Source organism: Aquisalimonas lutea (assembly GCF_030409225.1).
GTDB lineage: Bacteria > Pseudomonadota > Gammaproteobacteria > Nitrococcales > Aquisalimonadaceae > Aquisalimonas > Aquisalimonas lutea.
This window is the reverse complement of sequence record NZ_JAUFPK010000001.1, coordinates 1,789,350-1,846,171: the sequence shown is the minus strand read 5'-3', so window position 1 is coordinate 1,846,171 and position 56,822 is coordinate 1,789,350. Positions and strand designations below refer to the sequence as shown.

General features: G+C 69.2%; 50 protein-coding genes (2 of these 50 cut by a window edge). 25 read left to right on the top strand and 25 right to left on the bottom strand.

Annotation, left to right across the window (positions count from 1 at the left end):
• The 4 genes from QWY84_RS08610 to QWY84_RS08595 all read left to right on the top strand — a co-directional run.
• On the top strand, positions 1-311 hold the final stretch of the coding sequence (locus QWY84_RS08610) for an HAD-IA family hydrolase (protein WP_290202172.1). Its footprint begins 505 nt before the window's first position; only the last 311 of its 816 coding nucleotides appear in the window; its start codon lies beyond the left edge, outside the window; its stop codon occupies positions 309-311.
• Between the two features lie 121 nt (positions 312-432).
• Entirely contained in the window at positions 433-1,293 is an 861-nt protein-coding gene (locus tag QWY84_RS08605) for a squalene/phytoene synthase family protein (RefSeq protein WP_290202171.1), read from the top strand.
• Entirely contained in the window at positions 1,290-2,090 is an 801-nt protein-coding gene (locus tag QWY84_RS08600) for an SDR family NAD(P)-dependent oxidoreductase (RefSeq protein ID WP_290202170.1), read from the top strand. Before QWY84_RS08605 ends, QWY84_RS08600 begins: the two co-directional genes overlap by 4 nt.
• A complete protein-coding gene (locus tag QWY84_RS08595; protein WP_290202169.1) occupies positions 2,087-2,338 on the top strand; it encodes a hypothetical protein in 252 nt (83 codons plus the stop codon). Before QWY84_RS08600 ends, QWY84_RS08595 begins: the two co-directional genes overlap by 4 nt.
• Positions 2,339-2,383: 45 nt before the next feature.
• Here QWY84_RS08595 and QWY84_RS08590 read toward each other — a convergent pair whose 3' ends face one another.
• The 7 genes from QWY84_RS08590 to QWY84_RS08560 form a co-directional block, all read right to left on the bottom strand.
• Positions 2,384-2,824: a hypothetical protein gene (locus tag QWY84_RS08590; protein WP_290202168.1), complete on the bottom strand. Its 441-nt coding sequence runs from the start codon at positions 2,822-2,824 to the stop codon at positions 2,384-2,386.
• A gap of 168 nt (positions 2,825-2,992) precedes the next feature.
• A complete protein-coding gene (locus tag QWY84_RS08585) occupies positions 2,993-3,667 on the bottom strand; it encodes an endonuclease III domain-containing protein (RefSeq protein ID WP_435372975.1) in 675 nt (224 codons plus the stop codon).
• Positions 3,664-4,485: a 23S rRNA pseudouridine(2605) synthase RluB gene (gene rluB, locus QWY84_RS08580; protein ID WP_290202166.1), complete on the bottom strand. Its 822-nt coding sequence runs from the start codon at positions 4,483-4,485 to the stop codon at positions 3,664-3,666. The genes QWY84_RS08585 and rluB overlap by 4 nt, the downstream gene beginning before the upstream one ends.
• Positions 4,478-5,104: an SMC-Scp complex subunit ScpB gene (gene scpB, locus QWY84_RS08575; protein ID WP_290202165.1), complete on the bottom strand. Its 627-nt coding sequence runs from the start codon at positions 5,102-5,104 to the stop codon at positions 4,478-4,480. The genes rluB and scpB overlap by 8 nt, the downstream gene beginning before the upstream one ends.
• 35 nt (positions 5,105-5,139) lie before the next feature.
• Positions 5,140-5,958: a segregation and condensation protein A gene (locus tag QWY84_RS08570; RefSeq protein WP_435372974.1), complete on the bottom strand. Its 819-nt coding sequence runs from the start codon at positions 5,956-5,958 to the stop codon at positions 5,140-5,142.
• A gap of 15 nt (positions 5,959-5,973) precedes the next feature.
• A complete protein-coding gene (locus QWY84_RS08565) occupies positions 5,974-7,191 on the bottom strand; it encodes a tryptophan--tRNA ligase (RefSeq protein WP_290202164.1) in 1,218 nt (405 codons plus the stop codon).
• 450 nt (positions 7,192-7,641) lie between these two features.
• Positions 7,642-8,268 carry an L-threonylcarbamoyladenylate synthase gene (locus tag QWY84_RS08560; RefSeq protein ID WP_290202163.1) on the bottom strand — a complete coding sequence of 209 codons (627 nt, stop codon included), beginning with the start codon at positions 8,266-8,268 and terminating at the stop codon, positions 7,642-7,644.
• Positions 8,269-8,460: 192 nt separating this feature from the next.
• On the opposite strand from QWY84_RS08560, the gene QWY84_RS08555 reads away from it, so the two are divergent.
• The 3 genes from QWY84_RS08555 to QWY84_RS08545 are packed head-to-tail and all read left to right on the top strand — an operon-like array spanning position 8,461 to position 9,898.
• Positions 8,461-8,760, top strand: coding sequence for a YciI family protein (locus QWY84_RS08555; RefSeq protein WP_290202162.1), 300 nt, complete (start codon positions 8,461-8,463; stop codon positions 8,758-8,760).
• Positions 8,757-9,047, top strand: a complete 291-nt coding sequence (locus QWY84_RS08550; protein WP_290202161.1) for a BolA family protein — start codon at positions 8,757-8,759, stop codon at positions 9,045-9,047. Before QWY84_RS08555 ends, QWY84_RS08550 begins: the two co-directional genes overlap by 4 nt.
• A complete protein-coding gene (locus tag QWY84_RS08545; RefSeq protein ID WP_290202160.1) occupies positions 9,044-9,898 on the top strand; it encodes a peptidylprolyl isomerase in 855 nt (284 codons plus the stop codon). Before QWY84_RS08550 ends, QWY84_RS08545 begins: the two co-directional genes overlap by 4 nt.
• Before the next feature lie 13 nt (positions 9,899-9,911).
• Here the strand turns inward: QWY84_RS08545 and ligA are convergent, their stop codons facing one another.
• Positions 9,912-12,218, bottom strand: coding sequence for an NAD-dependent DNA ligase LigA (ligA, locus tag QWY84_RS08540; RefSeq protein ID WP_290202159.1), 2,307 nt, complete (start codon positions 12,216-12,218; stop codon positions 9,912-9,914).
• 264 nt (positions 12,219-12,482) lie between these two features.
• Here ligA and QWY84_RS08535 point away from each other — a divergent pair, with 264 nt between their 5' ends.
• From QWY84_RS08535 to QWY84_RS08525, 3 genes are all read left to right on the top strand, one after another.
• On the top strand, positions 12,483-14,438 hold the full coding sequence (locus QWY84_RS08535) for a PrkA family serine protein kinase (protein WP_290202158.1): 1,956 nt from the start codon (positions 12,483-12,485) through the stop codon (positions 14,436-14,438).
• 45 nt (positions 14,439-14,483) lie between these two features.
• Entirely contained in the window at positions 14,484-15,674 is a 1,191-nt protein-coding gene (locus QWY84_RS08530; protein ID WP_290202157.1) for a DUF444 family protein, read from the top strand.
• Positions 15,675-15,740: 66 nt separating this feature from the next.
• A complete protein-coding gene (locus QWY84_RS08525; protein WP_290202156.1) occupies positions 15,741-17,162 on the top strand; it encodes a SpoVR family protein in 1,422 nt (473 codons plus the stop codon).
• Between the two features lie 252 nt (positions 17,163-17,414).
• Here QWY84_RS08525 and epmA read toward each other — a convergent pair whose 3' ends face one another.
• Together epmA and efp are read right to left on the bottom strand one after the other, a co-directional pair.
• Positions 17,415-18,377, bottom strand: coding sequence for an EF-P lysine aminoacylase EpmA (gene epmA / locus QWY84_RS08520; protein ID WP_290202155.1), 963 nt, complete (start codon positions 18,375-18,377; stop codon positions 17,415-17,417).
• Between the two features lie 247 nt (positions 18,378-18,624).
• Entirely contained in the window at positions 18,625-19,194 is a 570-nt protein-coding gene (gene efp / locus QWY84_RS08515) for an elongation factor P (protein WP_290202154.1), read from the bottom strand.
• A 395-nt stretch (positions 19,195-19,589) separates the two neighbouring features.
• Between efp and epmB the strand changes: the two genes are divergently transcribed.
• The 3 genes from epmB to QWY84_RS08500 all read left to right on the top strand — a co-directional run bounded on the left by epmB (position 19,590) and on the right by QWY84_RS08500 (position 24,437).
• Positions 19,590-20,612 carry an EF-P beta-lysylation protein EpmB gene (epmB, locus tag QWY84_RS08510; protein WP_435372983.1) on the top strand — a complete coding sequence of 341 codons (1,023 nt, stop codon included), beginning with the start codon at positions 19,590-19,592 and terminating at the stop codon, positions 20,610-20,612.
• 98 nt (positions 20,613-20,710) lie between these two features.
• Positions 20,711-22,303 carry a cyclic-di-GMP receptor FimW-related protein gene (locus QWY84_RS08505; RefSeq protein WP_290202152.1) on the top strand — a complete coding sequence of 531 codons (1,593 nt, stop codon included), beginning with the start codon at positions 20,711-20,713 and terminating at the stop codon, positions 22,301-22,303.
• 52 nt (positions 22,304-22,355) lie between these two features.
• Entirely contained in the window at positions 22,356-24,437 is a 2,082-nt protein-coding gene (locus tag QWY84_RS08500; protein ID WP_290202151.1) for an EAL domain-containing protein, read from the top strand.
• Between the two features lie 95 nt (positions 24,438-24,532).
• Here QWY84_RS08500 and htpX read toward each other — a convergent pair whose 3' ends face one another.
• From htpX to parE, 3 genes are all read right to left on the bottom strand, one after another.
• Positions 24,533-25,420, bottom strand: coding sequence for a protease HtpX (gene htpX / locus QWY84_RS08495; RefSeq protein ID WP_290202150.1), 888 nt, complete (start codon positions 25,418-25,420; stop codon positions 24,533-24,535).
• An 81-nt stretch (positions 25,421-25,501) separates the two neighbouring features.
• Entirely contained in the window at positions 25,502-27,775 is a 2,274-nt protein-coding gene (parC, locus tag QWY84_RS08490) for a DNA topoisomerase IV subunit A (protein ID WP_290202149.1), read from the bottom strand.
• Positions 27,776-27,924: 149 nt separating this feature from the next.
• Positions 27,925-29,817 (bottom strand): DNA topoisomerase IV subunit B, encoded by a 1,893-nt coding sequence (gene parE / locus QWY84_RS08485; protein WP_290202148.1) that lies wholly within the window; start codon positions 29,815-29,817, stop codon positions 27,925-27,927.
• A gap of 167 nt (positions 29,818-29,984) precedes the next feature.
• Here parE and QWY84_RS08480 point away from each other — a divergent pair, with 167 nt between their 5' ends.
• Together QWY84_RS08480 and ispA are read left to right on the top strand one after the other, a co-directional pair.
• The gene (locus QWY84_RS08480; RefSeq protein WP_290202147.1) at positions 29,985-30,248 is read left to right on the top strand and encodes an exodeoxyribonuclease VII small subunit; all 264 of its coding nucleotides are present in this window, start codon (positions 29,985-29,987) and stop codon (positions 30,246-30,248) included.
• Positions 30,217-31,134, top strand: a complete 918-nt coding sequence (gene ispA / locus QWY84_RS08475) for a (2E,6E)-farnesyl diphosphate synthase (RefSeq protein ID WP_290202146.1) — start codon at positions 30,217-30,219, stop codon at positions 31,132-31,134. Before QWY84_RS08480 ends, ispA begins: the two co-directional genes overlap by 32 nt.
• A 25-nt stretch (positions 31,135-31,159) precedes the next feature.
• On the opposite strand, the gene QWY84_RS08470 is transcribed toward ispA, so the two are convergent.
• Positions 31,160-31,981 carry an IclR family transcriptional regulator gene (locus QWY84_RS08470; protein ID WP_290202145.1) on the bottom strand — a complete coding sequence of 274 codons (822 nt, stop codon included), beginning with the start codon at positions 31,979-31,981 and terminating at the stop codon, positions 31,160-31,162.
• 344 nt (positions 31,982-32,325) lie between these two features.
• Here QWY84_RS08470 and QWY84_RS08465 point away from each other — a divergent pair, with 344 nt between their 5' ends.
• The 5 genes from QWY84_RS08465 (at position 32,326) to QWY84_RS08445 (ending at position 39,829) form a co-directional block, all read left to right on the top strand.
• Positions 32,326-33,120, top strand: a complete 795-nt coding sequence (locus QWY84_RS08465) for an SDR family NAD(P)-dependent oxidoreductase (RefSeq protein ID WP_290202144.1) — start codon at positions 32,326-32,328, stop codon at positions 33,118-33,120.
• A gap of 33 nt (positions 33,121-33,153) precedes the next feature.
• Positions 33,154-34,827 (top strand): long-chain fatty acid--CoA ligase, encoded by a 1,674-nt coding sequence (locus QWY84_RS08460; protein ID WP_290202143.1) that lies wholly within the window; start codon positions 33,154-33,156, stop codon positions 34,825-34,827.
• Between the two features lie 109 nt (positions 34,828-34,936).
• A complete protein-coding gene (locus QWY84_RS08455) occupies positions 34,937-36,118 on the top strand; it encodes a TAXI family TRAP transporter solute-binding subunit (RefSeq protein ID WP_290202142.1) in 1,182 nt (393 codons plus the stop codon).
• A gap of 433 nt (positions 36,119-36,551) precedes the next feature.
• Entirely contained in the window at positions 36,552-38,570 is a 2,019-nt protein-coding gene (locus QWY84_RS08450) for a TRAP transporter permease (protein ID WP_290202141.1), read from the top strand.
• Positions 38,571-38,632: 62 nt separating this feature from the next.
• Positions 38,633-39,829, top strand: coding sequence for an acyl-CoA dehydrogenase family protein (locus QWY84_RS08445; RefSeq protein WP_290202140.1), 1,197 nt, complete (start codon positions 38,633-38,635; stop codon positions 39,827-39,829).
• 369 nt (positions 39,830-40,198) lie between these two features.
• Here QWY84_RS08445 and QWY84_RS08440 read toward each other — a convergent pair whose 3' ends face one another.
• From QWY84_RS08440 to QWY84_RS08410, 7 genes are all read right to left on the bottom strand, one after another.
• Positions 40,199-42,022, bottom strand: a complete 1,824-nt coding sequence (locus QWY84_RS08440; protein WP_290202139.1) for an AMP-dependent synthetase/ligase — start codon at positions 42,020-42,022, stop codon at positions 40,199-40,201.
• Between the two features lie 20 nt (positions 42,023-42,042).
• Positions 42,043-42,849, bottom strand: coding sequence for an ABC transporter ATP-binding protein (locus QWY84_RS08435; protein WP_290202138.1), 807 nt, complete (start codon positions 42,847-42,849; stop codon positions 42,043-42,045).
• A 3-nt stretch (positions 42,850-42,852) separates the two neighbouring features.
• The gene (locus tag QWY84_RS08430; protein WP_290202137.1) at positions 42,853-44,073 is read right to left on the bottom strand and encodes an ABC transporter substrate-binding protein; all 1,221 of its coding nucleotides are present in this window, start codon (positions 44,071-44,073) and stop codon (positions 42,853-42,855) included.
• Positions 44,074-44,109: 36 nt separating this feature from the next.
• Entirely contained in the window at positions 44,110-45,153 is a 1,044-nt protein-coding gene (locus QWY84_RS08425; RefSeq protein ID WP_290202136.1) for a branched-chain amino acid ABC transporter permease, read from the bottom strand.
• 9 nt (positions 45,154-45,162) lie between these two features.
• The gene (locus QWY84_RS08420; protein ID WP_290202135.1) at positions 45,163-46,041 is read right to left on the bottom strand and encodes a branched-chain amino acid ABC transporter permease; all 879 of its coding nucleotides are present in this window, start codon (positions 46,039-46,041) and stop codon (positions 45,163-45,165) included.
• A complete protein-coding gene (locus QWY84_RS08415; protein WP_290202134.1) occupies positions 46,041-46,856 on the bottom strand; it encodes an ABC transporter ATP-binding protein in 816 nt (271 codons plus the stop codon). The genes QWY84_RS08420 and QWY84_RS08415 overlap by 1 nt, the downstream gene beginning before the upstream one ends.
• Positions 46,857-47,064: 208 nt before the next feature.
• Positions 47,065-47,751 carry a TetR/AcrR family transcriptional regulator gene (locus QWY84_RS08410; protein WP_290202133.1) on the bottom strand — a complete coding sequence of 229 codons (687 nt, stop codon included), beginning with the start codon at positions 47,749-47,751 and terminating at the stop codon, positions 47,065-47,067.
• Between the two features lie 89 nt (positions 47,752-47,840).
• Between QWY84_RS08410 and QWY84_RS08405 the strand changes: the two genes are divergently transcribed.
• From QWY84_RS08405 to QWY84_RS08385, 5 genes are all read left to right on the top strand, one after another.
• Entirely contained in the window at positions 47,841-48,638 is a 798-nt protein-coding gene (locus tag QWY84_RS08405; RefSeq protein ID WP_290202132.1) for an enoyl-CoA hydratase/isomerase family protein, read from the top strand.
• Between the two features lie 172 nt (positions 48,639-48,810).
• Positions 48,811-49,182 (top strand): response regulator transcription factor, encoded by a 372-nt coding sequence (locus QWY84_RS08400; RefSeq protein WP_290202131.1) that lies wholly within the window; start codon positions 48,811-48,813, stop codon positions 49,180-49,182.
• 2 nt (positions 49,183-49,184) lie between these two features.
• Positions 49,185-49,415 (top strand): hypothetical protein, encoded by a 231-nt coding sequence (locus QWY84_RS08395; RefSeq protein WP_290202130.1) that lies wholly within the window; start codon positions 49,185-49,187, stop codon positions 49,413-49,415.
• Between the two features lie 9 nt (positions 49,416-49,424).
• Positions 49,425-52,169 (top strand): sensor histidine kinase, encoded by a 2,745-nt coding sequence (locus QWY84_RS08390; RefSeq protein WP_290202129.1) that lies wholly within the window; start codon positions 49,425-49,427, stop codon positions 52,167-52,169.
• The gene (locus tag QWY84_RS08385; RefSeq protein ID WP_290202128.1) at positions 52,147-53,220 is read left to right on the top strand and encodes a hydrolase; all 1,074 of its coding nucleotides are present in this window, start codon (positions 52,147-52,149) and stop codon (positions 53,218-53,220) included. The genes QWY84_RS08390 and QWY84_RS08385 overlap by 23 nt, the downstream gene beginning before the upstream one ends.
• Before the next feature lie 24 nt (positions 53,221-53,244).
• Here the strand turns inward: QWY84_RS08385 and QWY84_RS08380 are convergent, their stop codons facing one another.
• From QWY84_RS08380 to truB, 4 genes are all read right to left on the bottom strand, one after another.
• Positions 53,245-53,457: a cold-shock protein gene (locus QWY84_RS08380; RefSeq protein WP_290202127.1), complete on the bottom strand. Its 213-nt coding sequence runs from the start codon at positions 53,455-53,457 to the stop codon at positions 53,245-53,247.
• Positions 53,458-53,753: 296 nt separating this feature from the next.
• Entirely contained in the window at positions 53,754-55,847 is a 2,094-nt protein-coding gene (gene pnp, locus QWY84_RS08375) for a polyribonucleotide nucleotidyltransferase (RefSeq protein WP_290202126.1), read from the bottom strand.
• Positions 55,848-55,888: 41 nt separating this feature from the next.
• The gene (rpsO, locus tag QWY84_RS08370) at positions 55,889-56,158 is read right to left on the bottom strand and encodes a 30S ribosomal protein S15 (protein ID WP_290202125.1); all 270 of its coding nucleotides are present in this window, start codon (positions 56,156-56,158) and stop codon (positions 55,889-55,891) included.
• A 72-nt stretch (positions 56,159-56,230) separates the two neighbouring features.
• On the bottom strand, positions 56,231-56,822 hold the 3' portion of the coding sequence (truB, locus tag QWY84_RS08365; RefSeq protein ID WP_290202124.1) for a tRNA pseudouridine(55) synthase TruB. The gene runs 341 nt beyond the window's last position; 592 of the gene's 933 nt are visible here — the last part of the coding sequence; its start codon lies beyond the right edge, outside the window; the stop codon is at positions 56,231-56,233.

Sequence of the window (56,822 nt, the reverse complement as noted above, 5' to 3'; positions counted from 1 at the left end):
CCCGGCGGGCCGGCTGCATCGTCAGCGGCGACACCGTCCCGTGCCGCAAGCCAGATCCGCGCCCGATCCTCCATGCCTGCGGGCTCATGGATGTGGACCCCGGGCGGACCGTGGTGGTGGGGGACGCCCACCGCGACGTCCACGCCGGCCGCCTGGCCGGAACCATGACCATCGTGGCCCTGTTCGGCTATCTCTGCGCCGAGGACACGCCCACCTTCTGGGGCGCCGACGGCCTCATCGGTCACCCCGGCGAGCTGCTCCGCTGGCTCGTCCCGGCGTTCACGCCGCCGGAGCGCCCCTCCCACCGGTAGCGGGCCGCGGTGAACCGCCACGCCCGCCCGCGCCGGCTCGGAATCGGCCCGCCGAAGACGTTACACTTTGCCCCCGCCGCCCCTGCCTCCCGCGAGGCCTCACGAATCTTCCAGGGATACTATGGAGCCGCTGGACTACTGCCGCGACAAGATCGCCGCCCCCGGATCGGCGGTCTACTACACCCTGCGCTTCGCGCCGCCGGACCAGCACGACGCTCTGCTGGCCCTGCATGCGCTGCATGCCGAGATCACCGAGATCCCCGACGAGGTCTCGGAAGCCGCGGTGGGCGAGGTCAAGCTGAACTGGTGGCGCGAGGAGATCGAGCGCCTGTTCGCCGGCTCGCCGCGACACCCCGCCAGCCAGGCCCTGGCGCCGGCCATCGAGAGCCATGGGCTGACAGCAGACGACCTCCGGGAGATGATCGAGGGCGCCGCCATGGACCTGGCCTACGGCAGCTACCCGAGCTTCCGCGAGCTCTCGGTCTACTGCCATCGCACCGGCGGCGCGTTCGCCCATCTCCTGGTCCGCATCGCCGGCACCGACAGCACCGCGGCCACCCGCTTCGCCCATGACCTGGGCATGGCCCGAGCCCTGCGCCGGCGGCTGCTCAGCGTCCGCCGGGATGCCCGCGCCGGCCGGGTGTACATCCCCGAGGACGAGCTGCGCCAGGCCGGCATCCAGCGCGAGGACCTGCTGCGGGACGAGACCGACGAGGCCATGCGCGCGCTGTTCCGGCAGCAGGCCGAGCGCATCCTGGCGTTCATCGCGCAGGCGGAATCCCACCTCGACGACGCCGAGCGGGCGCGGCTGCGGAGTGGTATCATCCTCGCCGCGCTGGACCGGGCGCTGCTCCGGGAGATGGCGCAGGAGGATTTCCCGTTGCTCGAACGCGGCTTCGAACTCACGCCGCTGCGGCGCCTGTGGATCGCCTGGCGCACCGCGCGCCGCCAGCAGCGGCTCAGCAGAAAGGCAGGTGGATGAGCGAAGACAACCACATCCGTGAAGCGCTGATCCCGCAGGACTACGCACCCGAGGCGGATCTGCTGGCGGGGCGTACCGTTCTGGTGACCGGAGCCGCCGCCGGCCTCGGCCGCGCCCTGGCCCAGGCGTGTGCCGGCCGCGGCGCCACGGTGGTGCTGGTGGACAAGGACCTCAAGCAGCTGGAAGCGGTGTACGATGCCATCGAGACCGCGGGCCACCCGCAGCCGGTACTGCACCCGCTGAACCTGGAAGGCGTCGGACCGGCGGATTACCTGGAGCTGGCCTCGGCCCTGGACCGGGAGCTCGGCCGGCTGGACGTGCTGATCCACAACGCCGCCATGCTCGGCGAGCTCTCGCCCATGCACCAGTACGATCCCGAGCTCTGGGCGCGCACCCTGCATGTCAACGTCAACGCGCCGTTCCTGCTCAACCAGGCCCTTCTGGGCCTGCTGCAGCGTTCCGACCGGGGCCGCATCCTGTTCGTCAGCGACCGCGCGGGCCGGCGCGGGCACGCGTTCTGGGGCGCCTACGGCGTATCCAAGTTCGCCCAGGAAGGCATGATGGAGACGCTGGCCGCCGAGCTGGGCGAGCGCAGCCCGGTGCGGACCATGAGTGTCGACCCCGGCGTCATGAACACGGCGCTGCGCCGGCAGGGCTACCCGGGCGAGGACAGCGCCAGCCTGCCCCGCCCCGACGACGTGGCGCAACGCCTGCTCTACCCGCTGGGGCCGGCGGGTGATGCCCTTCAGGGCGTGCGCCTGAGCCTGGCCTCCGGAAACGGTAAGGGGATGTCATGACCACAACCGCACGGGAAAACGAGATGAGCCACAACAACGCCGCCGAGAAACCGTTCGGGATCCGGCTGACCCTGCCGGAAGGCGATCCGCGTCGCGCGGAGCATCTGCTCGGGCCGGACTGGGAGGCCTACCGCTGGTATGCCACGCGGGAAGAGCGCGACCGGGCGATGGCCGACATGCGCGGCCAGCACCCCTACTATCAGCGCGGCGAGCGCCCGTCCGTGCTGTGCGAGCCGGTGGACCGCTGAGCCGGCGGGCGGCGCCACCACCCGCCGGGCCCGTGGCGGCGGGGCTCAGCTGTCGCCGTTGGCCCGCCGGGCGGTGTTGTGGCGAATGCGCGCCAGCTGCCCGCGCAGCTCCTCGGGAATGGTGACATCCGACCCGAGCATGAGCACCAGGCGCCGGACGTCGTCGTCCTTGGCGAGGATGCGCTGCAGGGCCCGCTGGACGCTGGGCTTGTCCAGGGCGTTCTGGAAGTCGCGCACCAGGTAGATGCCGTAGTGCCGGCTGGCGGCGATATACCCCAGGGCATCCGTGAAGCTGCGGGTGTGCGGAATGAAGATCCGCTCCGTTCCCAGCCGGTAGAGACCGTCGTTGGGCGACCAGCCGTAGACGGCGCGGCCGGTGGTCAGCGTCAGGCGCTTGAACGCCTCCACCACGCGATCGGGCTCGTGCGTCTCCAGCACGGCCAGGCGGAATTCCGAATCAATGACCTTGTGCAGGCTCTCCATCATGAGGCTCTTTCCCTTGCTCTATCGTGCTTCCGCGACCATGGCGCTCCGGCCGGCAGCCCGGTAATCACGGGCACCGCGCCGACTGCAGTACGTGTCGCTTCGTCTGCGGGTCCTTGCGCCATCGAAGCTTACCATGGACGGATCGTGCGGAAACATCCGTGATGCACTTCACCTTTCCGCCGATCCGCCCGCCTGCGCTCGCCCCGTGGGGCACATCACGCAAACCGGGCACAGCGAGCACCGGGGCCGGGGCCGGCAGCACTCGCTGCCCAGGCGCACGAGCAGCGCATGGTACTCGTTGAACAGCGCCGTGTCTGCGGGCAGGGCGTGCTCGAACACCGCAGCCACCTGCCGGTACGTCTCGTCGCCCCGCAGGAGCTCCAGCCGCGCGAAGATCCGGCGCGTGTAGGCGTCCACCACGAACACCGGGCGATGATAGACGTACAGGAGAATGCTGTCCGCGGTCTCCTCGCCGACCCCCTTGATGCCCAGCAGCCGTTGTCGCAGGGCGGCCGTGGACCACGACCGCCAGCCCTCGACGCCGCCGTCGTCCAGCAGGGCGGCGGTGAGATTGCGCAGCCGGGTCACCTTGATGTTGTAGTAGCCGGCCGGACGGATCCGCTCCGCCAGGTGCGCCGGCTCCAGGGCCATGAGCGCCGCCGGCTCCAGGGCGCCGACGGCACGCAGGTTCGCCAGGGCCCGCTCGACGTTGCGCCAGGCGGTGTTCTGGGTGAGCACGGCCCCCGCCATCACCTCGAAGTCCGTGGTCGCCGGCCACCAGTGCTGGGGACCGTAGGCACCGTAGAGCACGTCGAAGACGGTGCGCACGTCCGCCACGCTCACCGCCGTCGCGCCGCCCTGCGCGGCTTGCGCTGCTGCCTGCCGCCCCCCTGGGGCAGCGAGGCGCTGATGGCGGCGTCGGGGTCCAGGTCCACCGCCCGGCAGAGCGCGCGCACGGCGTCGCTGTCCAGGAAGCGGTAGCGTCCCCGGGGCAGATCCTCGGGCAGGCGCACGGGCCCGTAGCGCACCCGGATGAGGCGGCTCACGGTCACGCCCTGGGATTCCCACAGGCGGCGCACCTCCCGCTGCCGGCCCTCGCGCACCACCACGTGGTACCAGACGTTCTCGCCGGTGCCGCCCACGGGCTCGACGGAGTCGAAGCGCGCCTCGCCGTCGTCCAGCGTCACCCCGGCGACCAGGCGGTCGACGACGCTCTGCTCGACGGTCCCGTAGAGGCGGCACGCGTACTCGCGCTCGAGCTGCCACTTCGGGTGCATGAGCCGGTTGGCCAGCTCGCCGTCATTGGTGAACAGCAGCAGGCCGAGGGTGTTGAGATCCAGGCGGCCGACGTTGATCCAGCGTCCCTGGCCGAGCCGCGGCAGGCTCTCGAACACCGTGGGCCGGCCCTCCGGGTCCTGGCGGCTGGTCACCTCGCCCACCGGCTTGTGGTAGACCAGCACCTTGCGGCGCAGGCCCGCCAGGCGCTCCCGGGCCACGCGGTGGCCGTCCACGGTGATGTGCTCGGTGCCGGTCACCCGGTCGCCCAGGGTCGCCACCCGGCCGTCGACGCGCACCCGGCCGTCGCGGATCCAGCCCTCCAGCTCCCGGCGCGAGCCCAGCCCCGCCCGTGCCAGCACCTTCTGGAGCTTCTCGTCAGTCATCGTTGCGCTCCTCGTCCGGGCCGGCGGCGGACGCCGCCGCCCCGTCGGCATTGTCCTCGGGGAACCGGAGATCCAGCTCCGGGTGCAGGTCGTCCAGGTCCCGCAGCTCGAGCAGAGACGGCAGCTCCTCCAGGCTGGCGAGGTTGAAATAGTCCAGGAACTGCCGCGTGGTCCCGTACATGGCGGGGCGGCCGGGGACGTCGCGATGGCCCACGCTGCGGATCCAGCCGCGCTCCTGGAGCGTGCGCATGATGTTGGTGTTCACGGACACGCCGCGGATGTCCTCGATCTCGCCCCGGGTGACCGGCTGGCGGTAGGCGATGATGGCCAGGGTCTCCAGCAGAGCCCGGGAGTACCGCTGGGGCTTCTCCTCCCACAGCCGGCTCACCCACGGCGCCAGCTCCGTGCGCACCTGGATGCGAAAGCCGCTGGCCAGCTCGCGCAGCTCGATGCCGCGGCCGTCGTAGTCCGCGGCCAGCTCCGCCAGGGCCGCACGCAGGGCGCTCTTGTCCGGGATGCGGTCGCGCTCGAACAGCGACTGCATGTGCTCCAGCGACAGCGGCCCGCCGGCGGCGAGCAGCGAGGCCTCCAGGATGTGCTTGAGCTCGGGGGTCGCCATGGACGTGCCAGCCTCTCAGGATATGCCCGCCGTCATCAGGCCCGGGCCCGGACATGGATGGGGGCCAGCGGCTCGGCCTGGACCACCTCCACCAGGTGCGCCTTCATCAGCTCCAGCACCGCCAGGAAGCCCACGACCACGCCGGCCCGCCCCTCCTGCGGGTTGAGCAGCTCGGTGAAGGTCACGAAGCGCTCGCTTTCCAGCCGCGCCAGGGTCTCGGTCATGCGCTCGCGCACCGACAGCGCCTCTTTCTGCACGTGGTGATGGGTGAACATCTCCGCCCGGGTCATGACGTCGGCCAGGGCGGCCAGGAGCTCGCGCATGTCCACCTCGGGCCGGCGGCGCTCGGGCTCCGCATCCGGGGCCTCCACCACCGCCGGGAACACGTCCCGCCCTTCCCGCGGCAGCGCGTCCAGGTTCTCGCCGGCGATCTTGTAGCGCTCGTACTCCTGCAGGCGGCGCACCAGCTCGGCCCGCGGGTCCTCCTCGTCCTCCTCCGCCGCCGGGGGCCGCGGCAGCAGCGTCCGCGACTTGATCTCCGCCAGCACGGCGGCCATGACCAGGTACTCCGCCGCCAGCTCCAGGCGCAGCTCCTTCATGACCTCCACGTACTCCATGTACTGGCGGGTAATGGCCGCGATGGGGATGTCCAGGATGTTGAGGTTCTGGCGGCGGATCAGGTACAGGAGCAGGTCCAGCGGCCCCTCGAAGGTCTCCAGGAAGACCTCCAGGGCGTCCGGCGGGATGTACAGATCCCTCGGCAGCTCCCGCACGGGCTCGCCGCGCACGCGCACGGCGGTCCCGGGAGCCGCCTGATCAGGCAGGAGATGGTCCGTATCCGCCGTTTCCGTCACCCGTCCTCCCGGAGATCACCAGTAGCGCAGGCCCATGACCCGCCGGACGTCGTCCAGCGTCTCGCGCGCGCAGTCCCGCGCCTCCTCGACTCCGGAGGCGACGATGCTGCGCACGGTCTCGGGGTCGTTCTCGTAGGCGCGGGCGCGCTCGCGGATGGGCCGCAGCTCCGACTGCACGGCCTCGATCACCGGCTTCTTGCAGTCCAGGCAGCCGATGCCCGCGGTGCGGCAGCCGTGCTGCACCCAGTCCTGGGTGTCCGCGTCCGAATACGTCTTGTGGAAGTCCCACACCGGGCACTTCTCCGGCTCCCCCGGGTCGGTGCGCCGCACCCGGGCCGGGTCCGTGGGCATGGTGCGGATCTTCTGCTCCACCTCCTCGGGCTCGTCCCGCAGGGAGATGGTGTTGTTGTACGACTTGGACATCTTGCGGCCGTCAAGCCCCGGCATGCGCGGCGACGGCGTCAGCATGGCCCGGGGTTCCGGGAGCACGATCACGCCGCTGCCGTCGAGATACCCGTACAGCCGCTCGCGGTCCGCCAGGGTGATGTTCTGCTGGTTGTCCAGCAGCGCCCGGGCGACGTCCAGGGATTCGGTATCGCCGTGCTCCTGGTACTTGCGGCGCAGATCCAGGTAGAGCTTGTTGTTCTTCTTGCCCATCTTCCGCGCCGCCGCCAGGGCCTTGTCCTCGAAGCCGGGCTCGCGGCCGAACTGGTGGTTGAAGCGCCGCGCGATCTCCCGGGTCAGCTCCACGTGGGCCACCTGGTCCTCGCCCACGGGCACGCCGGTGGCCCGGTAGATGAGGATGTCGGCGGACTGCAGCAGCGGGTAGCCCAGGAAGCCGTAGGTGGCCAGGTCGCGATCGCGCAGCTGCTCCTGCTGGTCCTTGTAGGTGGGCACGCGCTCGAGCCAGCCCAGCGGCGTGACCATGGACAGCAGCAGGTGCAGCTCGGCGTGCTCGGGCACCCGCGACTGGATGAACACCCGCGCCAGGCTGGGATCGACACCGCAGGCCAGCCAGTCGATGAGCATCTCCCAGACGTTACCGGCCAGGATTTCGCGTTCCTCGTAGTGGGTGGTCAGGGCGTGCCAGTCGGCGACGAAAAAGAAGCACTCGTGCTCCTTCTGCAGGTCGATCCAGTTCTTCAGCACCCCGTGATAGTGCCCCAGGTGCAGCCGCCCGGTGGGCCGCATGCCGGACAGTACGCGGCTCTGCCGTGCCGGTAGCGAACTCAACGCGAACTCCTTTCAAACACCACAATGGCCGGCCATCATACCCGCTCGCCGTAGGCCGGCACAGACTTGGATGATCACTTCGGAACAAGCGGGGCACGCCAAGCCCCGTGGCCGGCCTGGGGCAGGGCATGTCCGGTAGGGCGACTCGCGGAGGCCCGCCGCGCAGGCCGCCCGGCCCGGAGGGGACAGGCGCAGGAATGCGGCCACATGCCCGCCCCAGCCTGGCCGGCGTCGTGTCGGGCGAGAGGCAGCGGGGACCACGGGCAGGGCTCCGGAGCTCCGCCTTTTCCGTCGCTCCGGGCTGGCCGAGCGACAGCACGTCCCTGTGCTGACGCTCGGTTGCTTCATCCCTGAAGCAACCCCTTCGGGGCCGGACGCCCTGCGCGACGGGGCTCCGCTAGTCGCCCTGCCCGTGGTCCCCGCTGCCTCTCGCCCGACACGACCACCGCCTCAGCTTTCCTCGAAGACGGTGGCATCCCCGGCGCCCCGGCGCATCACCTCGGGGACCTCATCGGTCAGGTCCACCACCGTGGACGGCTCCATGCCGCAGGGCCCGCCGTCGATGACCAGGTCCACCTGCTTGCCGATGCGCTCGCGGATCTCCGGCGCCTCGGGGAACGGCATGTCCTGCCCGGGCAGCAGCAGGCTGGTGGTCATGATGGGCTCGCCCACGTACTCCGGCAGCGCCCGGGCGATGGCGTGATCGGGCACGCGGATGCCGATGGTCTTGCGCTTCGGGTGCTGCAGCCGCCGCGGCACCTCGCTGGTCGCGCGCAGGACGAACGTATACGGCCCGGGGGTGAACGCCTTGAGCAGCCGGTACGCCGTGTTCTCCACCTTGGCGTAGACGCCGATATCCGACAGATCCCGGCACAGCAGCGTGAAGTTGTGCTCGTCGCCCAGCTGGCGGATCCGGCGGATCCGGTCCACCGCGCCCTTCTCGCCCATGGCGCAGCCCAGGGCGTAGGTCGAGTCCGTCGGGTAGACCACCACCCCGCCCTCCCGGATGATGGCCGCGGCCTGCTTCATCAGTCGCGGCTGCGGTGTCTCGGGATGGACCTCGAAATACTGGCTCATGACGCCCCCGCGGTTGCCGATGTATCGAACGGATGCCGTCCACGAATGTCCATTGTAACGGGACAGGCGCGCTGCGGCAGCGCGCGCCCGGGCATGGGACGCCGTCCGCGCACGCGCGCTGGCCATCGTCGCTGAAAAGTTAGTAACCTCGGCACCTGTTGCCCGAGACGGACACACAAGGCGGATCACACCATGCTCTACACGATTGTCAGCGAGGATGTCGAAGACAGCCTGCCGCTCCGCAAGGAAGCCCGGGCGGCCCACCTGGAGCGCCTGGAGGCACTCAAGGCCGAGGGGCGCCTGCTCCTTGCCGGCCCCAACCCGGCGGTGGACAGCGACGACCCGGGCCCGGCGGGGTTCACCGGCAGCGTCGTCATCGCCGAGTTCCCGTCGCTGGAGGACGCCCGGGCGTGGGCGGATGCCGACCCGTACGTGGCCGCGGGCGTGTACCGGTCGGTCGCAGTCAAACCCTTCAAGAAGGTGCTGCCATGACCGAGGAGCGCGTGGCCATGATCCGGGAGCGCCTGCAGGCGGCGCTCCCGGTCGAGCACCTGGAGGTCGCCGACGAGAGCCATCTTCACGCCGGCCACCCGGGCGCCCGCGAGGGCGGCGGCCACTTCCGCGTGCTGGTGGTCAGCGAGGCGTTCAGCGGCCGCCCGCCCCTGCAGCGCCACCGACTGGTCTACGATGCCATGGGTGACGCCATGCGACGGGATACCATCCATGCCCTCAGCATCCGCGCGCTGACACCGCAGGAACACGAGGGCGCGTCCGCATGAATGCGCAACTGCGGCTATGCGGGCTGGTGCTGTTTCTGCCCGCCCTGCTCGCCCTGAATGCGTGCGAACAGAACGCCAGTACGGCCGACAGCGGCGAGGACGTCCGTATCGTCGCCCGGGTCAACGACGAGCCCATCAGCGAGACCATGCTGGAGCTGCACGTCCGGCGCCGCACCGGCAAGAGCCTGGACGGCATCAGCGCCGACAAGCGCGAAACGCTCCTGCTGGAGCTCGTGGAGATGGCGCTGATCGCCCAGGATGCGCGCAGCAACGGCCTGGCCGACGATCCGCGGGTACGGGCCCGCATGCGCAACATGCACTACGCCGTCCTGGCCCAGGCCATGCTGGAGGACCTCAAGGGCCGCGCGGTCTCCGAGGATCGCATGCGCGAGCGCTTCAACGAGGCCGTGGCCAGCGGCGAGCACAGCCAGGAATTCCATGCGCGGCACATCCTGCTCCGCAGCGCCGAGGAAGCCCGGGAAGTCATCGAGGCACTGGACGACGGCGCCGACTTCGCCCGGCTCGCGCGGGAGCGATCCCACGGGCCCACCGCCTCCCGGGGCGGCGACCTGGGCTGGGTGGTCCCCGGCGAGATGGTGGCGACCTTCGGCGAGGCCATCAAGGAGCTGGAGGTGGGCGAGTACACCCACGAGCCCATCCGCACCCGCTACGGCCATCACGTAATCAAGCTCGAGGACCGGCGCGAGCGCGAGCCGCCGCGGTTCGAGCAGATGACCGGGCACCTCCGCAACGAGCTCGCCGAAGAGCGGATCAACGCCTACGTGCGGGACCTGCGGCAGAACGCCGACGTCGAGCTGTACCGGCCGAAGAACGACAGCGACAGCGAATAGCGGGCCCGTCGGATCACGCTGATGTCCCGTCCAGCAGCTGCCGGAACGCCGCCTCATCCAGGATGGTGACGCCGAGCTGCTCCGCCCGATCCCGCTTGGAACCCGCCGCCTCGCCGGCGACCACGTAGTCGGTCCGGCCCGAGACGCTGCCGGCGACCTTGCCGCCCAGGGCCTCGATGCGGGCCTTGGCGTCGTCGCGGGTCATCTCCTGGAGGGTTCCGGTGAGAACGAAGGTCTTGCCCGCCAGCGGGCGTTGCGCCGCGCCGCCGCGCACGCGCGCCCGGGAGCGGTCGCTGGCCCAGTGCAGGTGCTTGTCCGCCAGCAGCGTGTCCATGGCGGCCAACTCGCCCTCCAGCTCCGCGAGCGCCGCCCGCAGCCGCTCGCCCTCGGCCCCCGAGACGGGCAGCCGCTGGGGCGCCAGCGCGACCAGCTCCGGCAGGTGATCGATCTTCTGCGCCAGCTCCCGCGCCCGGGTCGGGCCGATCCTCGGCAGCCCCAGTGAGCCGATGACGGCCTCGGCGGTGATCGTGTCCAGGTACTCCGGGGCGAAGCCTTCGTCCCCGGTCACCCGGATCTCGCCCAGGAGGCGGTCCAGCCCGCGGGCATTGCGCTCATCGGCGAAGAACGAGCGGATCTCCTCGCCCATGGCCCGCCCCACGCCGGGGATCAGCGCGAACAGGACCGGATGCGCCCGCCGGATGAAATCCAGGTCCCCCACCTGCGCCGCCAGCAGCCGTGCGGTATCGTCGCCCACGCCCGGGATGCCGATGGCGTACAGCAGCCGGTCCAGCGGCACGTGGCGCCGGGCGTCGATACCGGCGAGCAGGTTGTTCGCCGAGACCTCGGCGAAGCCTTCCAGGGCCAGCAGCTGCTCCTTGGTCAGGCGAAAGACGTCCGCCAGCTCCCGGACCAGCCCGGTGTCCACCAGCTGCTCGGCGACCTTCTCGCCCAGGCCCTCGATATCCAGGGCCCGCCGGGAGGCGAAGTGGCGGACGGACTCCCGCAGCTGGGCGGGGCACTGGAGGCTGCCGACGCAGCGATAGTCCACCTCGCCTTCCGGCCGGATCACCTCGGCGCTGCACACCGGGCAGCGCTCGGGCATCTGCCAGGGCTCCGCCCCCGCTGGCCGGGCCTCGCGGTTGACGGACACGATCTCCGGGATGACATCGCCGGCCCGGCGCACCATGACCGTATCGCCCTCGCGCACGTCCTTGCGCCGCAGCTCGTCGAGGTTGTGCAGTGTCGCCCGGCTGACCGTCACGCCGCCCACCTCCACCGGCTCCAGCTCGGCCACCGGGGTGATGGCCCCGGTACGGCCCACCGAGGGCAGGATGCGGCGCACCCGGGTGGTGGCCTCGCGGGCAGGGAGCTTGGACGCGACGGCCCAGCGCGGCGCCCGGGCGGTAAAGCCCAGGCGCTCCCGCAGCCGCAGGTCGTCGACCTTGAACACCACGCCGTCGATCTCGTAGTCGAGGCTGTCACGGCGCGCCAGCAGCTCATCGTAGTACGCGAGGCAGGCGTCCAGCCCGTCGAGCCGGCGCACCTCGCGGTTGATCCGGAAGCCCCAGGCGCCCAGCTGCTCCAGTACCTGCCAGTGGCTATCGCCCAGCGGCATGCTGCACTCGCCCACGCCGAAGACGAACAGCGTCAGCGGCCGGCGCGCCGCCACCTGCGGATCCAGCTGGCGCAGGCTGCCGGCCGCGGCGTTGCGCGGGTTGGCGAACGGGCGCTCGCCCTCCTGCAGACGCGCGGCGTTGAGGCGCTCGAAGTCCTGGCGCCGGATGACCACCTCGCCCCGCACCTCCAGCCGCTCCGGCACCGGCCCGGCACGCAGGCGCAAGGGCACGCTGCGCACGGTGCGCACGTTGCCGGTGATGTCCTCGCCGACGCGGCCGTCCCCCCGCGTCCCGGCCTGGACCAGCACCCCCTGCTCGTAGCGCAGGCTCAGGGACAGGCCGTCGAGCTTGGGCTCGCCCACGTAGCGGACGTCCGCCAGCCCCGCCCGCTCACGCACGCGGCGGTCGAACTCCCGCAGCTCCTCGGCGCTGAAGGCGTTGTCCAGCGACAGCATGGGCCGGCCGTGGACCACCTCGCCGAAGCCTTCCGACGGCGGCGCGCCCACGCGCTGGGTGGGCGAATCCGGGGTCACCAGCTCCGGGTGCGCCGCCTCCAGCTCCTGGAGCTCGCGCAACAGGGCGTCGTAGTCCGCATCCGAGAGCACCGGCTCATCGAGCACGTAGTAGCGGTGGTTGTGCTCCTCGATCTGCTCGCGCAGGGCCGCGATGCGGCTGCGGGCCTGCTCGGTGCCTGCTTCGCTCATGCTCGTGTCCTTTAGCCCGAGTTCTTTCGACGGCGACAAGCGAATTTTGCCAAATCGCGCTCATTCCGGGGGCAGCAAATCTCGCTGCAGAGGACCATAATGGCAGTGAGGACGCACGTCATCCGGAACTTACGGTCGGCAGCACCGATCCAACCGGATGAACACGAGCGCCGGTGGCCGGCCCCCGGGCACGGGTAGCAGCACAGGATCCACGGCCGGTCACCTGGGTGTGTTGTCTTGCCAGCATTCCGCAGAGGGCCGGTTATGGTGAATAAGGATCAGCATCCCGAAACGCAGGAAACGAATCGCTTCGTCGACTCCCTGGTCGACTACACCAAGGCGCACAAGGCGAAGCACTGGGAGGGCACGTTCGGCGAATTCCTGCGGGAAGTGCTCCCCACCGCGCCCACCTTGCTGGCGCGGACCAGCCACCAGTACCTGTGGGACATGATCCGCTGGTACGGCTCGGAGCGCTCGGACGAAGGCGAGCACGTCACCCGCTACAACCTGTTCGCCAACGACCTGTTCGGGATGGACGAATCCCTGGAGCGGGTGGCCAACTACTTCAAGGCCGCCAGCGAAGGCTCCGAGGTCGGGCGCCGCCTGCTCCTGCTGCTGGGACCACCCTCCGGCGGCAAGTCCAGCCTGGTCACGCTGCTCAAGCGCGGCCTGGAAGAGTACAGCCTCACCGACGAAGGGGCGATGTACGCCATCAAGGGCTCGCCCATCCACGAGAATCCGCTGCTGCTCATTCCCCAGAGCAAGCGCGCCGAGTTCCGCGATACCTACGGCGTGGAGATCGAGGGCGAGCTGTCGCCGTACACCCGCGCCATGCTGGACGAGGAGTACGAGGGCGACTTCACGCAGGTACCGGTGGAGCGCGTGTTCATCAGCGAGGCCGGCCGCGTCGGTGTCGGCACCTATGCCCCCCACGATCCGACTACCGCGGACATCGCCGACCTGGTGGGCTCGGTGGACCTGTCCAAGGTGGCCGAGTACGGCGACGAGGGCAATCCGCGGGCCTGGTCGTGGTCCGGTGCGGTGTATGCCGCCAATCGCGGCATGCTGGAGATGATCGAGATCCTCAAGGTCAAGCGCGAGTTCCTGTACCTGCTGCTGACCCTGACCCAGGAGAAGAACATCAAGGTCTCGCGCTTCCCGCTCATCCACATGGACGAGACCATCGTCGCCCACACCAACCTGGCGGAGTTCCGCAAGTTCCTCCAGGAGAAGGAGAACGAGGCCCTTCTGGATCGCATGGTAATCATCCAGGTGCCGTACACGCTGCGCTACCAGGACGAGGCGCGGATCTACGACAAGCTCACCTCCTCGACGCCCACGTTCAAGGAGGTGCACCTGGACCCGCACGCCCTCAAGGTGGCGGCGGTGTTCGCCGTGCTGACGCGGCTCAAGCCCTCGGAGCGCGCGGATCTGGATCTCACCAAGAAGGTGCGGCTGCACGCCGGCGAGGATGTCGAAGGCATCTCCTACTCCGAGGTGGAGAAGATCCGCAACGAGAACCCCGACGAGGGTATGGACGGCATCAGCCCGCGCTTCGTGGTCAACACCCTGGCGGGGGCGATCAGCCGCAGCGAGAACAAGAGCCTCACGGCGCTGGACGTGCTCATCGCGCTCAAGGACGCCATCGAGTCCGACGCGCGCATGGACAGCAAGGAGAAGAAGACCTGGATCGACCTGCTGGTCACCGCGCGCAAGGACTTCTACAACCGCTGGGTCAAGGAGGACGTGCACAAGGCGCTGTTCGTCTCCTTCGAGCAGGAGGCCCAGGACCTGCTGGAGAAGTACCTGGACGAGGTGGAGGCGGTCCTGGACAGCCGCAAGGTGGAGGACCCCATCACCGGCGAGGAACGCGAGGCGGACGAGCGCTTCCTCCGCGGCGTCGAGGAGAAGATCAGCATCTCCGATGCCGGCAAGCATTCCTTCCGCCAGGAGGTGGTACGCAAGGCCATGGGCGCGTACAAGCGCGGCGAGAAGTTCACCCTGGGCAGCCACGCCCGCCTGCGCGAGGCGGTGGAGCAGTACCTGTTCCAGGAGCGCCGGGACGTGCTGCGCCTGGTGACCTCCAGCGCCCGTCCCGACGAGGAGACCCAGAAGAAGGTCTCCGCCGTGGAGGACCGGCTGGTCAGCGATTACGGGTATGACGCACACAGCGCCCGCGAGGCACTGAACTACGTCACGACCCTGCTCTCCCAGGAATAACGGCCGAACCCCCGGGACATCCCCCGGGGACGGCCCGGAGGCAGCATGCGCGACGAAGACAGGCAGCCCGTATCCCGAATGGCGGTCAAGAACCGCTGGTACGATCTCTTCTCCCGCGGAGCCCGGGACTGGTTGCGGCACAACGAAAAGGTCCGGGAGGCGGTGCGCGATCAACTCTCGGACATGGTCACCGGCTCGGACATCCTCAGCCGCCCGGGCGACCGCACGGTGCAGGTGCCGGTGCGGTTCATGGAGCACTACCGTTTCCGCCTGCGCGACCCCCACGAGGACGACGGCGTCGGCCAGGGCAGCGGCCAGCCCGGTGACGTCTACCGCACCGGCGGCCAGCCTCGGCGGGGCCAGGGCGGCAGCGAAGGCGGCAGCGGCGAGGGCGAAATGCAGTTCGTCCTCGAGTTCCAGGTGGACGACATCGTCGACTGGATCTGGCAGGAGCTGGAGCTGCCGGACCTCAAGCCCAAGACCGCCGACGCCCTGCAGGACGACGAGCTCACCCCCGAGGGCTGGGACAAGCGCGGCCCGCGGGCGCGCCTGGACCGCCGGCGCACGGTCAAGGAGGCGGTGAAGCGGCGCGCCGTCCAGACCGACCCGGTTCCGTTCACCGACGACGACCTGCGCTACCGCCAGCTCTCCCGGCGCCGGCGCCCGGCCATGAACGCGGTGGTGGCCTTCATCCTGGACGTCTCTGCCAGCATGGACGCCAACCGCCGCAAGCTGGCCAAGGCGTTCTTCTTCTGGGCGAGCCAGGGCCTGCGCCGGCAGTACGGCAACATCGAGACGGTGTTCGTCGCCCACACCAACGAGGCCTGGGAATTCACCGAGGAAGAGTTCTTTCAGATCAGCGCCACCGGCGGCACGGTCGCCTCCAGCGGCTTCCGCAAGGTCCAGGAGATCTTCAGCGAGCGCTATCAGCCCAGCCAGTACAACCAGTACGTCTTCTACGCCTCGGACGGCGACAACTTCGCCGACGACCGCGACGCCGCCGAGGCCCTGGCCATGGAGCTGGGCAACCAGGTCAACTTCATGGGCTTCGTGGAGACGCCCCAGAACCGGTTCGAGGCGGCCCGCTCGGAGACGGGGCGATTGTTCAAGTCCCTGGAGGCGCGCAACTACCCGGTGAGCAGCTATACCGTCCACGGCAACGAGGATATCTGGGACGCGATCCGCGCGTTCTTCCGCCGCCAGGCCACCAGCGACGACAGCCAGCAGGCCGGATAGGGCCGGTTACCGCTGCGCGCGGCCGTCGCGGGCAGCGGTAACCGGCCCCCAGGCCAGGAGGTGACTGTGAAACACGTGCACGGCCCGGAGATGAGCAACGAGCAGCTCGCCGAGTACACCCCGCGGATCGAGGGGCTGGCCCGGGACCACGGGCTGAGCTTCTACCCGGTGGACTTCGAGCTGGTTCCCAACCAGTTCATGATGGAGGTCGCCGTCTACGGGCTGCCGGTGCGCATGCCCCACTGGTCCTTCGGCGTGCGCTACATCTACCAGTACATCCAGCACCGCATGGGCAACTCGAAGATCTTCGAGGTGGTCTTCCCGGGCAACCCCAACCGCGCCTACCTGGTGGACGACAACGCGCTGCCCGAGAACACGCTGGTGACCGCGCACGTGCTCGGCCACGCGGATTTCTCCTGCAACAACCAGCTGTTCGACCGCATGCAGCGCGAGGTGGGATTCCATATCGTCGAGCAGGCAGCGGAGCGGGCCAGCCGCATCCAGGACGCCATCGAGACCCACGGTCAGCGCCGCGTCGAGGCAGTGCTCGACGCCGCGCTGGCCCTGGAGGCCAACATCGATGTCAACCAGCCGCTCAACCGGCGCGATTTCCCCGAGATGGAGGAGCCCCGGGTGCGCCCGCGTCCCCAGGGCTTCCAGCGCCACTACAGCGAGCTCCCCGGCGAGGAGACCGAGGAAGAGCCCCAGCGCCGGCGGCCGGCCGCCATTCCGCCGCAGCCGGAGTACGACCTGCTGTGGTTCATCGCCCGCTACGCACCGGAGCTGGAGGGCTGGGAGCGGGACATCTTCCTGGCTGTGCGCGAGGAGTCCTTCTATTTCTATCCCGTGTTCGCCTGCCAGATCATGAACGAGGGCTGGGCGAGCTACTGGCATGCGCGGCTGCTGCGCGAGGCGGAATTCCTCCCGCACCAGGTCTACCTGGACGCCATCAAGACCCACTCCGACGTGGTCCGGCCGTATGCCGGCGACGACGCCGTCGCCCTGCGCGTGAACCCCTATCACCTCGGGTTCTCGATCTGGGAGCGCATCCTGCGCGACTGCAGCCTGGACGAAGCCCTGGCCATCCGCCGGGACGAGGACGACTTCAGCTTCATCCGCAACTACCTGGACGAGGACCTGGCCGCGGAGCTGGAGCTGTTCAACTACACGCGCCGCCCGGGAGCCGGCGGCGAGGAGCGCTACATCATCCGCGACCGCGAGATCGACGCCCTGCGCGAGAACATCATCGGGCCCAAGTTCAATTACGGCGCGCCGCGCATCTACGTGCGCTCCATGGGCGTCGACGGCAGCCTGGAGCTGGCCCACGACACCGACACCGACGGCCGCGGCCTGGACATCAACCGCTCCCGCAAGGTCCTCAACTACATCCAGCGGGTCTGGCGCCGCCCCGTCCGGCTGGAGACCGTGGATCACGCCGGCGATACCAAGGTGCTCGAGCCGGAGGACACCGACCCGGAGAAGGCGTAGCCGCCGGCCATCGCGGGAGCCGCCGTAGGAGCGACATAAGTCGCGACCTTCCAGAGAACCGGATGCCCTGGAAAGTCGCGGCTAAAGCCGCTCCTACACGGCTTCGGTAAAGCCCGCTGCAGAGTGCTGTGGGAGCGGCTTCAGCCGCGACCGTTGCAGAGAATAAGGTTCTCTGGCACGTCGCGACTTACGTCGCTCCTACGGCCGCCTCTTGTGACGACCGAAGACGGCAAGCGGCGCGAACGTATCCATTCACGCCCGCTCCAGCGGGAACGCCAGCACCTCGTCGATGCGGCGCGCGCCCAGGGCCACCATGAACAGCCGGTCCAGGCCCAGGGCGACGCCGGCGCAGTCGGGCAGTCCCGCTTGCAGGGCCGCGAGCAGGCGTTCGTCGACCGGCGGCACGGGCTGGCCGCGTGCGCGGCGGCGCTGCTGGTCCGCCACGAAGCGGCGCCGCTGCTCGGCCGCGTCGGCGAGCTCGTGGAAGCCGTTGGCGATCTCCATGCCGTCGAGGTAGCACTCGAAGCGCTCCGCCACCGGCGGGTCGCCCTCCCGCACCCGGGCCAGGGCCGCCTGCTCCGCCGGAAAGTCGTGCACGAACTCGATCCGCCCGTGCCCCAGCTCCGGGGCTACGGCATGGGAGAACAGCAGGTCCAGGAGGGCATCGCGTTCCAGCCCGTCCGGCGGGGTCACGCCGTTCGCCCGGGCGGCCGCGTCCAGCGCCGCTGCATCGTCGCGGTGCGGATCCACGCCCAGCGACGCGAACGCCTCGGCGTGGGTGCGCTCGCGGACCGGGCGCGGCCCCGCCACCGCGGCCACCAGCTCGGCGACCTCTACCATCAGCGCGCGATGATCCCAGCCCGGCCGGTACCACTCCAGCATGGTGAACTCGGGGTTGTGACGCGGGCCCCGCTCGCCGCCCCGGAACACCCGGCTGATCTGCCAGACGGGTCCGCTGCCCGCGGCGAGCAGGCGCTTCATGGGGAACTCCGGGGAGGTGTGGAGGTAGAGCAGCCCGTCGGACGGTGCCTCGGGCCCTTCATAGCGGGTGTGCAGGGGTTCCAGGTTCGGGTCGGTCCCGGCGGCCGCGGACAGCAGCGGCGTCTCCACCTCCAGCAGGCCGCGCTCGCGGAAGAACCGGCGGACGGCGTCCATGAGCTCCGCGCGGGCACGCAGCGTCGCCAGCGAGGCCGCGGGGCGCCAGTTTTCACTCATGACCGAACCCTCTTGGAGAATCGCGTGGGAGCGACGACAGTCGGGACATTCCAGAGAACCTTGTTCTCTGCAACGGTCGCGGCTGAAGCCGCTCCCACAGCATTCTGCAGCAGGCTGTACCGAAGCCGTGTAGGAGCGGCTTCAGCCGCGACTTTTCAGGGCATCGGGCTCTCCTGGAAGGTCGCGACTTACGTCGCTCCTACGGCGGGCGCTGGCGGCGGGTGGGGGCCCGGACCGCGGGCGGGGCTCAGTCCTTCACCCGCCCCACGTACTCGCCCTTGCGGGTGTCGATCTTGATGACCTCGCCCTCCTCCAGGAACAGCGGCACACGGACCACGGCCCCCGTCTCCACGGTGGCGGGCTTGCTGCCGCCGCTGCTGGTATCGCCGCGCACGCCGGGGTCCGTCTGGGTGACCTGCAGCTCCACGAACGACGGCGGATCCACCTGCAGGGGCTCGCCGTTCCAGAGGGTCACGTTGCAGATATCCTGCTCCTTGATCCACTTCTCGGCACCGCCCATGGCGGCCTTGCCGGCGGCGACCTGGTCGAAGGTCTCGGTGTCCATGAAGTACCAGTGCTCGCCGTCGTTGAACAGATACTGGAGCTCGGTCTCCAGCACGTCGGCGGCCTCCACGGACTCCCCGGACTTGAAGGTGCGATCCAATACCTTGCCTGTCTTCAGGTTGCGCAGCTTGACCCGGTTGAACGCCTGGCCCTTGCCGGGCTTGACGAACTCGTTCTCGACGATGCTGTAGGGTTCACCGTCGAGCATGAGCTTGAGCCCGCCCTTGAACTGGTTGGTCGTATACGTCGCCATGGAGACTCCGCTGGACTGTGCGTGGGTTCGGTGGTCCGGATCTTGGGAAACGCTGAACAATTCCCGCGTGCCTCTGCGCTCCACAGCGGCGTTGTGGCAAGGCGGCATTCGCCGTGAATGGCGTCGCCCTTTACAAGAATGCCAACGCAGACCACAACGCCGCCGTGGAGCGCCCTTCGGGGCCGAGCAGCGCGAGCGCAGCCGGCGTTGCGTTGCTTGACTGTACCGCCAGTACAGCGCGGCGCAACGCGCCTTGTCTGCGCTCGCGCTGCTCGGCCAGAGGCGCGCGCGAATTGTTCAGCGTTTCCCTTGCCGGGGAAACGGCCGAATGCTAACGAAAAATTGCCGCGAATACACGCCCCTGTGGTCGCCGCGAGCACGTTACAATGACGCCCATGTCCGCAACCGCCCGCGAACCCGTCACGCCTCCCGCCTGGCAGACCGAGCTGGCCCGGGGCTTCCGGCGCCCCGCCGAGCTCCTGGAGGCGCTGGCGCTGGACCCGGGCCTGCTGCCCGCGGCCGAGGCCGGGCACCGGGACTTCCCGGTGCGCGTGCCGCGGGGCTTCGTCCGCCGCATGCGCCCGGGCGACCCGAACGACCCCCTGCTGCGGCAGGTACTCCCCCTGGCCGCCGAGCAGACCGAGGCCCCGGACTTCGGGGCCGATCCGGTGGGGGATCTCGCCGCCCAGCAGGCCCCGGGCGTGCTGCACAAGTACCACGGGCGTGCCCTGCTGGTCGCCACGGGGGCGTGCGCCATCAACTGCCGCTACTGCTTCCGCCGGCACTTTCCCTACGGCGACGCCCATGCCGCCCGCGACGCGTGGCAGCCGGCCCTCGCCTACCTGCGCCACCAGAGCGGGCTCAGGGAGGTCATTCTCAGCGGCGGCGACCCGCTGACGCTGCCGGACCGACGCCTGGGACCGCTGGCGGGAGAGCTGGCGGCCATTCCGCACCTGGTGCGCCTGCGGGTCCATTCGCGGCTGCCGGTGGTCCTGCCGGAGCGGGTCGACGACGAATTGCTCGCATGGCTGGCGGGCACCCGCCTGCAGCCCGTGATGGTGCTCCATGCCAACCACGCCAACGAGCTGGACGGCGAGGTCGCGAGCGCCTGCCGGCGCCTGCGCGAGGCCGGCGTCCAGCTCCTGAACCAGGCGGTGCTGCTGCGCGGCATCAACGACACGGCAGACGCGCAGAGCGAGCTCAGCGAGCGGCTGTTCACCCTGGGCGTGCTGCCCTACTACCTGCACCAGCTGGACCGGGTCGCCGGCGCCACGCACTTCCTCGTCCCGGAGGACGAGGCAAGAGAGCTGGCGGCGGCCCTGGCGGCGCGACTGCCCGGGTACCTGGTACCGCAGCTCATGCGCGAGGATGCCGGCGCCCCTGCCAAGACGCCCCTGACCACCGCCCGCCACGGCTGACGCGGGGATTGGTTTCCCGCCGGCGGGTGCATACACTGAACGCCGGAGGGCAAGGCCCGGCGAGGCCGGAACGACGGGCCGACAAGCACAAGGACGCCATGACCCGCGCACCGTTCGCAGCAATCCACGCCGATGGCCATGGCGCCGCGGACCCCGCCGCGGCGCCGGCACCCACGCGGGTCGCCCCCCTCAAGCGCTGGCTCCGGGAGCTGCCGCTGGCCCACCCGGCGGGCGCCGCCTCCCGCTTACTGGAGTGCATCGACACCCTCAACACGTGCCGGCTTCGCCCGGGCCGCCGCAACGCCCTCCTGCACCGCCTGGAGGCCACGGTACACCGCATCAGCGGCCAGCTACGCGAGCCCCGTAGCGGCGGCGCCGCGGCCACCGCGCGCCATACCGAGGCCGTGGAGCGGGCCGCGGCCTTGCATGAGTCCATGGCGCGGGGCTATCGGCTGGTGCACGCCAGCGGCGGCAAGCGGCTCCGGGAACGGGCCTCGCGGCGGATCGTCCACCACGGGGGAGTCATCCTGGAGGACTACCACGCGTGCCACACGGCACCACCCCCGGGCCTGTGGCAGCTGCTCCACCGCCACGGCCTGGCGCCCGGTATCCGGCGCACGGGCACGCGCTATCGCCAGCTGCTCCTGGTGGAGGGGTGCGACCCCTGGGGCATGGCACGCGCGGATATCCGCGAGCTCTACCGGCAGACCGCGCGCTGGGCCGGCCGCGTGCGATTGCGCGCGACACGCCCGGACGGCGGCGGACTCGCGGTCGCTCCGGACAACGACGCGGCTCCCTTCCCTCTTGCCCAGGCGACGGGCACGGCCGCGGGCACCGTTTTCGTGGACACCTCCGGCGTGGCGGCGCGGCTGCAGCGCGAGATCGCTGCCTGCACACGCCGCCGGCCCTGGCGCCGGCGCCCCGTCTCCGAGCGTCGGCGCCGCGTCCTGGAACATGCCCACGAGCAGCTGGCAGCCGTCGCCGCACGCCGATACCCGCGTCGTGCGGCGTCCGGCCGCGTCGAGGTGGTTACCGGGCTCACCGCCGCCCACCGCATGCTCGCCGGCGCCGCGGAAACGCCGCAGCACGCCCGGTTCCAGGGCCGCGTACCGCGCGCCCAGGCGCCGAGCACGGACATCTGGGATCTCATCTTCCCCGCCGAGGCGAATCGCGACTCCCCGGGTCGCTCCGCCGAACCGGACCCCCCGGACCAGGGCCGCGCCGCCGCCAGCGTGGTGTCGTGGGAGGTGGCGGACCGGTCACCGGACGGCTACCGGCTGCGGGAACAGCAAGCGGACTCGGCACCCGGCGTCGGCGAGCCCGTGCTGGTGCGGGAGGTACTGGAAGACCAGCGGCTCCCCTGGGAGCTTGGCGTTGTCCGCTGGGTACGGCACCATCACAAGGGGTGCGTGGATGCAGGGGTGCAGCTCATCGCACCGGAGCCGACCGCGGTGCAGCTGCGGGCGGAAGACGACGAGGGCCGGCTGACGGGGGTCTTTCGCGCCCTGCACACGGCGGCCATGTCGCGGCTGAACGTGCCGGCGACCCTCATCGTTCCGCCCCTGGCCGCCCAGCAGCGCCGGCGCATCTGGCTGGAGACCCCGGACGGGCTGGTCCCGATCCGGCCGGAGGCCTGCATGGAACGCCGACCGGACTTCGCCCGCTGGAGCTTCCGGTACGACACGCAATGACCGCAGGACGTCCCGGCGGGCCGCAACGAACGCATAGACAGGACGGTACTTCATGAATCAGGACGACATTGTCCGACTGCTGGTGGCGGAGACGTCGCTCAACGACGCGGAGATGTTCATCAGCGTGCTGCGCAATGCCGGCCACGCGGTGCGCGCAAGCCACGTGGAGGATCTCGAGGACCTGCACAGCGCGCTGGAGGAGCATGCCTTCGAGCTGTTCCTGTGCACCCTGCACCTGGATGAGCTGCCCCTGGCCGACGCCGCCCACGCCGTCCAGGAAAGCGGCCGGGACCTGCCCCTGATCGCCGTCACCGAGGAAGACGGGCCGACACGGCGCCGCGAGGCCATGCAGTCCGGTGCCCTGGACCTGGTCAGCAAGGAAGACCTGGAGCATCTCAAGCTGGTGGTGCGGCGGGAGCTCCGCCACCTCCAGGACCGCCGCCGGCTGCGGCGCATGGAGAAGGCCCTGAAGGAGTCGGAGCGCCGCGCCAGCGCCCTCCTGGACAGCTCCCGGGATGCCATCGCCTACGTCCACGAAGGCATGCACATCTACGCCAACCCGGCGTACCTGGAGAAGTTCGGCGTGGAGGCGTTCGAGGAGATCGAGGGCATGCCCCTGCTGGACATGATCGCGCCGGAGGACCAGAAGGATTTCAAGGACCTGCTGCGCCGCTACAGCCGCGGCGATCGCACCGAGCCCGAGGCGGACCTGCGCATGGTGGCCCGCGACCAGACGCTGCCGGTGCAGGTCAGCCTGTCGGCGGCCACCGTGGACGGCGAGCCGTGCACCCAGGTGCTCATCCGGGACCAGTCGGCGGAGCACGACCTGGAAGCGCAGCTGGACTCGCTGAGCAAGACGGACCTGCTCACGGGCCTGTTCCACCGCGCCCATTTCGTCGACCGCCTGGAGCACAGCATCCGCGAGTCCGCCGGCAACGAGGAAAGCAGCGACGGCCTGCTCTACATCCAGGTGGAGAATCTCGACGGCATCCGGCAGACCCTGGGGATCAGTGCCTGCGACAAGGTCATTACCGACGTCGCGGCGCTGGTCACCGGCGAGCTGGACGAAGGGGCGGTCGCCGGCCGGTTCGCCGACGACGTGTTTACCGTGCTGCTGCCCAACCGGGGCGTCCACGACACCGTGGCCGTGGCCGAGGCGATCCGGCAGAAGGTCGAGGACCATATCGTGGAGACGGACCGCCACACGGTCACCGCCACCTGCACCGTCGGCGCCGTCATGGTGGGCGAGAAGGCGCGGGATGCCGGCGAGGCCGTCGGCCGGGCGCACCGTGGCTGCGAGATCGCCCGGGAGGCCGGCGGCAACCAGGTCTACCTGCTGCCGGCGGAGGATGACAGCGAGGGCGCTGCGGGAAACCAGCACTGGCAGGCCTTCCTCCAGGACGCGCTGGAGCGCGACGCCTTCCACCTGGTCTACATGCCGGTGGCCGCGCTGAACGGCGACACCACCTCCCGGTACGAGGTGCGGGTGCGGCTGCGCAACGAGGAGGGCGAAGAGCTGCGGGGCGCGGATTTCATTCCCCGGGCCGAGGAAGCGGGACTCATGGCCCAGGTGGACCGCTGGGTCGTGGATCATGCCCTGGCGGCCCTGAGCCGCGGGCTTCAGAACGACCCGGAGCGCACCCTGATGATCAAGATCTCCGGGCCGACGCTGTCCGACGAGGGATTCCTGGCGTTCCTCGGCGAGCGCCTGAAGGCGCACGGCATCAAGGGCCGCAACGTCAACTTCGAGGTCAACGAGCCGGTGGCGGTCACCCAGCTCAACGAGGCCCGCGAGACGTTCCGGGGGCTCAAGGAGCTGGGCTGCGGCTTCACCCTGGATCACTTCGGCAGCGGCGTGAATCCGTTCCAGCTCCTCAAGCACCTGCCCGCCGACTACCTCAAGCTCGATCACTCACTGGGCCAGGACCTGGCGGACAACGAGGAAACCCAGGAACGCGTGCAGAGCATCATCGACAACGCCCATTCCATGAAGAAGCGGGTGATCGCGGGCTACGTGGAGGATGCCATGGGCATGGCCACCTACTGGCGCTACCAGGTGGACTTCGTCCAGGGGCACTTCCTCCAGGCCCCGTCACTGACCATGGACTACGACTTCACCGGCACGGTCATGTGAGGGAAGTTTTCAGTTCTGAGTTTTCAGTGTTCAGTTTTCAGTTCGCCTGCGCAGACGCCCGCGACTGAAAACTGAGCACTGCAAAACTGAAAACTCTACCCATATCTGCGTTCACGCAGGGCGGCGATGCGGTCGTCCAGGGGCGGGTGGCTCATCAGCAGCCGCTTGATGCCCGAGCCCATGCGCCCGGAAATGCCGAACGCCTCCACCTGCTCCGGCAGCGTGGACGGTTCCACGTTCTTCTTGAGCTTCTCCAGCGCCGCGATCATCTTCTCCCGGCCGGCAAAGCGCGCGCCGCCCAGATCGGCGCGGTACTCCCGCTGGCGCGAGAACCACTGGACGATGATGCTGGCGATGATGCCGAGCACGACCTGGGCGAAGATCACGGTGATCAGGAAGCCGGGGCCGTAGCCCCGCTCGTTCTTGAAGATCACCTTGTCCACGACCATGCCGATGACCCGGGAGAGCACGATCACGAACGTGTTCAGCACCCCCTGGATCAGCGCCAGCGTGACCATGTCGCCGTTCTGCACGTGGGCGATCTCGTGGCCGATCACCGCTTCCGCCTCGTCGGCGTTCATCTGCCGCAGCAGCCCGGAGCTCACCGCCACCAGGGCGTTGTCGCGCTTCATCCCGGTGGCGAAGGCATTGATCTCCGGGGCCTCGTAGATCGCCACCTCCGGCATGCCGATCCCCGCCTGCCGGGCATGCCGGCGGACGGTATCCACCAGCCACTGCTCGGCGGGGTTGGCGGGCCGCTCGATGACCCGCGCCCCGATCATGCGCTTGGCCATCATCTTGGACAGGGCCAGAGAAATGAACGACCCGCCCATGCCCAGGACAGCCGCCAGGATCAGGATGAACGTGGTATTGAGCTGCATGCCCTCCCGGGCCATCCACGGCTCGACGAAGAGGTTGAGCATGATCCCGAGCAGCACCACGATGCCCAGGTTGGTCAGGACGAACAGGCTTACACGCTTCATGATCCGGGTCGGCCTCCCTCGACTACGAACCTTTCAGGACATTCACGCTTCAATGCTTAGATAGGGGCGCGGCGACGCGGTTCAAGTGGCCGTTCCTCCCGGGGGGACCACCTGCACCGCCGACACGCGCTGGAAGCCGCGGGGCAACGCGCCCCCGCGACGTCCCCGGCCCGCCTCGAAGTTCGCCAGATCGCCGCCGCGCAGGGTCAGCGTGCGCTTGCCGGCGGTGAGCGCGAGACTGCCCCCGTCCGGGATCGCCGCCACGGCCAGGAGGAGCTCCTCCCGCGCCTTCACCCGCGCCGCCGGTATGCCCATGATCTTGTTGCCCTTGCCCCGGGCGAGCTGGGGCAGCTCGCGGACCGGGAAGACCAGCAGCCGGCCGGCCGTGGACACGGCGGCCAGGCGGTCCGTCTCGGGGTCGTCCACCAGGGCCGGCGGCAGCAGGCGGCTGCCGCCCGGCAGCGTGATCACGGCCTTGCCGCCGCGGTTCTTGGCGTACAGATCGGCCACCGTGGTGACGAAGCCGTAGCCGGCGTCGGACGCCAGGATCAGGCGGTCGGCGTCGTCGCCGGCGACGACGTGCTCGAAGCGCGCCCCAGCCGGCGGGCTCAGGCGCCCGGTCAGCGGCTCGCCCTGGCTTCGCGCCGAGGGCAGGCTGTGCGCCGGCAGCGCGTAGGCGCGACCGGTGGAGTCCAGGAACAGCGCCTGGCGGTTGCTGCGGCCGCGGGCGTGGGAGAGATAGCCGTCGCCGGCCTTGTAGTTCAGGCTCGCGGGATCGATCTCGTGCCCCTTGGCGGCGCGCACCCAGCCCTTGTCCGAGAGCACGATGGTCACCGGCTCGCTGGGGACCAGCGCGGTCTCGTCCAGCGCCCGGGCGGCGCTGCGCGCCACCAGCGGCGAGCGCCGCTCGTCGCCGTAGGTCTCGGCATCGGCGCTGAGCTCCCGGCTGACCTGGGCCCGCAGCCGCTCCTCCGAGCCCAGGATCTCCTGGAGCTGGCCCCGCTCTTCCTGGAGCTCGTCCTGCTCGCCGCGGATCTTCATCTCCTCGAGCTTCGCCAGGTGTCGCAGACGCAGCTCCAGGATGGCCTCCGCCTGGCGGTCGCTGAGACCGAAGCGCTCCATGAGCACCGGCTTGGGCTCGTCCTCCTCGCGGATGATGCGGATCACCTCGTCGATGTTGAGATACGCGGTCAGCAGCCCCTCCAGGATGTGCAGCCGCGCCTCGACCTTGTCCAGCCGCCACTGCAGGCGCCGGCGCACCGTCTCCGTGCGGAACTGCAGCCACTCCGCCAGCAGGCTCCGCAGATCCCGGACCTGGGGACGGCCGTCCAGGCCGATGACGTTGAGGTTCACCCGGGCGTTCTTCTCCAGGTCGGTGGTGGCGAACAGGTGCTTCATGACCTCGCCGGTGTCCACGCGGTTCGAGCGCGGCACCACCACCAGCCGGGTCGGGTTCTCGTGGTCGGACTCGTCGCGCAGGTCCTCCACCATGGGCAGCTTCTTCGCCTGCATCTGCGCGGCGATCTGCTCCAGCACCTTGCTGCCGGAGACCTGGAACGGCAGCGCGGTGATGACGATGTCGCCGTCCTCGACCTGGTAGCGCGCGCGCTGGCGGATGCTGCCGTGACCCTTCTCGTAGACCTTGCGGATCTCGTCGCGCGGCGTGATGATCTCGGCCTCGGTGGGGAAGTCCGGCGCCTGGACGTGCTCGCAGAGATCGGCCACCGTGGCGTCCGGATCCTCCAGCAGGTGGATGCAGGCGCTGGCGACCTCGCGCAGGTTGTGCGGCGGGATGTCCGTGGCCATACCCACGGCGATACCGGTGCCGCCGTTGAGCAGGACGTTGGGCAGGCGCGCCGGCAGCAGGGACGGCTCCTCCATGGTGCCGTCGAAGTTCGGCACCCAGTCCACCGTGCCCTGCCCCAGCTCCGCCAGCAGCACCTCGGAGTACTTGGCCAGGCGGGACTCGGTATAGCGCATGGCGGCGAAGGACTTGGGGTCGTCCGGCGAGCCCCAGTTGCCCTGGCCGTCGACCAGCGGGTAGCGATAGGAGAACGGCTGGGCCATGAGCACCATGGCCTCGTAGCAGGCCGCGTCCCCGTGGGGATGATACTTGCCCAGGACGTCGCCCACCGTGCGGGCCGACTTCTTGTACTTGGCCAGGGCCGACAGCCCCAGCTCCGACATGGCGTAGACGATGCGGCGCTGCACCGGCTTGAGCCCGTCACCGATATTGGGCAGCGCGCGGTCGAGGATGACGTACATGGAGTAGTCCAGGTACGCCTTCTCCGTGAACTCGTGCAGCGGACGGGATTCGAAGTCCTGGTTGCTGCTGGTGGTATCGCTGTCGGTCATGGTGTTCCCGGTTGCACTGTCGGTAAGAATTCGCCTCGGGTACTGCAACGACCCTGTGGGAGCGGCTTCAGCCGCGATACCTCGGCGGCGGCAGCCCGCCTCGCATGGTCGCGGCTGAAGCCGCTCCTACATCGTTGTTGCCGCGCCGGCTACACCAGCACCTCGGCCATGTTGCCCTTGCTCTCCAGCCAGCTGCGGCGCTGGCTGGCGGCGCCCTTGCCCAGGAGCATGTTCATCAGCCGGTCGGTCTCCTCCGGGGCGTCCACGGTGAGCTGGACCAGGCGCCGGGTATCCGGGCGCATGGTGGTCTCGCGCAGCTGCACCGGGTTCATCTCGCCCAGCCCCTTGAAGCGCGTGGTGGCCACCTTGCCCTTGAGCTTCTCCGCCTGGATGCGGTCGAGAATGCCCTCGCGCTCGTGCTCGTCCAGGGCATAGAAAGTCTGCTTGCCCACGTCGATGCGGTACAGCGGCGGCATGGCCACGAACACGTGCCCGGCGCGGACCACCGACGGAAAGTGCTTGAGGAACAGGGCGCACAGCAGCGTGGCGATGTGAGCGCCGTCCGGGTCGGCGTCGGCGAGCACGCACACCTTGCCGTAGCGCAGCCGCGAGAGATCGTCGGAGCCGGGCTCGATGCCCAGGGCCACGGCGATGTCGTGGACCTCCTGGGAGGCCATGACATCCGCCGGGTCCACCTCCCAGGTATTGAGAATCTTGCCGCGCAGCGGCATCACCGCCTGGTACTCGCGGTCCCGGGCCTGCTTGGCGGAGCCGCCGGCGGAGTCGCCCTCCACCAGGAACAGCTCCGTGCGCTGCGGGTCCTGGGCGGTGCAGTCGGCCAGCTTGCCGGGCAGCGCCGGGCCGCTGCTCACGCGCTTGCGGGCCACCTTGCGGGACGAGCGCATGCGGCGGTTGGCGTTGGCCAGCACCAGCTGGACGATGGCCTCGGCGGTGGTGACGTTCTGGTTGAGCCACAGGCTGAAGGCATCCTTGACCACGCCGGAGACGAACGTGGCGCACTCCCGGGAGGACAGGCGCTCCTTGGTCTGCCCGGAGAACTGCGGGTCCTCCAGCTTCACCGACAGCACGAAGGACAGGTTCTCCCAGACGTCGTCCGGGGTGAGCTTCACCCCGCGCGGCAGCAGGTTGTGGAACTCGCAGAACTCCCGGAGCGCGTCGGTGAGCCCGGTGCGCAGGCCGTTGACGTGGGTGCCGCCCAGGGTCGTGGGGATCAGGTTCACGTAGGACTCGGCCACCGCCTCGCCGCCCTCGGGCAGCCACGCCAGGGCCCACTCCACGGTCTCGGTGTTGCCGGTCATGCGGCCGGTGAACAGCTCGTCCGGCAGCCGGGGCAGATCCACCAGCGCCCCGGCCAGGTAGTCCCGCAGGCCGTCCTCGTAGTACCAGACGGTCTCCTCGTCGCCGGCCTCGTCCCGGAACACCACTTCCAGCCGCGGGCACAGCACCGCCTTGGCCCGCAGGATGTGGCGCAGCTTCGGGATGGAGAAGCGGGCGCTGTCGAAATAGCGGGTGTCCGGCCAGAAATGCAGCCGCGTACCGGTGTTGCGCCGGCCGACGGTGCCGATTTCCTCCAGGTCCGAGACCTTCTCGCCGTGGGCGAACACGATCCGGTACTCCTTGCCGTCCCGGCGCACCGTGACCTCCAGCCGCTGCGACAGCGCGTTGACCACGGACACGCCCACCCCGTGCAGTCCCCCGGAGAACTGGTAGTTCTTCTGGGAGAACTTGCCGCCGGCATGCAGCCGGCTGAGGATGACTTCCACCCCTGGGGCGCCCTCGTTCGGGTGGACGTCCACCGGCATGCCGCGTCCGTCGTCCTCCACCGACAGCGAATGATCCGAATGCAGGGTCACGACGATGCGCTGGGCGTAGCCGCCGATGGCCTCGTCGACACTGTTGTCGATCACTTCCTGGGCCAGGTGGTTCGGCCGGCTGGTGTCGGTGTACATGCCGGGGCGCTTGCGCACGGGATCCAGGCCGGTGAGGACCTCGATGGAGGCGGAATCGTAGCTCTCTGCCATAGGGGTTCCGGTACTGCTGTTACGTGAATGTTCGGGATCGCGGGATACCGTGATCGGCGTGAGCAGTCTACAGTGCAGATCCGCGGGCAGCGAGAGGGCGCCCGATCTTTTGACCCTCCCGCCGCGCTGCGCTACCGTTCCCGCATTCTCACGCCCGAGGGCCTGCCATGACCGAGGACACCGGTGAAACCCCCGACGAGTCCGGCGAGTACGTCGACTTCGAGAAGGCGCTCGAGGAGCTGGAAGGCCTCGTCGAGCGGATGGAAAAGGGCGAGCTCTCCCTGGAGGACTCGCTGCAGGCCTTCGAGCGGGGCATCGCGCTGACCCGCCATTGCGAGAAGGCGCTGCGCTCGGCCGAGCAGAAGGTGGAGATCCTCACCCGGGAAGGAGGCGAAGACCGTGTCGAACCCTTCGAGCCGGACGCCGACTGAACGGCTGGAGCAGCGCCTGCCCGCCTATCGCGACCGCGTCGAGGACAGCCTGGCCCGGTTTCTCCCCGCCCCCGATACGTTGCCCATGCGGCTGCACGAGGCCATGCGCTACGCCGTGCTGGGCTCCGGCAAGCGCCTGCGGCCCGTGCTGGTCTACGCCACCGGCGAGGCCCTGGGCGCACCTGCCGAGGCGCTCGACCGGCCGGCGTGCGCCGTCGAGCTCATCCACGCCTATTCGCTGGTCCACGACGACCTGCCGTGCATGGACGACGACGACCTGCGGCGGGGCCGGCCCACCTGCCACAAGGCCTACGACGAGGCCACGGCCGTTCTCGTGGGTGACGCGCTGCAGTCCCTGGCGTTCCGCATCCTGGCCGAGGCGCCCTCGGCGGTACCCGCCGAGGCGCGGGCCGAGATGGTCGCGCGCCTGGCGACCGCGGCGGGCTCACACGGCATGGCGGGCGGCCAGGCCCTGGACCTGGCGGCCACCGGCCGGACCCTGGATCTGGCACAGCTGGAGGATCTGCACATCCACAAGACCGGGGCGCTGATCCGGGCCAGCGTCATGCTGGGCGCCCTCTGTGCCCGGGCGCCGGACCGGCAGGACCTGGACGCCCTGGACCGCTACGCCAAGAGCATCGGGCTGGCGTTCCAGATCCAGGACGACATCCTGGACGTGGAGGGAACCACCGAGGCCCTCGGCAAGACCAGCGGCGCCGATGCGCGCCTGGACAAGGCCACTTATCCCGGGCTTCTGGGCATGCAGGAGGCGCGCACCCGCGGGCGCGAGCTCGTGGAGCGGGCACTGGACAGCCTGGAAGGCCTCGGCGACAGCGCCGACTGCCTCCGCGACCTGGCGCGCTACATCATGGAACGCAGCAGCTGAACCCGGCGCACTTCGCCGGCGGGCGCTACTGGCTCGTGGACAGGCGGTTCTCCACGGTACGCACCAGGTTGACCAGGCGCGGCCCCAGGTTGCGGTCCAGCTCCTCCTGGGGCAGCCGGAACGACGGGCCGCCGGCGTTGAAGGCGAGCACGTCCGAGCCGTCATCCAGCACCAGCGGCACCCCCACGGCGTTGACGTCACGCTCCCAGTCCCCGGCCGAGATGCAGTAGCCCTTGTCCTGCAGATCCTCCACCGCCTGCTCGATGCCCTGGCGGATCCGCGGCCAGGCCTGCTCGTCCTTGCGGCGGATATGGTCCAGCAGGTAGTTGCGCTCGACCTCCGGCAGGGCCGCCAGAAAGGCGCGCCCCATGGCGGTCGTGGCCACGGGGACCCGGGAGCCGACCTGCAGGCGCAGCGTCAGCGCCCCCTGGCCGTGGCAGTTCTCCAGGTACACCATGCTGAGGCGGTCGCGGCTGCCCAGGGACACCGACGCCCCGGTCTCGTCGGCCAGCTCCTGCATCAGCGGACGCGCCACCTGGCGGATGCCCATGCTCGCCAGGCTGGAATACCCCAGGGCCAGGACCCCCGTCCCCAGCTGATAGCGCTCCAGGCGCTCGGAATAGCTGAGGTAGCCGAGCTTGGTCAGCGTATAGGTAAGGCGCGACACCGTGGGTTTCGGTATGCCCGTGCGCGCGGCGATCTCCTGGTTGCTGAGCAGCCCGTCCGAGGGGCGGAACGCCCGCAGGATCTCCAGCCCCCGGGCCAGGGCCATGACGAAGTTCCGGTCCTTCTTGCCGTCCTGCTCCTGGGCCGCAAAGTCGACCAGGGCCACTGGTTTCTGTCGCATCGTTGTTGTCCGTCCTGAGTCCGCTGCGCGTGGCTTCGCCCGGTCCGCTCATGCGTGGAGGGAGCCACGTATCTGCAGTGCATGGTAGCACCCTGGGGCGCGATTTCGTCCACAGTGCGGAATAACGTTTCGCTGACAGTTCCGCTGTGCGGAATTACGGTTCGGTTGTCGAAACCCCCGCGAGCGTGTAACGTTTCCCGAAAATCGATCGTACCGACGGGGTTGCCCTCGTCCGGATACGGGGCGGACCGGCGGCAATGCGGCACCGGGGCAATCCTCGCCCGACCAATGCGCCGCGTGCAAACCGGGACGCGTACCGACACACGCACGCAGGAATCACAGCCATGACAGCAGCCATTCATGAGCGCACGGCCGTCATCACGGGTGCCGGCAGCGGCATCGGGCGGGCCACCGCCCTGCGATTCGCCGCCGAGGGCGCGCGCCTGACCATTGCCGACATCGACGAGGACGGCCTGGCGGAGACCCGCCGCCAGGTCGAGCAGCGCGCGGCCTCCGTGGAAAGCCGGGTGGTCAACGTGGCCGACGAGAGCGCGGTCGCCGATCTGGTGGAGGCCGCGCACCACCGCTGGGGCTCCCTGGACATCCTGTGCAACAACGCCGGCATTACCGGCGGCTCCTACGGGCCGGTCACCGAGGAGGACGCCGACGTCTGGCGCCGGGTCCTGGACGTGAACCTGCTCGGCGCCATGTACGGCACCAAGTACGCCGGCCGCATCATGCGCGACCAGCAGCGCGGCGCCATCGTCAACACGGCGTCGGTGGCCGGCATCCGCGCGGGCGCCGGGGGCAATCCCTACAGCGCCTCCAAGGCGGCGGTGATCAATCTCACCCAGACCAGCGCCTGCGACCTGGGCCAGTACGGGGTTCGCGTCAATGCCGTGTGCCCCGGCCTGACGGAGACGGGAATGACCCGGCGCGTGTTCGACTATGCCCGCGAACAGGGCAAGGAGAGCAAGCTGGGCGCCCGCTGCGAGCTGCGCCGCTACGGCCGGCCGGAGGAGCTGGCAGCCGCGATCCTGTTCCTGGCCAGCGACGAGGCGAGCTTCATTACCGGGCAGGCGCTGGCCGTGGACGGTGGCAACACGGCCTCGCTGAACATGCCCGGCATGAAGGTGTGAGCGCACGAGCCCGGCTCCGCGAGGAGGAGAACCATGTTTGACCGACATTTCCGGGTCTGGCCCGAGGGCCTCCCCCGTACCCTGACCGTCGCCGCCACCAGTCTCCAGTACAACCTGGAGGTGAGCGCGGCGCGCTTCCCCGGCAAGGCGGCCATCGCCTACTACGGCACCGACATCAGCTTCGCCCGCATGAAGCGGGAAGCCGATGCCGTGGCCGCGTGGCTGCAGCAGCACTGCGGCGTCGGCAAGGGCGACCGCGTCATCCTCTACATGCAGAACAGCCCCCAGTTCATGATCGGCTACTACGGGATTGTCACCGCCGGCGCGGTGGTCGTACCCGCCAACCCCATGAACCTCACCGACGAGCTCGGCCATTACGTCGACGACAGCGGCGCCCGGGTCGCGCTGTGCGGCCAGGAGCTCTACCCCTACCTGCAGCCCCTGCTGGCCGACGGCCGTCTGGCGCACGCCGCGGTGGCCGCCTACGGCAGCTACATCGACGACGACATCGGCCTGGAGCTGCCGGACGTGGTCCGTGCCGCGGAAGCGGCGCCGGCGGACGCCGGCGCCGTGGGCTGGTCGGAGGCGCTGGCGGCCGGCGAGCGCGCCGGCCTGGCGCCGGTGCCGGTGGGCCCGGAGGACATGGCGGTAATCCCGTACACCTCCGGCAGCACCGGGCGGCCCAAGGGCTGCGTGCATACCCACGCCACGGTCATGGCCACCGCCCAGGGTGGCGTCCTCTGGAATCCCATGCAGGTGGACCACGTCAACCTGGCCACGCTGCCGTTCTTCCACGTCACCGGCATGCAGAGCTCCATGAACGGCCCGCTGTACGCCGGTGCCACCACCGTGGTGATGACCCGCTGGGACCGCACCACCGCCGCCCGCCTCATCCAGCACTACCGGGTCACCCACTGGCGCAACATCACCACCATGGCCGTGGACTTTCTCAACAACCCGGAGCTGGACCAGTACGACATCAGCAGCCTGCAGGCCACCGGCGGCGGCGGCGCGGCCATGCCCGAGGCGGTGGCCGAGAAGCTCACGCGGCTCACGGGGCTGTCGTACGTCGAGGGCTACGGCATGTCGGAGACCATTGCCCAGACCCACGTGAATCCGCCGGACCGCCCCCGGCGCCAGTGCCTGGGCATTCCCGTGTGCGACGTGGACAGCCGGATCATCGATCCCGAGACCGGCGAGGAGAAGGGGCCCGGCGAGGTGGGCGAGATCATCATGCACGGACCCCAGGTCATGCGCGCGTACTGGAACAACCCCGAGGCCACCGCCGAGGCGTTCATCGAGCGCGACGGCAAGCGCTTCCTGCGCAGCGGCGACCTGGGCTACTACGACGAGGACGGCTATTTCTTCATGGTCGACCGCCTCAAGCGCATGATCAACGCCTCCGGTTTCAAGGTCTGGCCGTCGGAGGTGGAATCCATGCTCTACGGCCATCCGGCCATCCAGGAGGTCTGCGTGATCGCCACGCCGGACCCCAAGCGCGGCGAGACCGTCAAGGCCGTGGTGGTCCTGCAGCCGGACGCCCGCGGGCACACCGACGAGCAGGCGATCATCGAATGGGCGCGCGAGCACATGGCCGCCTACAAGGTGCCGCGCTACGTGGAATTCGTCGACCGGCTGCCCCGGTCGGGCACGGGCAAGCTCCTGTGGCGCGAGCTGCAGGAGGCCGAGCGCAGCCCGGGCGGCTGAGGCTCGGCGACGGGCGGTGCCGGGACGGCACCGCCCGGATGCGGCCCGTCAGGACGGCGGGCGGACAAGGCAACTGACCTGCAAGAAAACCCATCGGAGGAGACCATCCATGACTCGAAAGACCCACGCACTGCACGCTTCCGCCGCGGCGGCCACCGGCCTGGCGCTGGCCCTCGGCTCCACGGTCGCGACGGCGGAGGTAGAGCTGCCCGGCACCATCATCTGGTCGGCGTACCCCACCGGCAGCAGCGGCTACAGCCAGGCCGTGGCCATCGGCCAGGTGCTGCAGAACGAGTACGACACCAATCTGCGGGTGATCCCCGGCCGCAATGACGTCTCGCGCCTGGAGCCCCTGCGCCGGGACCGCGCCGACTTCTCCGCCGGCGGCACGGAGTCCGTCTCCGCCCAGGACGCCCAGTTCGCCTTCGGCGAGCGCCACTGGGGGCCGCAGCCGGTTCGCAGCGTCATGTGGTCCATCGCCGACGCCTGCTCGTTCACCATCGCCGCCGCCGGCGATGCGGGCATCGACACCGCCGAGGACCTGGAGGGCAAGCGCGTGGTCTACGTCCAGGGCGCGCCCAGCCTGAACTTCGGCATCCAGTACCTGCTGAACTACGCGGGTCTCGGCTGGGACGACGTCGAGCGCGTGGAGGTGGGCGGCTACATGGGCGCCGTGGAGGCCATCATCGAGAACCGGGCCGACGCCATGGGCGGCTCCTGCAACTCCGCACCATTCCTGCGCATCGACTCCTCGCCCCGGGGCCTGACGTTCGTGGAATTCCCCCACGACAACGAGGAGGGCATCCAGCGGGTCAACCAGTACGCGCCCTGGTTCGTGCCCCACCGGAGCACGCAGAACGTGGGCATGGAGCCCGACGAGGAGATCGAGGTCCTGACCACGCCGTACCCGAAGCTGATCACCATGGCCGACCAGGACGCCGACGTGGTCTACAACATGGTCAAGGCCATTCACCAGAGCTACGACGCGTTCAAGGACGCTGCACCGGGCGCCGAGGGCTGGGACCCCGAGCGCATGGACCTGGCCAGTATTCCGGTGCCGTTCCACGAGGGCGCGATCCGCTACTACAAGGAGATCGGCATCTGGACCGACGAGGCCCAGGCGAACCATGAACGCGCCCTGGAGCGCCAGGAGGTCCTGCAGGAGGCCTGGGCGGACTACACCGCGGATTCCCCGGCCGACCGCGAGGCGTTCGCCCGCGGCTGGATGGAAGCCCGCAGGAAAGCCCTGGAGGACAACGGCTTCGACCCCCTGAACGCCAACTGGATGTAACCCTGCTCCCCCGGGGCGCTCGACGCCCCGGGGGGTTGTCCTTTCGCCCCTGTAGTTTTGCTGTGCGGAATCTTGTTCCGAAATTATTGACCCCTCGCCCGGTTCATGCCATGTTTCGGTCTCGCCGTCGATGTGTCGAAGACGCCCCGACCGCTCCGGCGTCCGATACCGCGACCGCGGCAGATCGTTCGACAAGAAACCGACACGCACCGCCCGGTGCAGGAGAGAGAACCAGCATGCAATCCGGACTCCGAATCGCCCGTGGCACCCTGGGTGGTACCGCCGCAGCGCTCGCCCTCGCCACCAGCGCCCAGGCCGCCGACATCGAGCTGCCGGGCACGGTCATCCGGTAACACGGCACGCGACCGCGGCGCGGGCCCGCCGGCGGCGGCCCGCGCCATTCCGCCTCCACCGCAACAGCAGACACGGCGACATGACCGACGAAAACGACACCATGCGCGCCTCGCGCGAAGAATCGGAGCGCCGCGCCGAGGAGCTCTACGCCACCCGGTACCGCATGCTGTCACGGCCGTGGCGCGCCTTCCTGATGGTCATGACGGCGATCATATCGCTGCTCGCCATCAACCAGATCTTCAACCTGGGGTTCCTCATCGGCGAGGTGATGCTCAGTACCCGCTACCTCTACATCTACGTAGGGGCGATCCTGGTCATGGTGTTCATCTCGTTCCCCGCCAACGGCTCCGCCTCGCGCACCACCGTCGCCTGGTACGACATCGTGCTGGCGCTGGCCACCGCCGGGCTGTTCGGGTATTTCGCGGTCCACGCCGAGCGCATCGTCCTGCAGGCCTGGGAATACGCGGCGCCACAGTTCGGCATCTACATGGCCCTGGCGACCTGGGCCCTGGTGCTGGAAGCCGGACGCCGCACCGGCGGCTGGCCCATCTTCGTGGTGGTGCTGGTCTTCTCCCTGTACCCGCTCTACGCCGACCGCATGCCGGACGTCATCTCCGGTGTCGGCATGGGCCTGGAGGAAGCGGCCGCGTTCCACATCATGAGCGAGGAGAGCCTGTTCGGCATTCCCACGCAGGTGGCGGCGCTGCTGCTGTTCGGCTTCCTGCTGTTCGGTGTCTCGCTGCAGCACACCGGCGCCGGCAAGTTCTTCATCAACATTGCCTTCGCGCTGCTGGGCCGCTTCCGCGGCGGCCCGGCCAAGGTCGCCATCTTCTCCAGCGGCCTCATGGGGTCCATGAGCGGCGGGCCGGTCACCAACGTGCTGACCACCGGCCCGCTGTCCATTCCCACCATGCGGCGCATCGGCTTCTCCCGGGGCTACGCCGCCGGCGTCGAGGCCTGCGCGTCCACCGGCGGCGTTCTCATGCCCCCGATCATGGGCGCGACCGCCTTCGTGATGGCCAACTTCCTGGGCGTGTCCTACGTCACCATCGTCATCGCCGCCATCATTCCGTCGCTGCTGTACTTCTTCGGCCTGTTCATGCAGATCGACGCCTACGCGGCGCGCCACGAGCTCCAGGGGCTGCCCCGGGACGAGCTGCCCAGCCCGTGGGGCGTGCTCAAGGAGGGCTGGTACTTCATCTTCGTGTTCGCGCTGCTGATCTGGATGCTGGTCTTCCTCCAGCGCGAGGCGACGGCGCCGTTCTATGCCACCGCCCTGCTGCTGGTCATCAACCAGTTCACGCGGCACCGGCTGAGCATGCGGGGCTTTCTCGACCTGCTCTCCGGAGCCGGCCAGATCCTGGCCGAGCTAGGCGGCATCCTGGCGGCCATCGGGCTGATCATCGGCTCCCTGCAGGTCACCGGCATGGCGGGCACGCTGACCAACGACCTGGTCTACATCGCCGGCGACAACGTCCTGGTGCTGCTGATCATGGGGGCCCTGACGGCGTTCGTGCTGGGCATCGGCATGACGGTGACCGCCGCCTACATCTTCCTGGCGGTCATCCTGGCGCCGGCGCTCATCAATGCCGGCCTGGACCCGGTGGCCTCGCACATGTTCATCATGTACTGGGGCATGCTGAGCTTCATTACGCCGCCGGTGGCCATCGCCGCCTTCGTCGCCGCATCCGTGGCCAAGGTCAGCCCCATGCAGGCGGGCTTCGAGGCCATGCGCCTGGGCACGATCATCTACTTCATTCCATTCTTCTTCGTGTTCAATCCGGCACTGCTGCTGATGGGCTCGCCGCTGGAGGTGATCACCGTGGTGATCACGGCCCTGATCGGCGTCATCCTGCTGGCCGCGGGCCTGCAGGGCTATCTCCTGGGGGCCGGCCGCGTGGGTCCGGGCCCCGCCGGGCTGTTCGCGCGAGCCGCGCTGGTCGCCTCGGGCCTGGTCCTGGCGGCGCCGGGCGGCGGCATGGTCGGCATCAACCATGGCACACTGATGCTGTTATCCGCCGGTCTCCTGATCGTGGGCGCCACCACGATTGTCATGCAGCGGCGCGCCATGGGTGAGCCGCTGCGGTTCCGGCTCTGAGGCCACCCGCTCCCGCGAGCGGTGGCAGTCCACGCAACAAGCGCAAGAGGTCAAGCGACGCCATGCTCGAGTTCAGCGAACGCTCCCGGGAGCTCCAGGATCGCCTCAAGGCATTCATGGACGACAATATCTACCCCAACGAGGAGGTCTTCCGCCGGCAGCACGCCGAGGGGGATCACTGGTCACCCCCGCCCATTCTGGAAGAGCTCAAGGCCAAGGCCCGCGCCGAAGGACTGTGGAACCTGTTCCTGCCCGAGAGCGAGTATGGGGCCGGGCTGACCAACATGGAGTACGCCCCGCTGTGCGAGATCATGGGCCGCTCGCCCATCGCCCCCGAGGTGTTCAACTGCTCCGCGCCGGATACCGGCAACATGGAGGTCCTGGTCCGCTACGGCACCGACGAGCAGAAGAAGCAGTGGCTCGAGCCCCTGCTGGAGGGACGCATCCGCTCGTGCTTCTCCATGACCGAGCCCCAGGTCGCATCCAGCGACGCCACCAACATCGAGACGGAGATCCGTCGCGAGGGCGACGAGTACGTCATCAACGGCCGCAAGTGGTGGTCCTCCGGGGCGCTGGACACGCACTGCAAGATCGCCATCGTCATGGGCAAGAGCGACCCGTCGGCGCCCAAGCACAAGCAGCAGTCCATGATCCTCGTGCCCCTGGACACGCCCGGCGTGAAGATCGAGCGGGCGCTCAACGTCTTCGGCTACGACCACGCCCCCCACGGGCATGCCGAGATCGTCTACGACAACGTGCGCGTGCCGGCGAGCAACATGCTGCTGGGCGAGGGTCGCGGCTTCGAGATCGCCCAGGGGCGCCTCGGCCCCGGCCGCATCCACCACTGCATGCGCTCCATCGGGGTGGCCGAGCGCGCCCTCGAGGCCATGGTCGAGCGCGCCAGGACCCGCACCGCCTTCGGCCAGCGCCTGGCCGACCTGGGCGGGCTGCGCCAGGAGATCGCCCGCTCGCGCATGGAGATCGAGCAGGCGCGGCTGCTCACCCTGAACGCCGCCCACATGATGGACACCGTGGGCAACAAGGTCGCCCGCCGCGAGATCGCCATGATCAAGGTGGTCGCGCCGAACATGGCCTGCAACGTGGTGGATCGCGCCATCCAGGCCTTCGGCGCCATGGGCGTGTGCCAGGACACCTTCCTGGCCGGCGCCTATGCCAGCCTGCGCACCCTGCGCCTGGCCGACGGCCCGGACGAGGTGCACATGGAGACCATCGCCAAGCTGGAGGTAGGCAAGGACTGACGATGCACGTTGTCCGTGCTCAGTTGGCGGTTTTCAGTTGAATGCGGCGGGCGGACATGGAGGTTCGCGGTCCGGTTTTCCGGGCGGGGTCGCGACTGACGTCGCTCCTACGGCGGGCGTGTGATCCCGTGGGAGCGGCTTCAGCCGCGACGGCTCGGGGAACTCCGCCTCTGGAACGTCGGGGCTGAAGCCCCTCCCACAACGGGCACGGAGATCCGGGGTGCGGTCTTCCGGGGGATCGCGACTGGCGTCGCTCCTACGGCGGGTTTCTGGAAAGCCTTTCCTCGACCCGCCGTAGGAGCGACGTCAGTCGCGACCCTGCGCGGAAGCCATGATCCGCCCGGCCCGGGGCCGCGCCCGGGACCCCGCCTACGCCGCGCTCTCGTCCCGGTACAGCGACTCGATGAGCTCGCTGTACTTCTCGTGGATCTTGCCGCGGCGGATCTTCATGGTGGCGGTGACCTCGTCGTCGTCGTGGTCCAGCTCCTTGGTCAGCAGGGCGAACCGCTTGACCTGGGCCACCCGGGGCAGCTGCCCGTTGGCCGCCACCACCTCGCGGTCGATCAGGGCCTCCACCTGCGGATTCTCGGCCAGGCTGCGGAAAGTGGTATAGGCGATGCCGTTCTCCTCGGCCCACTTGGCGACGGTGTCGTAGTCGATCTGGATCAGGGCGCTGATGTACTTGCGCGCCTCGCCCATGGCCACGCACTCCTTGATATAGGGGCTGGCCTTGACGGTGTTCTCGATCTCCGAGGGCGAGAGGTTCTTGCCGCCGGCGGTGATCATGATGTCCTTCTTGCGGTCCACCATGCGCACGATGCCGTCGCGCATCTCCACCACGTCACCGGTGTGCAGCCAGCCGTCGCGGATGGTCTCGTCCGTGGCCTGGGCGTTCTTGTAGTAGCCCTCGAAGACCATGCCCCCCGCGACTAGCAGCTCGCCGTCCTCGGCCGCCCGCAGCGTCACGCCGGGGGTGGCCTCGCCGATGGTGCCGGGCTCGATGCGCTCCGGATGCTGGGCGGTCACCACCCCGGTGGTCTCCGTCTGGCCGTAGACCTCCAGCAGCGGCACGCCGATGGTGCGGAAGAAACGTACGATATCCGGGGCGATGGGCGCCGCCCCGGTAATCGCCACGCGGCAGCAGCGCAGGCCGATGAAGTTCTGCAGGGCCCGGAACACCAGCAGGTAGTACAGCCGGTAGCGCAGCATCTCCCCCGTGGTCAGCCGGGCGCGGGAGCGGAAGCAGAACGGCTCGCAGGCGGCGAGCGCCCGGTGATACAGCCACTGCCGCACGCCGCCGGCCTCCAGCATCTTGATGTGGATGGCCGAGTGCAGCTTCTCCCAGATGCGGGGGACACCGAGGAATACCGTGGGCGCCACCTCCCGGAGATCCTCCTGGACCGTGCGCAGGGATTCGCCGAAGTTCACCAGCATGCCCAGGTACATGGGCGCAAAGTTCGTGGTGGCCTGCTCGGCGACGTGACACAGCGGCAGATAGGACAGCAGGCTGTCGCGCTCGGCGAGTCCCAGGCCGTCGATGATGCTGGGGGCGGCGGCGCGGATGTTGGCGTAGCTGATCATCGCCCCCTTGGGCTTGCCGGTGGAGCCGGAGGTGTAGATCATCAGGGCGATGTCGGCGAGCTGCTGGGCATCCAGCAGCTCGTCAGCGGCCCCGGGCTCGCGGGCCTCCGCCTCCGCGCCCATGCGCTCGACGGCGTCGAAGGACAGCAGGTCCGGCTCGTCGTAGCCGTGCAGCCCCTTCATCTCGGGGACCACCAGCTTGCGCAGGCACGGCAGCCGGTCGCGGACCTCCAGCACCTTGTCCGCCTGCTCCTGGTCCTCGCACAGGACGATCTCGGCGTCGGAGTGCTCCAGCACGTAGGCCACCTCCGCGGCCGGGCTGGTGGGATAGACGCCGACGGTCACCGCGCGCACGATCCCGGCCCCCATCTGGGCGATCACCCATTCGATGCGGTTCTCGGAGATGACGGCGAAATGGCCGCCGACCCCGAGCCCCAGCGCCCGGAGCCCGAGCCCGACGTGGCGGGCGCGCCGGTAGTACTCCGCCCAGGTGACGGGGTGCCAGATCCCGAAATCCTTCTGCCGCAGCGCCACGCGGTCGCCGCGATGGCGCGCGTTGTGGCGCAGCATCTGCGGCAGGGACAGCTCCGGCAGTTCGGCATTCGCGGTCATTGGTCCCTCCTCGGCCGGTGTCAGGACAGCCAGCGCTTGCGGCGCTTGTAGTGCTTGACGTCGCGGTAGCTCTTGCCCTCGCCTTCGCTCCCGCCGCTGCCGAGGTAGAACTCGCGGACGTCGTCGTCGGCCATCAGCTTCTCCGGCGTGCCATCGATGACCACCCGGCCGGATTCCATGATATAGCCGTAGGAGGCCAGGGCCAGCGCCACGTTGGCGTTCTGCTCCACCAGCAGCATGGCCACCTCCTGCTCGCGGTTGATGCGGGCGATGATGGTGAAGATCTCCTCCACCAGCATGGGCGACAGGCCCAGCGAGGGCTCGTCCAGCAGCATCATGCTGGGCTGGCCGAGCAGCCCGCGGCCGATGGCGAGCATCTGCTGCTCGCCCCCGGAGAGATAGCCCGCCAGGGAACGGCGCCGGGAGTAGAGCTGCGGAAAGTACTCGTAGACCAGATCGCGGGTCACCGACGTCCCGCGGCCGGAGCGCGCGTACCCGGCGGCGATGAGGTTCTCCTCCACGGTGAGGTCCTCGAACACGCGGCGGCCTTCCATGACGTGGCAGAGCCCGTCGCGGACCAGGCGATGCGGCGGCCGGTGGTCCACCGCATCGCCGTCGAACCGGATCTGCCCGGAGGAGCGTTCGCCGTCCTCCAGGAACAGCACGTTGGCGATGGCCTTCAGCGTGGTGGACTTGCCGGCGCCGTTGGAGCCGAGCAGCGCCACGATCTCGCCGCGGGGGACGTTCAGCGACAGCCCCCGCAGCACCTGCACGCTGTGGTTGTACACCACCTCGATGTTGCTGACGTCCAGGATCCGGTCGTCCACGCCTTACTCCAACTCGATCCAGTCGGACACCGGCACCATGCGCCCCTCGTCCATGTCCGCCCGGTAGATGCGTCCCACGGGAATCGAGCTGCCCCGGTAGGTCACCGGCACGCCGATGATCCCGCCGGTGTCGATGTTCTCCATGGAATCCAGGGTCTCGCGCATGTTCGAGCCGGTGAGCTCCTTGCCCGCATCCAGCGTCTCCTGGGCGATCTCGCGCAGCAGCACCCCGGCGAGCCAGGCCTGGATGTACATGGTGGGCTTGTACTCGTCGTGCATGTCGTGGATGGCGCCCAGGATCTCGGTATCGGGCGCTTCCTGGTCGTAGTAGTAGCGATAGGGCATCACGCCCATGAAGCCGTCGGCGGCCTCGCCCATCTCGTCGATGATGGTCTGGTCCATGGAGTAGTACGTGCCCATGAACTTCGTCTCCATGCCCATCTGCCGGGACCGCTCAATGAAATCGGGGATGGGCGCCAGCACGTAGCCGTGGAAGATGGTGTAGTCCGGCCGCGCCCGCCGCAGCGACAGGGTCGCCCCGGAGATATCCGACGCCCCTGGCGGCGTGACCAGCGTCTCGACCACCTCGAGCCCGAGCTCCTCGGCCCGTTCCTGGCTGGCGGCGATGGGATCGCGGCCGAACTCGGTGTCGGAGTGCACGAAGGCCACCCGGGCCCCGGGCTGCTCGTCGGCGATGTAGTCCAGCAGAATGCCCACCTGCTCGGTGTAGTCCGGCCCCAGCAGGAACTGCAGCGGGTACTCCTCGGGATTGTTGAGCTCCGAGGCGAACGATGCACCGGTCATGAGGATGTCCCGCCGGTTGAGCTCGGAGTTGATGGTCTGGGAGAACGCCGTGGAGTCGCCGAAGTAGAAGTCCACGTCCTCGCGGCTGGTGATGCGCTGGAAAACCCCCACGGACTCGTCGACATCGTAGCCCGTGTCCTGGCCCACGTAGCGGAACTTGCGCCCGTTGACGCCGCCGTGCTCCTCGTTGACCCAGCTCACGAAGTCCCGCATTCCCTCGTTGAAGGCCAGCCCGGCGAACGCGAACACCCCGGTCATGGGGATGGAGCCGCCGATGACGATGGCGTCTTCCTCGCCGGCACCGGCCCCCACCGTGGTCTCCTGGTCCTGGGCCAGGGCCGTGCCCGAGACCAGGCCGCCCAGGGCCAGCCCGGAAGCAACACCGAACAGGAGTCGAGAGGTACGTATTTTCATGGACATGCAATTACCCTCCCGCCGTCGGAACCGGGCGCCCGCCTAGTTCCGGAACGGCCACAAGTGGAAGAAACGCCGCACACGCCGCCAGATCTCCGCCAGCCCGTGGGGCTCGAACAGCAGAAACCCGACGATCAACAGGCCGAACACCATGGTGCGCACCGGCGACAGCAGTGCCGAGGCATCATCGACGAACGGCTCCATGACATCGACGCCGTAGCGCAGCAGCTCCGGCGTCAGCGTCATGAAAACGGCCCCGAGAATGCTCCCGAGGATGGTGCCCAGGCCGCCGACGATGACCGCGGCCAGGTAGAAGATCGACATCAGCAGCGGGAAGCTCTCGGGATTGATGGCGCCGAAGAAGTAGGCATAGAAGCCTCCGGCGATGCCCGCATAGAACGACGCGATGGCGAAGCTCATGAGCTTGTACACGGGCAGGCTGATGCCCAGCACCGAGGCCGAGATGTCGCGGTCGCGGATGGCGATGAACGCCCGCCCGACCCGCGTGCGGAACAGGTTGGCGGCCAGCAGCACCATGACCACGGTGACCGGCATCACCAGCCAGTAGAACGTGTCCGCGTTGGCGAGCTCGTGGCCGAACGCCTGCGGCGGCGCGATATTCATGCCCCGCGCCCCACCCGTGACGCTCTCCCAGTTGAGGAACACGAAATGCAGGATGAACGAGGCCGCGATGGTGGCGATGGCCAGATACAGCCCCTTCACCCGCAGGCTCGGCAGGCCGGCGACCATCCCGACCACCGTGGTCACCCCGCCGGCGGCGAGCAGATTGAGCACGAACGGCGTGGCCGCGTGGTTGTCCAGCCACGCCACGGTATAGGCACCCACGCCCATGAACGCCGCCTGGCCCAGGCTCACCTGCCCGGTATAGCCGGTGAGGATGTTCAGCCCCGTGGCGCTGATGACGTGGATGCTGATCAGGCAGACCAGGTACAGCCAGTACAGGTTGCTCAAAAACGGAAACAGCACCAGGGACAGCAGCAGGATGCCGAACCACGCCCACTGCGTGCGCGTGCGGAACAACCCCTCGTCGGCGGCGTAGGTCTCCTTGGGTGAGCCGATGCGCATACGGGTCTCCTACAGCCGCTCGATCTCGCGGGTGCCGAACAGCCCCCAGGGCCGCAGCAGCAGCACCACCATCAGGATGATGAACGTCATCAGGTGCTCGTACTCGCCGCCCAAGTACACGCCCGCCAGCGACTCGACCCAGCCGATGAACAGGCCGGCGACCAGCGCACCCAGCACGCTGTCGAGCCCGCCCACGATGACCACCACCAGCACGGTGAGCCCGAACACGCCCATCTCCGACGAGATGCCGGCCACCGAGCCCAGGAGAATGCCGGCGCCGGCGGCGAGCATGCCGGCCAGCCCCCAGGACAGGCTGTAGACCGCCGGTACATTGATGCCCATGGCATAGGCTGCGCCCTGGTCCGAGGCGGTGGCCCGCAGGGCAACGCCGCCGCGCCAGAACCGGAACAGCACCAGGAAGACGCCGATGACCACGGCGGCGATGACGAAGCTCCAGAAGGTCTTCGGCGCCACGAAGGCGTCACCGATGAAGATGGGGTCCGATGGCAGGAAGTCCGGCAGGCTGCGCGGGGTGGCCGTCCAGATGATCTCCACCAGGCCCACCAGCACGCTGGACAGCCCGATGGTCACCATGAACACGGAGATGGGGTTCTCGCCGAGCAGCGGCCGGATGACGATCCGCTCCAGGCCCAGGCCCAGCAGGGCGCCGCCCAGCAGCGCCAGGACCAGGGCCAGCCACACGGGCAGCGCCATGCCGGCGGCGAAGCCGAAAAACAGGTAGGCGCCGAACATGAGCATCTCGCCCATGGCCAGGTTGATCACCCGGGTGGCCTTGTAGATCACCACGAACGCCACCGCCGTCAGGGCGTACAGCGCACCGAAACCGAGCCCGGCCAGGCTTACCTCGAAGAAGAACAGCCACTCCATCAGGCCGCCCCCCGCTCGCCGCGCAGCCGCTCCCGCAGCGTGGCCATGTCGTCCGAACCCAGGTAGGCGGCGATCACCTCGGGATGGGCCTGCACCTCCGCCGGCGTGCCGCCGGCGATCTTCTCGCCGAAGTTGAGCACGTGCACCTGGTCGCAGATGTCCATGACCATGCCCATGTCGTGCTCCACCATGAGCACCGTCAGGCCCCACTGATCCCGGGCGTCGAGGATGAACCGTGCCATGTCCTCCTTCTCCTCGCGGTTCATCCCGGCCACCGGCTCGTCGAGCATGAGCACCTTCGGCCGCATGGCCAGGGCCCGGGCCAGCTCCACGCGCTTCTGCAGCCCGTAGGGCAGGCCGGCCACCGGGCTGCGGCGGATGTGATCGATCTCCAGGAAGTCGAACACCTCCTGCTCGACCTCGGCCCGGATGCGCACCTCCTCGCGGCGCGCCGGGCCCAGGTACCACATGGCCGCCAGGGGCCCGGTCCGGGTGCGCACGTGGGCACCCAGCTTGACGTTGTCCATGACCGTCATGCCGCGGAACAGCGCGATATTCTGGAACGTCCGGCCCAGGCCCAGGGCCGCACGCCGGGGCGGTGTCACGCGGGAAATATCCTGGCCCTCGAGGACGACCCGGCCCGCCTGGGGCCGGTAAAAACCCGATACGGCATTGAACAGCGACGTCTTGCCCGCACCGTTGGGCCCGATCACCGCGGTAATGCTGCCCGGGGCGACGTCGAGACTGACGTCCCGGAGAGCCTGCAGCCCCCCGAACGCCAGTGACAGCCCGTCCACGCGCAGAATCGACATCATGCCTCCTCGCCCAGGTCGGGCGCGCTCCGGTGACCGCGCCCGACGGGAACATCGTTACGGAACGATCAGGCGTCCGCGTACCGGCGGGGCACGAGGCGTGGATTCCGGGGTTCCAGGTGAATCCGCATCGTCGTTCTCCTCCTTTCCGCCCGACGATTGTTGTCTTGTCCGCGTCGGTCCGTTGTTGTTCTCGGGCTAATCGTTATTGTCAGGCCGATTCCGGCTGCCCGGGGCAGCCGGCCGGTGATCCTTCGCTCCCGGCCCGCGGCGCCAGGCCGTCGACCAGCAGGCCCACGCACTGCTCGGCGACCGCCTCGGGCGGGTACCGCCCGCCGGGCTCGTACCATTTGGCGATCCAGTTCAGCGCGCCCGTGATCGTGAACGTGAGCAGGCGCACGTCGCGGTCGACAATGGAGCCGTCGCGGATGCCGGCCTCGATGACGGTCCGCACCGTCTGATCGATCTCGCGCTTGAGCGCCCGCTGCTTCTGGCGGCTCGCCTCCGAGAGCTCGTGGTCGCCGATGCGGATCACGCACTGCCCGAAGTCCTCGGTCATGATGATGGCGTAGTCGCGCATGATCGCCGTCAGCCGCTGCAGCCCCGTCTCCTCCGGCGCACGCCGCGCCGCGGCGACCTCGCGGATGCGCTCCAGCCCGCGCCGGGCGCACTCGAACAGGATCTCGTCCTTGCTGGAAAAATAGTAGTAGATCGTGGGCTTGGTGATGTTCAGCGCCTCGGCCACCTGTTCCAGGGAGGTGGCGTGAAACCCGTGGCGGTTGAACGAGCGCACCGCCGTCAGAAGCACCGCCTCGCGCTTGAGCGTGCGCTGCTCGTCGCGCTGGGCGGCGGGCGCCCAGGGGGACGGTTGCTGCCGATCACCGCGGCCGTCCTGCACGCGTTTCTCCTGTCCGCCGGTTGGAATTTTCCGATGAGTCGATTCTATACTCGCGGGTAGATTCACCGTCAACCCTGGAGTAGCCCCGCATGGCCGACACCACCGATGAAGCCGTCACCCTGGCCTGCCGCGAGAGCATCGCGGAGATTCGCTTCAACCGCCCGGACCGTCTCAACGCCCTGGACGCCGCCACCGCCGAGGCGTTCCACGACTGCGTCACGCGGGCGACCGGCGACGACGCGGTGCGCGTCATCGTGCTCACCGGCGCGGGGGATGCCTTCCTCGCCGGCGGCGACCTGCAGGCCATGCGCGACGCCGGCGACGACGCCGTGGCAACGGTGGACGCCATCATCCGGCCGTCCCATGCGGCCATGGCCCGGCTCATGGATGCGCCCCAGCCGGTGGTCGCCAGCCTCCACGGCGCCGTGGCCGGAGCCGGCATGAGTGTCGCCCTGGCGGCGGACCTGGCCATCGCCGCCGACAACACCCGCTTCAATCTGGCCTACGCGAACATCGGCACGGTGCCGGACTGCTCGGGCTCGTGGTCGCTGCCCCGGGTGGTGGGGCTGCGGCGCGCCATGGCCATCGCCCTGCTGTCCGAGACCGTCGAGGCCCACGAGGCGCTCGACCTGGGCCTGGTGAACCAGGTGGTACCGCTGGCGGAGCTGCCCGCGGCCACGGAGCGGCTGGCCCGGCGCCTGGCGGACGGCCCGCCGGCGGCCCAGGCGCGGATCAAGCAGCTCCTGCGCGCCAGCCTGCAGCACACGCCGGGCGAGCAGCTCGATGCCGAGGCGCAGGCGTTCAGGGAATGCGCCGCCACGGAGGATTTCCACAACGCCGTGGCCGCCTTCCTGGAACGGCGCCGGCCCACGTTCCGCGGGCGTTGACGCGCGCCCGGCGCGACGTCGGGTGTCACCTCCCGTAACGCCCGTGTTTCCTCGTGTAACACGCAGCGATCCGCCGGCTCGCCGGAGGCGACGCGGCGTGCCACAAGCGCCATAATGACCGAAAAGGTTGTCGGCGAGGGGGGCCCGACACGACAACAGGCGAGGAGAGACGATGCCCAAACGCATCCTGATCGTTGACGACGAGCCCAATATCGTCCTGTCCCTGGAATTCCTGATGAAGAAGAGCGGCTACGAGGTCACCACCGCCACGGATGGCGACCAGGCCCTGGCCGCCGTGGACCGGGACAACCCCGATCTCGTGCTGCTGGACGTGATGATGCCGCGCAAGGACGGCTACCAGGTCTGCCAGATGCTGCGCGAGCGCGCCGACCTGCCGGATCTGCGCATCGTCATGCTCACCGCCAAGGGGCGGGACGTGGAGCGCGAGAAGGGCCTGTCCCTGGGCGCGGACGACTACATCACCAAGCCGTTCTCCACCCAGGACGTGGTGGACAAGGTGGACGAGCTGCTGGGGGCATCCTGACCGTGGCGGACGGCGACCGGCAGCGATCCGTGCGCTCACCGTCCAGCCGCGCGGAACGGTTGGTCGCGCTGTTCGCCGTCGCCTTCCTGCTGCTCAACTATCCGCTTCTGTCGCTGTTCGCCGGCGATGCGCTGGCATTCGGGATCCCCGTGCTGTACCTGTACCTGTTCCTGGCCTGGGCCGGCGTGATCGCCCTCACCGGCTGGATCATGTCCCGGAGGCACCGTCACTGAGGCGCGCCCATGCCCGAGTGGCTGATCATTGTCACCCCCTTCGTCTACCTGGGACTGCTGTTCGCCATCGCCTATGTCGCGGATCAGCGCGCGCGCAGCGGGCGTTCGCTGGTCAACAATCCCTACGTGTACACGCTGTCCATCGCTGTCTACTGTACCGCCTGGACGTTCTACGGCAGCGTGGGACGGGCGGCCCAGGACGGCATGAGCTTCATTACCATCTACCTCGGGCCCACCCTGGTGGCCATTGTCTGGTGGCTGGTGCTGCGCAAGATGATCCGCATCGCCAAGCAGCACCGTGTGACGTCCATCGCCGATTTCATCGCCTCGCGTTACGGCAAGAGCATGCTGCTGGGCGGCCTGGCGACCTTCATCGCGGTAGTCGGCATCACGCCCTACATCGCCCTGCAGCTCAAGGCGGTCTCGGCCAGTTTCGATGCACTCATCAGCTTCCCGGACGGCGCCGGCGGCGCTGCCGCGGGCACGGCCCTGCTCGGCGACAAGGCGTTCTGGGTGGCGGGGCTGCTGGCCGTGTTCGCGATCCTGTTCGGCACCCGCAACATCGACGCCACCGAACGCCTCGAAGGCATGGTGGTGGCGGTGGCCTTCGAGTCCATCGTCAAGCTGGTCGCCTTCCTGGCGGTGGGCGTGTTCGTGACCTTCGTGCTGTACGCCGGTCCCGCCGACCTGGTCCAGCACGCCCGGGAGCAGGAAGCCCTGCGCGAGCTGCTGAGCTTCCGCGACAGCCCCGGCGGCTACGGCAGCTGGCTGGGCATGATGCTGCTGTCCATGGCCGCCATCCTGTTCCTGCCGCGGCAGTTCCAGGTCACCGTGGTGGAGAACGTCAACGAGGACCACCTGCGCGTGGCCTCGTGGCTGTTCCCGCTGTACCTGCTGCTGATCAACATCTTCGTCCTGCCCATCGCCCTGGCGGGACTGCTGTACTTCGGCGATACCCCGGTAAGCCCGGACAACTACGTGCTCGCCCTGCCGCTGGCGGAGGGCAACGAGCTGCTGGCGCTGTTCGTCTACCTGGGCGGCTTCTCGGCGGCCACCGGCATGGTCATCGTGGCCACCATCGCCCTGGCCATCATGGTGAGCAACGACCTGTTCATGCCGGCCCTGCTGCGCATCCGCCACTGGCCGGTGATCGAGCGCTTCGGCCTGCGCCGGCTGATCATCTACCTGCGGCGGGGGATCATCGTCGGCCTGGTGCTGCTGGGCTATGCCTATTTCCGCCTGATCGCCGAGACCTACGCGCTGGTGAGCATCGGCCTGATCTCCTTCGTCGCCGTGGCCCAGTTCGCCCCGCCCATCCTGCTGGGCATGTACTGGAAAGGCGCCAGCCGCCCGGGCGCGGTGGTCGGCCTGGTCGCCGGCTTCGCCATCTGGGCGTATACGCTGTTCCTGCCCTCGCTCATGGACCCCGGCTGGCTGCCGGCCGGCCCCCTGGACGGCGGGCCGTTCGGCATCGCCCTGCTCGACCCCCACGCGCTGTTCGGCCTGCGGGGGCTGGACCCCATCACCCACGCCCTGTTCTGGAGCATGCTGGGCAACGTCGGCAGTATCGTCGTGATCTCGCTGCTGACCCGGCAGAGCGATATCGAGCGCATCCAGGCCGCGCTGTTCGTGGACGTCTTCCTGCGCTCGGAGCAGGACACCCGCTTCTGGCAGGGCAATGCCACCATCGGCGACGTCGAGGCGCTGCTCGCCCGCTTCGTCGGCGAGGAGCGCGCGCGCAAGGCGCTGGCGCACTACCTGCCGCGGGGCGACGACCCGGCGGAGGCGGCCGGCCGGCAGGCGCCGCCGGGGCTGGTCAACCACGCCGAGCGCGTGCTGTCGGGGACCATCGGCTCGGCCTCGGCGCGGGTCATGGTCTCGTCCATCGTCCAGGGCGAGGCGCTGACCTTCGAGGGCGTGATGCAGATCCTGGATGCCACCTCCCAGGCCATCGAGTACAGCCAGCGCCTGGAGCAGAAGTCCCGCCAGCTGGAGCAGGCCACCAGCGAGCTCCGGGCCGCCAACGAGCGGCTCAAGGAGCTGGATCAGCTCAAGGACGAGTTCGTCTCCATGGTCAGCCACGAGCTGCGCACGCCGCTGACGTCCATCCGCGCCTTCGGCGAGATCCTGATGAACAACCCGGACATGGACGGCGACCAGCGCCACGAGTTCCTGGACGTGGTGGTCCGCGAGAGCGAGCGGCTGACGCGGCTCATCAACCAGGTCCTGGATCTGTCCAGGATCGAGAGCGGCTGGAGCGCGTGGCAGCTGCAGACCGTGGACCTGCGTGATATCGTCCACGAAGGCGCCGAGGCGACCTCGCAGCTTTTCCGCGACCGGGATCTGGCCCTGCAGCAGGACACCCCGGAGCAGCCCTGTTACGTCAAGGGCGATGCCGACCGGCTCATCCAGCTGGTCATCAACCTGCTGTCCAATGCGGTCAAGTTCTCGGATCCGGAGCGCGGCGCCGTGCGGGTCAGCCTGGCCACGCGGGGCTCGTTCCACGAGCTCCGGGTCACCGACCACGGCCCGGGCATCCCGGAACACGAGCGCGAGCGGGTGTTCGACAAGTTCCACCAGATCAGCGACCAGCAGGCGGGCAAGCCCAAGGGCAGCGGTCTGGGACTGGCCATCTGCAAGCGCATCACGGACCTGCACTGGGGCACGATCCACGCGGAGAACGCCGACGCCGGCGGCGCCTCCTTCGTGGTGCGACTGCCGGAGGCGGGGGGTGAGCACTGTGACATCGGCTGACGCGGCACGGGACGCTCTGCCGGGCACCGGCGTGATCCGGGACAACGGCTTCACGCCGCCACGGTGGCTGGCGAACGGGCACGCCCAGACGCTCTGGGCGGGGCTCGTCCGCCGGCGGGCACCGGTGCCCCTCACCCCGGAGACCCTCGAGCTGCCGGACGGCGACGATCTGCAGCTCTTCCACGGTCCGCCGGTCCGGGGACCGGTGGTCATCGTCCTGCACGGCCTCGGCGGCTGCGCCCGCTCGCCGTACGTGCTCGGGCTGCTCGCGGCCCTCCGCGACCGCGGCATGCAGGGCGTGGTCATGCAGTTCCGCGGCGCCGGGGAGCACCTGAACCGGCGACCCCGGTTCTTCCACGCCGGGGCCATCGACGACCTGGAGAGCACGGTGGAGCGGGTCCGGCGCGCGTTCCCGGCGCGCCCGATCGCGGTGGTCGGCTTCTCCATGGGCGGCATCGTCACGCTCAACTGGCTGGGTGCCCGCGGCGACCGCACCGGCGTCGACCACGCCATTACCGTCTCGACACCGCTGCACCTGGCGCGCTGCGCCGACCATCTCGACTCCGGCGTCCGGCGGGTCTACGACCGCCATCTGGTCCGCGGTCTGCTGCGGCTCGTCCGGCGGAAGCAGGCGCAGCAGGATCTGGGCCTGCCGGCAGGAGGCCTGCGCGGGATCCGCAGCCTGCGGGACTTCGACGAGCACGTGACCAGCCCGCTGCACGGCTTTCGCGGCGCCGACGACTACTACCGGCGCTGCTCGCCGATGCGGCGCCTGGCGAACGTCCGCGTGCCGACGCGGATGATCCAGGCCCTGGACGACCCGTTCGTGCCCCCGGACTCCCTGCCCGGGCGGAGCGAGCTGCCGGCATCGGTCAGCCTGGAGCTGAGCGGGGGCGGCGGGCACGTCGGCTTCGTCACGGGGGCGTCGCCGCTACACCCGGGCTACTGGCTGGATACCACGATCCCCGACATGCTCTGGCAAGGGCTAGAAGGCGGGGGCCTCAACGCAAGAAGGCCCCCGGACGGGGGCCTTCTTGATCCGGCCGGGTAACCGGCCCGGGGTCTGCGGTCGGTGTTACTCGACCGCGACCACGTCGTCGGCCTGCAGACCCTTCTGGCCCTGCACGACGCCGAACTCGACCTGCTGGCCGTCTTCCAGCGTCCGGTAGCCGGTACCGCGGATGGCACGGAAGTGGACAAACACGTCATCACCGGCCTCGCGGGCGATGAACCCATACCCCTTGGCCGCGTCAAACCACTTGACCGTACCCGTTTCTCGCTCTGCCATTACTTGCAACCTCTGAATCACGATTCAATACGCACGGCACGGGTGCCGCCTCAACACTCCGGAAGGCGCGAGTGCCCACTGGCACCCGGCGCCCGGTGCACAGGAAACGAGTTCAGCGCGGGCCCGGTGACAAGACGGGCGGGGACTGACGATCGCCCTGGGAACAGCGTCCGAAGCATCATTGATGGTACGCGGCGCCCCCGGGCCACGCAATACGCCGGCAAGCGAGTGTCCGGTAACCCAAAAAAAAGCCCCGCGCGCGGCGGGGCTCCCGGGGTCGTTGAAGGAGGCGGCGCTCAGGCGTCCGCCTCTTCCACCGCCTTCATGCTCAGCCGGACGCGGCCCTGGCGGTCCACCTCCAGGACCTTGACCTTGACGATATCCCCCTCGTTGAGCTTGTCGGCGACCTTGGTCACCCGCTCGTTGGAGATCTGGGAGATATGCACCAGGCCGTCCTTGCCCGGCAGGATGCTGACGAAGGCGCCGAAGTCCATGAGCTTGACCACCCGGCCCTCGTAGACCTTGCCCACCTCGATGTCGGAAGTGAGCTCTTCCACGCGCCGGCGCGCCTCCTCGCCCGCCGCCTTGTCCACGGAGGCGATGGTGACCACGCCCTCGTCGGAGATGTCGATGTTGGCACCGGTCTCCTCGGTGAGCTGGCGGATGGTGGCACCGCCCTTGCCGATGACATCGCGGATGCGCTCCGGGTCGATCCGCATGGTCAGCAGGCGCGGCGCATACTCGGACATGTCCTCCCGCGGCTTGCTGATGGCCTTCTGCATCTCCCCGAGGATATGCATACGGCCCTCGTTGGCCTGCGCCAGCGCCTTTTCCATGATCTCGCGGGTGATGCCGTTGATCTTGATGTCCATCTGCAAGGCGGTGACACCCCCCTCGGTACCGGCCACCTTGAAGTCCATGTCGCCGAGATGGTCCTCGTCACCGAGGATGTCGCTCAGCACGGCGAAGTCGTCGCCTTCCTTGATCAGGCCCATGGCGATGCCCGCCACCGGCGCCTTGACCGGCACGCCCGCATCCATGAGGGAGAGGCTGGTCCCGCACACCGTCGCCATGGAGCTGGAGCCGTTGGACTCGGTGATCTCGGAGACCACGCGGATCACGTAGGGGCACTCCTCGGATGACGGCATGATCGCCTGCACGCCGCGCTTGGCCAGCTTGCCGTGGCCGATCTCGCGCCGCTTGGGCCCGGCCATGAAGCCGGTCTCCCCGACGCAGTACGGCGGGAAGTTGTAGTGCAGCATGAACGGTTCCTTCCGCTCACCCTCGATGGCATCGACGATCTGCGCGTCGCGGCCCGTACCCAGGGTGGTCACCACCACCGCCTGGGTCTCCCCGCGGGTGAAGATGGCGGAGCCGTGGGTGCGCGGCAGCGAGCCCACCTCGATGTCGATGCCGCGGACCGTGCGGTTGTCGCGGCCGTCGATGCGCGGCTCGCCGCGGATGATGCGGCCACGGACGATGTCCTTCTCCACGTCCTTGAAGGCGCCGACCACGTCGTGCTTGCTGGTGCCGCCCTCCTCGTCGGAGACGAACATCTCCACGGCCTGATCCCGCAGGGCGTTGACGCGCTCGTTGCGCTCGCCCTTCTCCGGGACACCGTAGGCCTCGCGCAGGGCGCTCTCGAACTGGGAGCGCAGCTGCGTCGCCAGGTCGTCGTCCTTGGCCGGCGGCTGCCAGTCCCAGCGCGGCTTGCCGGCCTCGGCGGCCAGCTCGTTGATGGCGCCGATGGCCTTCTGCATCTGCTCGTGGCCGAACATTACCGCGCCCAGCATCACCGATTCCGGCAGCTCCCGGGCCTCGGACTCGACCATGAGAACGGCTTCCGCCGTCCCCGCCACGACCAGGTCCAGCTCGGATTCCTCCAGCAGCGAGAAGCCGGGATTGAGCAGGTACTCGCCGTCCTTGTAGCCCACCCGTGCCGCACCGATGGGGCCCTCGAACGGAATGCCCGAGATCGCCAGCGCCGCGGACGTCCCGATCAGCGCCGGGATGTCCGGGTCAACATCCGGGTTCATGGAGATCACCGTGGCGATGACCTGAACCTCGTTGTAGAAACCTTCGGGGAAAAGCGGACGGATGGGGCGGTCGATCAGGCGGCAGGTCAGGGTTTCCTTCTCGGAGGGGCGGCCCTCGCGTTTGAAGAACCCGCCGGGAATCTTGCCCGCCGCATAGGTCCGTTCCTGGTAGTTCACGGTCAGCGGCAGGAAGTCCCGCTGGGCACCCGATTCGTTCTTGCTGACCACCGTGACCAGCACCACGGTGTCGGCCATGTTGACGAGCACGGCGCCCGTTGCCTGCCGTGCGATGCCACCGGTCTCGAGCGTAACGGTGTGTTCACCGTACTGGAAAGACTTCTTTACTGATTCCACAGCAACTCTACCTCTGCCTGCGGGAAAATGGCGCCGGCGCCTTACTTGCGCAGACCGAGCTTCGCCACGATCGCCTGATAGCGCTCGCGATCCTTGCGGTTGAGGTAATCCAGCAGCTTGCGCCGCTGGTTGACCAGCTTCAGCAGGCCCCGGCGGGAATGATGATCCTGCTTGTGGTCCACGAAGTGCTGCGTGAGATGCGAAATCCGGCTGGTGAGCAGCGCGATCTGGACTTCGGGAGAGCCGGTATCCCCTTCCGAGCGCTTGTGCTCGTTGACGATCTCGGATTTCTGTTCGGCAGTCAGTGACATCAAATGACTCCTGGTATTCCGTCCACTTTCTGAAGGCCCGATATTGTAGCGGCGCGCCGATGAGGCGACAAGCTAAACTCGCTTCTCGCCGGAACTTTTGCTAACCATGAGGCGCCGCGGCGCCACGCGCCCGTCATCCAGCAGCACGCCCATGCCGATGAAGCCGCCCGGTCCGAACAGCCGGACCCAGTCCGCGCGCGGCGCCCGCGGCACGAAAACCGCCTGCCCCTGGCACAGGAAATGGGCGCTGTCGGCATCCAGGTTCACGTCGGGCCAGCCGGTCAGCCCCGCCTCCGGCGGCAGAAGCAGCGCATCCAGGGCCTCGTAGCCCTGCTCGGCGGCTGCCTCCAGCTCGTCCGCCGTGACCAGCGTCTCGCCGGTGAACGGCCCCAGCCCGGTGCGCCGCAGTGCCGTGACGTGCGCGCCGGCGCCCAGCGCCTCGCCGATGTCCTCGACCAGGGTGCGCACGTACGTGCCCTTGGAGCAGTGCACGTCCAGGGTCAGCGTGTCATCGCCCAGGGCCACCAGGGCGATGGCGTACACGCTCACGCGCCGGGCCCGGCGATCCACCTCCTCGCCGCGGCGGGCCAGCCGGTAGAGCCGCTCCCCCTGGTGCTTCACGGCGGAGTACATGGGCGGCACCTGGTCGTGCTCGCCCGTGAAA

What these genes read in the sequence shown, in the direction of transcription:
- QWY84_RS08605 (WP_290202171.1), top strand. Translation starts at nt 433, where the DNA reads ATGGAGCCGCTGGACTACTGCCGCGACAAGATCGCCGCCCCCGGATCG.
- QWY84_RS08600 (WP_290202170.1), top strand. Translation starts at nt 1,290, where the DNA reads ATGAGCGAAGACAACCACATCCGTGAAGCGCTGATCCCGCAGGACTAC.
- QWY84_RS08595 (WP_290202169.1), top strand. Translation starts at nt 2,087, where the DNA reads ATGACCACAACCGCACGGGAAAACGAGATGAGCCACAACAACGCCGCC.
- QWY84_RS08590 (WP_290202168.1), bottom strand. Translation starts at nt 2,824, where the DNA reads ATGATGGAGAGCCTGCACAAGGTCATTGATTCGGAATTCCGCCTGGCC.
- rluB (WP_290202166.1), bottom strand. Translation starts at nt 4,485, where the DNA reads ATGACTGACGAGAAGCTCCAGAAGGTGCTGGCACGGGCGGGGCTGGGC.
- scpB (WP_290202165.1), bottom strand. Translation starts at nt 5,104, where the DNA reads ATGGCGACCCCCGAGCTCAAGCACATCCTGGAGGCCTCGCTGCTCGCC.
- QWY84_RS08560 (WP_290202163.1), bottom strand. Translation starts at nt 8,268, where the DNA reads ATGAGCCAGTATTTCGAGGTCCATCCCGAGACACCGCAGCCGCGACTG.
- QWY84_RS08555 (WP_290202162.1), top strand. Translation starts at nt 8,461, where the DNA reads ATGCTCTACACGATTGTCAGCGAGGATGTCGAAGACAGCCTGCCGCTC.
- QWY84_RS08550 (WP_290202161.1), top strand. Translation starts at nt 8,757, where the DNA reads ATGACCGAGGAGCGCGTGGCCATGATCCGGGAGCGCCTGCAGGCGGCG.
- QWY84_RS08545 (WP_290202160.1), top strand. Translation starts at nt 9,044, where the DNA reads ATGAATGCGCAACTGCGGCTATGCGGGCTGGTGCTGTTTCTGCCCGCC.
- ligA (WP_290202159.1), bottom strand. Translation starts at nt 12,218, where the DNA reads ATGAGCGAAGCAGGCACCGAGCAGGCCCGCAGCCGCATCGCGGCCCTG.
- QWY84_RS08535 (WP_290202158.1), top strand. Translation starts at nt 12,483, where the DNA reads ATGGTGAATAAGGATCAGCATCCCGAAACGCAGGAAACGAATCGCTTC.
- QWY84_RS08530 (WP_290202157.1), top strand. Translation starts at nt 14,484, where the DNA reads ATGCGCGACGAAGACAGGCAGCCCGTATCCCGAATGGCGGTCAAGAAC.
- epmA (WP_290202155.1), bottom strand. Translation starts at nt 18,377, where the DNA reads ATGAGTGAAAACTGGCGCCCCGCGGCCTCGCTGGCGACGCTGCGTGCC.
- efp (WP_290202154.1), bottom strand. Translation starts at nt 19,194, where the DNA reads ATGGCGACGTATACGACCAACCAGTTCAAGGGCGGGCTCAAGCTCATG.
- epmB (WP_435372983.1), top strand. Translation starts at nt 19,590, where the DNA reads ATGTCCGCAACCGCCCGCGAACCCGTCACGCCTCCCGCCTGGCAGACC.
- QWY84_RS08505 (WP_290202152.1), top strand. Translation starts at nt 20,711, where the DNA reads ATGACCCGCGCACCGTTCGCAGCAATCCACGCCGATGGCCATGGCGCC.
- QWY84_RS08500 (WP_290202151.1), top strand. Translation starts at nt 22,356, where the DNA reads ATGAATCAGGACGACATTGTCCGACTGCTGGTGGCGGAGACGTCGCTC.
- htpX (WP_290202150.1), bottom strand. Translation starts at nt 25,420, where the DNA reads ATGAAGCGTGTAAGCCTGTTCGTCCTGACCAACCTGGGCATCGTGGTG.
- parC (WP_290202149.1), bottom strand. Translation starts at nt 27,775, where the DNA reads ATGACCGACAGCGATACCACCAGCAGCAACCAGGACTTCGAATCCCGT.
- parE (WP_290202148.1), bottom strand. Translation starts at nt 29,817, where the DNA reads ATGGCAGAGAGCTACGATTCCGCCTCCATCGAGGTCCTCACCGGCCTG.
- QWY84_RS08480 (WP_290202147.1), top strand. Translation starts at nt 29,985, where the DNA reads ATGACCGAGGACACCGGTGAAACCCCCGACGAGTCCGGCGAGTACGTC.
- QWY84_RS08470 (WP_290202145.1), bottom strand. Translation starts at nt 31,981, where the DNA reads ATGCGACAGAAACCAGTGGCCCTGGTCGACTTTGCGGCCCAGGAGCAG.
- QWY84_RS08465 (WP_290202144.1), top strand. Translation starts at nt 32,326, where the DNA reads ATGACAGCAGCCATTCATGAGCGCACGGCCGTCATCACGGGTGCCGGC.
- QWY84_RS08460 (WP_290202143.1), top strand. Translation starts at nt 33,154, where the DNA reads ATGTTTGACCGACATTTCCGGGTCTGGCCCGAGGGCCTCCCCCGTACC.
- QWY84_RS08455 (WP_290202142.1), top strand. Translation starts at nt 34,937, where the DNA reads ATGACTCGAAAGACCCACGCACTGCACGCTTCCGCCGCGGCGGCCACC.
- QWY84_RS08450 (WP_290202141.1), top strand. Translation starts at nt 36,552, where the DNA reads ATGACCGACGAAAACGACACCATGCGCGCCTCGCGCGAAGAATCGGAG.
- QWY84_RS08445 (WP_290202140.1), top strand. Translation starts at nt 38,633, where the DNA reads ATGCTCGAGTTCAGCGAACGCTCCCGGGAGCTCCAGGATCGCCTCAAG.
- QWY84_RS08440 (WP_290202139.1), bottom strand. Translation starts at nt 42,022, where the DNA reads ATGACCGCGAATGCCGAACTGCCGGAGCTGTCCCTGCCGCAGATGCTG.
- QWY84_RS08430 (WP_290202137.1), bottom strand. Translation starts at nt 44,073, where the DNA reads ATGTCCATGAAAATACGTACCTCTCGACTCCTGTTCGGTGTTGCTTCC.
- QWY84_RS08425 (WP_290202136.1), bottom strand. Translation starts at nt 45,153, where the DNA reads ATGCGCATCGGCTCACCCAAGGAGACCTACGCCGCCGACGAGGGGTTG.
- QWY84_RS08420 (WP_290202135.1), bottom strand. Translation starts at nt 46,041, where the DNA reads ATGGAGTGGCTGTTCTTCTTCGAGGTAAGCCTGGCCGGGCTCGGTTTC.
- QWY84_RS08415 (WP_290202134.1), bottom strand. Translation starts at nt 46,856, where the DNA reads ATGATGTCGATTCTGCGCGTGGACGGGCTGTCACTGGCGTTCGGGGGG.
- QWY84_RS08405 (WP_290202132.1), top strand. Translation starts at nt 47,841, where the DNA reads ATGGCCGACACCACCGATGAAGCCGTCACCCTGGCCTGCCGCGAGAGC.
- QWY84_RS08400 (WP_290202131.1), top strand. Translation starts at nt 48,811, where the DNA reads ATGCCCAAACGCATCCTGATCGTTGACGACGAGCCCAATATCGTCCTG.
- QWY84_RS08390 (WP_290202129.1), top strand. Translation starts at nt 49,425, where the DNA reads ATGCCCGAGTGGCTGATCATTGTCACCCCCTTCGTCTACCTGGGACTG.
- QWY84_RS08380 (WP_290202127.1), bottom strand. Translation starts at nt 53,457, where the DNA reads ATGGCAGAGCGAGAAACGGGTACGGTCAAGTGGTTTGACGCGGCCAAG.
- rpsO (WP_290202125.1), bottom strand. Translation starts at nt 56,158, where the DNA reads ATGTCACTGACTGCCGAACAGAAATCCGAGATCGTCAACGAGCACAAG.